The organism is Aeromonas sp. A04 (assembly GCF_047780465.1).
GTDB lineage: Bacteria > Pseudomonadota > Gammaproteobacteria > Enterobacterales > Aeromonadaceae > Aeromonas > Aeromonas bestiarum.
Genome location: NZ_JBLNHP010000007.1, coordinates 56,130 through 103,573, shown reverse-complemented (window position 1 = coordinate 103,573; position 47,444 = coordinate 56,130). Strand labels below are relative to the sequence as shown.

Annotated in this window: 40 protein-coding genes; 17 read left to right on the top strand and 23 right to left on the bottom strand. The window is 61.9% G+C overall.

The window, feature by feature from the left end; translation table 11 throughout:
* Window positions 1-273: 273 nt before the first annotated feature.
* On the bottom strand, window positions 274-801 hold the full coding sequence (locus tag ACM3N8_RS18270; RefSeq protein WP_043142807.1) for a hypothetical protein: 528 nt from the start codon (window positions 799-801) through the stop codon (window positions 274-276).
* Window positions 802-924: 123 nt separating this feature from the next.
* Window positions 925-1,389 carry a thioesterase family protein gene (locus ACM3N8_RS18265; RefSeq protein WP_021138466.1) on the bottom strand — a complete coding sequence of 155 codons (465 nt, stop codon included), beginning with the start codon at window positions 1,387-1,389 and terminating at the stop codon, window positions 925-927.
* A gap of 133 nt (window positions 1,390-1,522) precedes the next feature.
* Between ACM3N8_RS18265 and recQ the strand changes: the two genes are divergently transcribed.
* On the top strand, window positions 1,523-3,346 hold the full coding sequence (gene recQ / locus ACM3N8_RS18260; protein WP_290018710.1) for an ATP-dependent DNA helicase RecQ: 1,824 nt from the start codon (window positions 1,523-1,525) through the stop codon (window positions 3,344-3,346).
* A 93-nt stretch (window positions 3,347-3,439) separates the two neighbouring features.
* Here the strand turns inward: recQ and ACM3N8_RS18255 are convergent, their stop codons facing one another.
* Window positions 3,440-3,739, bottom strand: a complete 300-nt coding sequence (locus tag ACM3N8_RS18255; RefSeq protein WP_290018708.1) for a c-type cytochrome — start codon at window positions 3,737-3,739, stop codon at window positions 3,440-3,442.
* 104 nt (window positions 3,740-3,843) lie between these two features.
* On the opposite strand from ACM3N8_RS18255, the gene ACM3N8_RS18250 reads away from it, so the two are divergent.
* The 3 genes from ACM3N8_RS18250 to ACM3N8_RS18240 all read left to right on the top strand — a co-directional run bounded on the left by ACM3N8_RS18250 (window position 3,844) and on the right by ACM3N8_RS18240 (window position 6,413).
* On the top strand, window positions 3,844-5,271 hold the full coding sequence (locus tag ACM3N8_RS18250) for a protein adenylyltransferase SelO (protein WP_290018707.1): 1,428 nt from the start codon (window positions 3,844-3,846) through the stop codon (window positions 5,269-5,271).
* Window positions 5,272-5,281: 10 nt separating this feature from the next.
* The gene (locus ACM3N8_RS18245; RefSeq protein ID WP_241279328.1) at window positions 5,282-5,569 is read left to right on the top strand and encodes a DUF3630 family protein; all 288 of its coding nucleotides are present in this window, start codon (window positions 5,282-5,284) and stop codon (window positions 5,567-5,569) included.
* Between the two features lie 169 nt (window positions 5,570-5,738).
* Window positions 5,739-6,413, top strand: a complete 675-nt coding sequence (locus ACM3N8_RS18240) for a 7-cyano-7-deazaguanine/7-aminomethyl-7-deazaguanine transporter (RefSeq protein ID WP_241279327.1) — start codon at window positions 5,739-5,741, stop codon at window positions 6,411-6,413.
* Window positions 6,414-6,686: 273 nt separating this feature from the next.
* Here ACM3N8_RS18240 and rraA read toward each other — a convergent pair whose 3' ends face one another.
* Entirely contained in the window at window positions 6,687-7,172 is a 486-nt protein-coding gene (gene rraA / locus ACM3N8_RS18235) for a ribonuclease E activity regulator RraA (RefSeq protein ID WP_021138460.1), read from the bottom strand.
* A gap of 146 nt (window positions 7,173-7,318) precedes the next feature.
* Between rraA and ACM3N8_RS18230 the strand changes: the two genes are divergently transcribed.
* Window positions 7,319-9,172 (top strand): methyl-accepting chemotaxis protein, encoded by a 1,854-nt coding sequence (locus tag ACM3N8_RS18230; RefSeq protein ID WP_241279326.1) that lies wholly within the window; start codon window positions 7,319-7,321, stop codon window positions 9,170-9,172.
* Between the two features lie 71 nt (window positions 9,173-9,243).
* Here the strand turns inward: ACM3N8_RS18230 and mgtE are convergent, their stop codons facing one another.
* The 6 genes from mgtE to ACM3N8_RS18200 all read right to left on the bottom strand — a co-directional run bounded on the left by mgtE (window position 9,244) and on the right by ACM3N8_RS18200 (window position 17,182).
* On the bottom strand, window positions 9,244-10,668 hold the full coding sequence (mgtE, locus tag ACM3N8_RS18225; protein WP_021138458.1) for a magnesium transporter: 1,425 nt from the start codon (window positions 10,666-10,668) through the stop codon (window positions 9,244-9,246).
* A gap of 152 nt (window positions 10,669-10,820) precedes the next feature.
* Window positions 10,821-12,227, bottom strand: a complete 1,407-nt coding sequence (gene cysG, locus ACM3N8_RS18220; protein ID WP_241279325.1) for a siroheme synthase CysG — start codon at window positions 12,225-12,227, stop codon at window positions 10,821-10,823.
* A gap of 12 nt (window positions 12,228-12,239) precedes the next feature.
* Window positions 12,240-13,046 carry a nitrite transporter NirC gene (gene nirC, locus ACM3N8_RS18215; RefSeq protein WP_241279324.1) on the bottom strand — a complete coding sequence of 269 codons (807 nt, stop codon included), beginning with the start codon at window positions 13,044-13,046 and terminating at the stop codon, window positions 12,240-12,242.
* A gap of 51 nt (window positions 13,047-13,097) precedes the next feature.
* Window positions 13,098-13,415, bottom strand: a complete 318-nt coding sequence (gene nirD / locus ACM3N8_RS18210; RefSeq protein ID WP_241279323.1) for a nitrite reductase small subunit NirD — start codon at window positions 13,413-13,415, stop codon at window positions 13,098-13,100.
* Entirely contained in the window at window positions 13,415-15,961 is a 2,547-nt protein-coding gene (nirB, locus tag ACM3N8_RS18205; protein WP_290018700.1) for a nitrite reductase large subunit NirB, read from the bottom strand. The genes nirD and nirB overlap by 1 nt, the downstream gene beginning before the upstream one ends.
* 300 nt (window positions 15,962-16,261) lie before the next feature.
* Window positions 16,262-17,182 carry a LysR family transcriptional regulator gene (locus ACM3N8_RS18200; protein ID WP_021138453.1) on the bottom strand — a complete coding sequence of 307 codons (921 nt, stop codon included), beginning with the start codon at window positions 17,180-17,182 and terminating at the stop codon, window positions 16,262-16,264.
* Between the two features lie 196 nt (window positions 17,183-17,378).
* Here ACM3N8_RS18200 and ACM3N8_RS18195 point away from each other — a divergent pair, with 196 nt between their 5' ends.
* Complete coding sequence (locus ACM3N8_RS18195; protein WP_290018698.1) at window positions 17,379-18,821, top strand: MFS transporter; 1,443 nt, start codon at window positions 17,379-17,381, stop codon at window positions 18,819-18,821.
* A gap of 20 nt (window positions 18,822-18,841) precedes the next feature.
* Here the strand turns inward: ACM3N8_RS18195 and hslU are convergent, their stop codons facing one another.
* The 4 genes from hslU to argS all read right to left on the bottom strand — a co-directional run bounded on the left by hslU (window position 18,842) and on the right by argS (window position 23,549).
* Window positions 18,842-20,170 (bottom strand): HslU--HslV peptidase ATPase subunit, encoded by a 1,329-nt coding sequence (gene hslU, locus ACM3N8_RS18190; RefSeq protein ID WP_043142767.1) that lies wholly within the window; start codon window positions 20,168-20,170, stop codon window positions 18,842-18,844.
* A gap of 54 nt (window positions 20,171-20,224) precedes the next feature.
* Complete coding sequence (gene hslV / locus ACM3N8_RS18185) at window positions 20,225-20,773, bottom strand: ATP-dependent protease subunit HslV (RefSeq protein WP_043142765.1); 549 nt, start codon at window positions 20,771-20,773, stop codon at window positions 20,225-20,227.
* 187 nt (window positions 20,774-20,960) lie between these two features.
* Entirely contained in the window at window positions 20,961-21,800 is an 840-nt protein-coding gene (locus ACM3N8_RS18180; RefSeq protein ID WP_290018697.1) for an SPOR domain-containing protein, read from the bottom strand.
* A gap of 3 nt (window positions 21,801-21,803) precedes the next feature.
* Entirely contained in the window at window positions 21,804-23,549 is a 1,746-nt protein-coding gene (gene argS / locus ACM3N8_RS18175) for an arginine--tRNA ligase (RefSeq protein ID WP_065403480.1), read from the bottom strand.
* 313 nt (window positions 23,550-23,862) lie between these two features.
* On the opposite strand from argS, the gene ACM3N8_RS18170 reads away from it, so the two are divergent.
* The 3 genes from ACM3N8_RS18170 (at window position 23,863) to ACM3N8_RS18160 (ending at window position 25,804) form a co-directional block, all read left to right on the top strand.
* Complete coding sequence (locus ACM3N8_RS18170) at window positions 23,863-24,429, top strand: LON peptidase substrate-binding domain-containing protein (RefSeq protein WP_290018695.1); 567 nt, start codon at window positions 23,863-23,865, stop codon at window positions 24,427-24,429.
* Window positions 24,430-24,561: 132 nt separating this feature from the next.
* Complete coding sequence (locus ACM3N8_RS18165; protein WP_416016471.1) at window positions 24,562-25,131, top strand: sigma-70 family RNA polymerase sigma factor; 570 nt, start codon at window positions 24,562-24,564, stop codon at window positions 25,129-25,131.
* A complete protein-coding gene (locus ACM3N8_RS18160) occupies window positions 25,124-25,804 on the top strand; it encodes a ChrR family anti-sigma-E factor (RefSeq protein WP_416016470.1) in 681 nt (226 codons plus the stop codon). Before ACM3N8_RS18165 ends, ACM3N8_RS18160 begins: the two co-directional genes overlap by 8 nt.
* 61 nt (window positions 25,805-25,865) lie before the next feature.
* Here ACM3N8_RS18160 and bacA read toward each other — a convergent pair whose 3' ends face one another.
* The 6 genes from bacA to galE all read right to left on the bottom strand — a co-directional run bounded on the left by bacA (window position 25,866) and on the right by galE (window position 32,452).
* Window positions 25,866-26,681, bottom strand: coding sequence for an undecaprenyl-diphosphate phosphatase (gene bacA / locus ACM3N8_RS18155; protein ID WP_043142751.1), 816 nt, complete (start codon window positions 26,679-26,681; stop codon window positions 25,866-25,868).
* A gap of 139 nt (window positions 26,682-26,820) precedes the next feature.
* Window positions 26,821-27,816: an aldo/keto reductase gene (locus ACM3N8_RS18150; RefSeq protein WP_416016469.1), complete on the bottom strand. Its 996-nt coding sequence runs from the start codon at window positions 27,814-27,816 to the stop codon at window positions 26,821-26,823.
* A 175-nt stretch (window positions 27,817-27,991) separates the two neighbouring features.
* On the bottom strand, window positions 27,992-28,990 hold the full coding sequence (gene galM, locus ACM3N8_RS18145; protein ID WP_416016468.1) for a galactose-1-epimerase: 999 nt from the start codon (window positions 28,988-28,990) through the stop codon (window positions 27,992-27,994).
* 64 nt (window positions 28,991-29,054) lie between these two features.
* On the bottom strand, window positions 29,055-30,203 hold the full coding sequence (galK, locus tag ACM3N8_RS18140) for a galactokinase (protein WP_103472285.1): 1,149 nt from the start codon (window positions 30,201-30,203) through the stop codon (window positions 29,055-29,057).
* 103 nt (window positions 30,204-30,306) lie between these two features.
* Complete coding sequence (locus ACM3N8_RS18135; RefSeq protein WP_416016467.1) at window positions 30,307-31,356, bottom strand: UDP-glucose--hexose-1-phosphate uridylyltransferase; 1,050 nt, start codon at window positions 31,354-31,356, stop codon at window positions 30,307-30,309.
* Window positions 31,357-31,444: 88 nt separating this feature from the next.
* Window positions 31,445-32,452: a UDP-glucose 4-epimerase GalE gene (gene galE / locus ACM3N8_RS18130; protein ID WP_416016466.1), complete on the bottom strand. Its 1,008-nt coding sequence runs from the start codon at window positions 32,450-32,452 to the stop codon at window positions 31,445-31,447.
* Between the two features lie 203 nt (window positions 32,453-32,655).
* Between galE and ACM3N8_RS18125 the strand changes: the two genes are divergently transcribed.
* From ACM3N8_RS18125 to ACM3N8_RS18100, 6 genes are all read left to right on the top strand, one after another.
* The gene (locus tag ACM3N8_RS18125) at window positions 32,656-33,660 is read left to right on the top strand and encodes a substrate-binding domain-containing protein (RefSeq protein ID WP_042870263.1); all 1,005 of its coding nucleotides are present in this window, start codon (window positions 32,656-32,658) and stop codon (window positions 33,658-33,660) included.
* 218 nt (window positions 33,661-33,878) lie between these two features.
* Entirely contained in the window at window positions 33,879-36,944 is a 3,066-nt protein-coding gene (locus ACM3N8_RS18120; RefSeq protein WP_416016465.1) for a beta-galactosidase, read from the top strand.
* A 235-nt stretch (window positions 36,945-37,179) separates the two neighbouring features.
* Window positions 37,180-38,166: a galactose/glucose ABC transporter substrate-binding protein MglB gene (gene mglB / locus ACM3N8_RS18115; protein WP_043142734.1), complete on the top strand. Its 987-nt coding sequence runs from the start codon at window positions 37,180-37,182 to the stop codon at window positions 38,164-38,166.
* A 53-nt stretch (window positions 38,167-38,219) separates the two neighbouring features.
* Window positions 38,220-39,740, top strand: coding sequence for a galactose/methyl galactoside ABC transporter ATP-binding protein MglA (gene mglA / locus ACM3N8_RS18110; protein ID WP_043142972.1), 1,521 nt, complete (start codon window positions 38,220-38,222; stop codon window positions 39,738-39,740).
* A 16-nt stretch (window positions 39,741-39,756) separates the two neighbouring features.
* Window positions 39,757-40,767, top strand: coding sequence for a galactose/methyl galactoside ABC transporter permease MglC (gene mglC / locus ACM3N8_RS18105; RefSeq protein ID WP_042870254.1), 1,011 nt, complete (start codon window positions 39,757-39,759; stop codon window positions 40,765-40,767).
* Between the two features lie 51 nt (window positions 40,768-40,818).
* Window positions 40,819-42,552 carry a methyl-accepting chemotaxis protein gene (locus ACM3N8_RS18100; protein WP_416016464.1) on the top strand — a complete coding sequence of 578 codons (1,734 nt, stop codon included), beginning with the start codon at window positions 40,819-40,821 and terminating at the stop codon, window positions 42,550-42,552.
* Window positions 42,553-43,161: 609 nt separating this feature from the next.
* Here the strand turns inward: ACM3N8_RS18100 and ACM3N8_RS18095 are convergent.
* The 3 genes from ACM3N8_RS18095 to ACM3N8_RS18085 form a co-directional block, all read right to left on the bottom strand.
* Window positions 43,162-43,530 (bottom strand): hypothetical protein, encoded by a 369-nt coding sequence (locus tag ACM3N8_RS18095; RefSeq protein WP_043142730.1) that lies wholly within the window; start codon window positions 43,528-43,530, stop codon window positions 43,162-43,164.
* Window position 43,531: 1 nt separating this feature from the next.
* Window positions 43,532-44,179: an AAA family ATPase gene (locus ACM3N8_RS18090; RefSeq protein WP_043142728.1), complete on the bottom strand. Its 648-nt coding sequence runs from the start codon at window positions 44,177-44,179 to the stop codon at window positions 43,532-43,534.
* A gap of 100 nt (window positions 44,180-44,279) precedes the next feature.
* Window positions 44,280-44,456 (bottom strand): hypothetical protein, encoded by a 177-nt coding sequence (locus tag ACM3N8_RS18085; RefSeq protein ID WP_103472280.1) that lies wholly within the window; start codon window positions 44,454-44,456, stop codon window positions 44,280-44,282.
* A 747-nt stretch (window positions 44,457-45,203) separates the two neighbouring features.
* On the opposite strand from ACM3N8_RS18085, the gene arcA reads away from it, so the two are divergent.
* Together arcA and arcC are read left to right on the top strand one after the other, a co-directional pair.
* The gene (gene arcA / locus ACM3N8_RS18080; protein WP_042870246.1) at window positions 45,204-46,424 is read left to right on the top strand and encodes an arginine deiminase; all 1,221 of its coding nucleotides are present in this window, start codon (window positions 45,204-45,206) and stop codon (window positions 46,422-46,424) included.
* A 62-nt stretch (window positions 46,425-46,486) separates the two neighbouring features.
* Window positions 46,487-47,413: a carbamate kinase gene (arcC, locus tag ACM3N8_RS18075; protein ID WP_043142723.1), complete on the top strand. Its 927-nt coding sequence runs from the start codon at window positions 46,487-46,489 to the stop codon at window positions 47,411-47,413.
* Window positions 47,414-47,444: the final 31 nt, after the last annotated feature.

Sequence of the window (47,444 nt, the reverse complement as noted above, 5' to 3'; positions counted from 1 at the left end):
TTGCTGGTTGCTGGTTGCTGGTTGCTGGTTGCTGGTTGCTGGTTGCTGGTTGCTGGTTGCTGGTTGCTGGTTGCTGGTTGCTGGTGGTGGCATATCGATACCGATGCGGCTTTCTTGCTCATCTATCCGGCTGCCGTCGTGGTGCGCAGACATTAAAAGGGCCACCGCTCGGTGGCCCAGGGTGGAGTCTGATCCTGACTCCGGCACTCTAGATTGTGGCAATCTCGCTATGGGTCTTGTCTATGGTGCCCTCCTTGCGCCCTAGGCGCTTACTCAGATATGCCAGTGCTGATGCCGCAATGCCTTGAAGCTGTGTTGAGGTTGCAAGGCCGCGTGCTTGGGGTACTCACTAATGAAATGTTCGATTCCCTCCATCAGTTGTGAACGTAATGAAGACACGGGCTCATGCCAGGCTTGCAGGCATAAATGGCCGGGGATCAACTGCTCCTGATAATCTTCCAGCAGCTGCTCTGGCCAGGGTTCAATACCGGAATTGCGTTGCAGTAGATAATGGGCGGCGGGTTCACGGGCATAGATGAACTGAATCTGGGCCAGATCGCGTTGGCTTAGCGTTTGACTGTTGATATGACAGGTCAAATATTTTCCCGTCTTCAGATCCAAGAAGTGACCGCGTTGCCGACAGGCTACGATGCGATACCAGGGCAGGGGCGAACAGAGAGAGTATCCCTCAAGCTCCTGTTCCAGCCAGTGGCGACACTCGGGTGTCTGCACCTCGTCGAGCATGGACTCGAGCTGTGTCAACAAGGCTCTGGATGGTTTGGTGGCCAGTTTCGCACTCATCGCCTGCAATCCTCCCTCTGCACACAATCCCGAATTTCAGTATGGACCCGTGGACGGCAGAGGGGGTAAGGATTCTAATGATTAAAATCAGATTAGCAGCGTGGTTTTTATGCAATGGGTGAGTCAGCCCACCAGATAGGTGCCGGTACCGAAGGCGATGTGGGTGCCCTCTTCGTTGTGCAGCTCCATCCGGGCGACGGCGACCTTGCTGCCGGCGCGGATGATGTGGGCGGTGGCGATGAACTCGTTGCCGCGGCCCGGGCGCAGGTAGTCCACCCGCAGATCTATGGTGCCGAGGCGGGAGAAGCGCTCCTTGAGGTAGTTGGGGGAGAAGTCTTCCAGCTCGTCGATGCAGGAGGCGGCGACTATCATGCCGCCGGCCACATCCAGCAGGCTGGCGGTGACACCGCCGTGCAAGATGTTGTGAAAGGGGTTGCCGATCAGCTTGTCATCCATCTTGATGCGCAGCTCCACCTTCTCGAAGTCGTAGTGGGTCACCTGCATGCCAATCAGCTTGTTGAATGGCATCCGCTCGGCGAACAGGTTGGCAATGCCACTGAGCGCCATCTTCTTCAGCATGTGTTTCATTCTCTGATACCGATCCCTGTCATCAAAGCCGAGTAAAAACTCCAGCCAGTCTGCAACACTTCCTTAACAGTCGCAATGGCAGGTTTATTGTGAGCGGCGGCTGCTTTAGAATGGCGACCCCAAAGGAGAGCCCATGACCGCCATTGCCGAAACCTTGCCCGATACACCACTTGCCTTGTTGCAGGCGGTATTCGGCTACCAGCAATTTCGGCCGGGCCAGCTGGAGATCATCGAGCAGATAGTGGCGGGACGCGATGCCATGGTGCTCAAGCCCACAGGTGGCGGCAAGTCACTCTGCTTCCAGATCCCGGCGCTGCTGCGACCCGGGCTGGGCGTAGTGGTCTCCCCGCTTATCTCGCTGATGAAGGATCAAGTCGACAGCCTGCGCGCCAACGGTGTGGCGGCCATCTATATCAACTCGGCCCTGAGCCGGGAGGAGATGATCCAGAACTTTGCCGCCATGCGTCGCGGCGAGATCAAGCTGCTCTACGTCTCCCCCGAGCGCTTGTTGCAGCACGAGTTCATGGATCGGCTGGCGGAGCTGCCGCTCGGCCTGTTCGCCATCGACGAGGCCCACTGCGTCTCCCAGTGGGGTCACGATTTCCGGCCGGAATACGCGGCGCTCGGGCGGCTCAAGCAGTGGTTCCCCCAGGTGCCCGTGGTGGCGCTCACCGCCACCGCCGACGAGGCGACCCGTAGCGATATGCTGCACCGGTTGGAGCTCAACGATCCCTTCATCCATACCGCCAGCTTCGACAGGCCCAATATCCGCTACAGCCTGGTGGAGAAGTTCAAGGCGGCGGAGCAGTTGCTGCGCTATGTGCAGAGCCAGAAGGGCAACTGCGGCATCGTCTACTGCTCCAGTCGCAATCGGGTGGAGGAGGTGGCCGAGCGTCTCTCCCGTCACGGCAGCAAGGCTGCGCCCTACCACGCCGGTCTGCCCCTGGCCCAGCGCCAGCAGACCCAGGATGCCTTCCTCAAGGATGACATCGAGATAGTGGTGGCGACGGTGGCGTTCGGCATGGGTATCGACAAGCCGAACGTGCGCTTCGTGGTGCACTACGACATCCCCAAGAACATCGAGTCCTACTATCAGGAGACGGGCCGGGCCGGCCGCGATGGCACGCCCGCCGAGGCGCTGCTGCTCTACGATCCCGCCGACATAGGCCGGGTGCGGCGCCTGCTCGACAACATAGAAAACCCCCAGCAGTTGCAGGTTGAGCAGTACAAGCTCAACGTGATGGCGGCCTTTGCCGAGGCGCAGACCTGCCGTCGCCAGGTGCTGCTCAACTACTTCGGTGAATACAACGACAAGCCGTGTGGCAACTGCGACATCTGTCTGGATCCGCCCAAGAGCTACGACGGCACCGAGGATGCCCAGAAGGCGCTCTCCTGCGTCTGGCGGGTGGGTCAGAACTTCGGGGTGGGTTACGTGGTGGAGGTGCTGCGCGGCTCCCTCAACCAGCGCATCAAGGATCATGGCCACGACAAGCTGTCGACCTACGGCATCGGCAAGGATCAGAGCCACGAGTACTGGATGAGCGTGATCCGCCAGCTGATCCACAAGGGGCTGCTGACCCAGAACATCACCCGCAATCTGGTGCTGCAGCTGACCGAGGCGTCCCGCCCCGTGCTGCGTGGCGAGATGAAGCTGGAACTGGCGGTGCCACGGCTGCAGCCCATCTCCAGTCGCAAGGAGAAGCGCAACGGCCTGCTGGACAACACCAACTACGACAAGCGGCTGTTCAAGGCGCTGCGCGGCCTGCGCAAGCAGATCGCCGAGGATGAAGAGGTGCCGCCCTATGTGGTGTTCAATGATGCGACCCTGGTGGAGATGGCTCAACTGATGCCGATGACCGAGGCGGAGATGCTGGCGGTCAATGGCGTCGGTCATCGCAAGCTGGAGCGCTTCGGTGAAGCCTTTATGGACCTGATCATCGACTACTGCCGGCGCTAGGGTCGATTAGCGAAGCCTAATCGACCCTAGCAGGTGCACTCCTGGATGAGGGCACATCAGGAGTGGGGCGCCCGTCCGCCGGGCGCCGAGAGGTTATTTCAAGCTGGCGTAATAGGCCGCCAGGTTCTCCATGTCGGCCTCGGTGAGCGGCGCCATGAAGGGCCGCATCAGGGGTTCCTTGCGACTGCCCTCCTTGAAGGCTTTCAGCTGTTTCACCAGATAGGCGGCATTCTGGCCGGCCAGATGGGGATAGTTGGGGATCAGTGCCTTGCCTTCGACCCCATGGCAGGCGGAGCAGACCGCCGCCTTGGCCTTGCCCGCCTCGATATCGGCCGCCTGGGCCTGTCCCCACAACAACATCAGCAGGGGCAGGACGCCCAACCATCTTTGCATCTTCTTCTCCTTGAAATGAAATAGCGCGATCGCCTGTTAGCCGAACTCGGCCGACGGCGGTATAAAGAGTGACACGAGCATACGCAGGGACGAATCGCACTACCATGAAGCTGATCAACACTTTCGCCACCGAACTGCCCTGGGCCTGTGAGCCCGTGGCCCCCCAGCCGCTGCGCGAGCCCAGCTTGCTGCACCTCAACCACGGCCTGCTGAACGAGCTGGGACTGGGCGATGTCGGCGCAACAGACTGGCTTGCCTGTTGTGGTCTGGGCCAGCCGCTGCCCGGCATGCAGCCGGTGGCCCAGGTCTATGCGGGTCATCAGTTCGGTGGTTACAGCCCGCGGCTCGGTGATGGCCGTGCACTGCTGCTGGGGGAGCAGCTGGCACCGGATGGTCAGGGCTGGGATCTGCATCTGAAGGGGGCGGGCAAGACCCCCTTCTCCCGCTTCGGTGACGGCCGTGCCGTGCTGCGCTCCAGCATCCGCGAGTATCTCGCCTCCGAGGCGCTGCATGCCCTCGGCATTCCCACCACCCGGGCGCTGGTGCTGGTTGGCAGCCAGGAGCCTGTCTACCGGGAACAGGAAGAACGCGGGGCGACAGTGCTGCGCACAGCCCCGAGCCACCTGCGTTTCGGTCATATCGAATATTTCGCCTGGAGCGGGCAGGGAGAGAAGATACCGCTGCTCATCGACTATCTGCTCCGTCACCACTTCCCCGAGCTGAACAACGGGGCCGAACTGTTTGCCGAGGTGGTGCGGCGCACCGCGCGGCTCATCGCCAAGTGGCAGGCCGCCGGTTTCTGCCATGGCGTGATGAACACCGACAACATGTCGCTGCTCGGGCTGACTCTGGATTACGGCCCCTACGGTTTCATCGATGCCTATGTGCCGGACTTTGTCTGCAATCACTCGGATCCGGGTGGCCGCTACGCGCTGGATCAGCAGCCGGCGGTGGGTTACTGGAACCTGCAGAAGCTGGCGCAGGCGTTGGCGGACCATGTGGACGGCGAGGCCCTGGCCGCCGCGCTGGCCGAGTATGAACATCAGCTGATGCTGCACTACTCCGAACTGATGCGCGCCCGGCTCGGGCTGGCGGTGTGGGAAGAGGAGGACCCGGCGCTGTTCCGCGAGCTGTTCCGGCTGTTGGCGAGCCAGGGAGTGGACTATCACCTCTTCCTGCGCCGGCTGGGTGAGGTTACTCAGCAGGGGGATTTGCCCGCCTCCCTGTTGGCACTGCTGCCGGATCCTGCGCTCTGGCAGCAGTGGCTCGCGCTCTATCGGGCACGACTGGTGCGGGAGGGAAGCGAGGATGCCGCCCGCAAGCGGCAGATGGACGCCGTCAATCCCAAGTATGTGCTGCGCAATGCCCTGGCCCAGCAGGCGATAGATGCCGCCGAGGCGGGGGATATGACACCGTTCGAGCGGTTGTTTGCGGCCTTGCAGCACCCCTATGATGAGCAACCGGAATATGAAGATCTCGCCACCCCTGCACCCGCGTGGTATTGCGGTGGCGAGCTTTCTTGCAGCAGTTGAGGGATGAGAGATGAATTGGCGTGTAACACGGACAGACATTGAGTCGGCCGTGCTGATACTGGATTGTCCCGGGCTCTGCTGGGATACCTTCCCGGCGCTGGCCGGTGCCTTGCTGCAGGAGTGGGAGCTCAGGCTGCTCGACAGGGAGTGGGGCGCCGATCGCCACGGCTGGTTGCTGGAATTTGAAGGCAGCCAGCTCAGGCTGGAGTATGAACACCATAGCGGTTGCTGGCTGACGGCGGTACAGCCGGTCGATCGCGAGGTCTTGCTCTGGCTCGGTCGCCAGCATAGAGGCTGAACGGGCTGCTTGGGGCGCATGACCTTGCCCTTCGATGGCAATGGCCGCTGGTCGAATCAACAGCATAAAGATTGAACTATCAGTTGGGGGGCGTATAATCTCGCCCCTCAATTATCGCCAATGGTGGCGGTATGGGTTCCCTAACCCCATTAACCAAAAAGGTCACAATATGAATTTGACCCCTGCTCAGCACCAGACGGCGCTGGTGCGCCTCTCGTTGTTCCACATCCTGATCATCGCCAGCAGCAACTACCTGGTGCAGCTGCCGATCACCATCTTCGGCTTCCACACTACCTGGGGTGCCTTCAGCTTCCCGTTCATCTTCCTGGCCACCGATCTGACGGTGCGGATCTTCGGTGCCGGTCTGGCGCGCAAGATCATCCAGACCGTGATGCTGCCTGCACTGGCCGTTTCCTATGCGCTCTCCGTGCTGTTCTTCGAGGGCAGTTATCAGGGCATGGGCAATCTGGCGGAGTTCAACCTGTTCGTGGCGCGTATCGCGCTGGCCAGTTTCATGGCCTATCTGGTGGGCCAGTTCATGGACGTGGTGGTATTCAACCGGCTGCGGCTGCTCAGGGCCTGGTGGGTGGCGCCAGCCGCCTCGACCCTGTTTGGCAACCTGGTGGACACCATCGCCTTCTTCAGCATCGCCTTCTGGCGCAGCACGGATCCCTTCATGGCCGAGCACTGGGTCGAGATCGCAACCGTGGACTATGTATTCAAGTTGCTGATAAGCCTTGGTTTGTTTGTGCCTCTCTACGGCGTCTTGCTGCGTTATCTCAGCCGCAAGCTGGTGGGCGAGGCCGGATTGGCCGGCTTGCAAACGGCGACGCGCCAGGCCTGATGCAATTGACCACCCCAGCGGTGGTCAATTTTTTTGCACGTTTGGCAAATAAGAGTTGCTTAGTTAAATGAGAATGATTATTGTTAACTTGTTTTCCGGGAAAGACTTCATTCGTTCCAACGTGATGGACTTCTTGTGAAGGCACGACATTGCTCACATTGCTTCCAGTTATAGGGCCAGTTCTTCTGGCCCTCTTTTTTTGCTTTTTTTCAGCAAGTTGCAGCCATAAAAAATGGGAGCCAAGGCTCCCATCGTCACAACTCAGGTTGCGGTTTACTCGATATCGAGCGCCTCAGGGGAGAGGATTACCCCTGTGGTGTCTGCGTAGAGATGATCATCCGGCAGGAAGGTGACGCCACCGAAGTTGACCGGCAGATCCGTCTCCCCCACGTCCTTGCTGTCGGCGCCCACCGGAATGGCGGCCAGTGCCTGAATGCCGATATCCAGATCTTCCAGGATGTCGACCTCGCGCACGCAGCCGTAGCAGACGATGCCTTCCCACTCGTTCTCGGCTGCCGTAGTGGCGATCTCGCTGTCGATCAGGGCGCGGCGCATGGAGCCACCGCCATCGATCAGCAGCACGCGGCCGACGCCGTTCTCTTTGACGAGTTCACGGATCAGGCCATTCGATTCGAAGCATTTGACTGTGGTGATGACGCCGCCGAAAGAGGCGCGGCCGCCGAAGGAGCAGAGCATGGGTTCGAGCACATCCACCATGTCCTGATAGATGTCGCACAGTTCTGAAGTGTTGTATTCCATAGTGTCAAATCCACGGCTGGAAACAGGTGGGATCCAGTATAAGGAGTGGGACTGGCATTTCAATGAATATTCCTTGAACAACAACAGGGATGGCGTTTTCTGCATAAGCTCAATGCAGTTCATTCCTTGTTCGTGAGAGGTCCATCGTGCTGATCCGTCATAAGTTGATCCTGAACACAGTGCTGGTGGCCATTGCCATGCTGGTGCTGAGTGGTTTGTTTCTCTATTCCAGCCAGGTGAGCCGCCATCTGACAGAAGCCCAGCGCAACGTGGATGCGCTCGAGATTGCCATGCTGAACCTGCGACGGGCCGAGAAGGATTTCCTGATCCGCAAGGATTTGGCCTTCGTCGATCGCTTCAACCAGGGGTTGGCCGATTTTCACAAGCTGGACCAGACCTTGAGTGCCGATGACAACCTGAGGGCCGTGAACGGCGAGCTGGCCCGGCTGGATCAGCAGATGGGGGCCTATGGCAAGGCCTTCAACGATCTGGTGGCGCAGCAACAGACCATAGGGCTGGGGCCGGAAGATGGTCTCTACGGCCGCCTGAGGGCGGCTGTGCATCAGGTCGAGGAGGGGCTCAAGCAGCTGGATCAGCAGGGGTTGATCATCACAATGCTGCAGCTGAGGCGGGCGGAGAAAGACTTCATGCTGCGCTCCGACATCCAGTATCTGGAGCGTTTCCAGACCTTGCACAAGAGCTTCCAGGAGAGCCTGGCGACGCTGCCGGAGGCGGACCGCGGCAATCTGGAACAGGCCAGCCTGCAGTATCGGCAGGACTTCGTCGCCCTGGTGGAGGGCATGCAGGTGCTGGGGCTGAAAGAGGATGAGGGGCTGCGCAACCAGATGCGGGACTTGGTGCATCAGACCGAGCAGGGCTTCGCCGCCCTCGGTCAGCACATAGCCGACGAGCTGGTGCGGCAGACCTCGCGCCTCAACAGCCTGATGCTGGTCTGCGGTGGCGTGATCATAGTGCTCATCGGCATCATGAGCATCTTGCTGGGCCGCAGCATAGACAGGCCCATCTCGCGGGTGAACGACACAGTCAACCGCATCCGCCAGGACAACGACCTGCGCCTCAAGATAGAGCTGCAAGGGGCCGACGAGATGGCCCAGCTGGCAGGCAATCTGGACGTGATGCTGGGAGGCTTTCGCCATCTGATCGGCGATGTGAAGCAGAGCGTGCACACCCTGACCGAGGCGGCGGATCACCTCTCCAGCAACGTCAGACGCACCAGCGAGGGGGCGTCACGCCAGTTGCAGGAAACCGACATGGTGGCGACGGCCTCCACCGAGATGGGATCCACCATAGAGGAGATAGCCCGCAACACAGAGCAGGCCGCCAACAATGCCCAGGCCACCAACAACAAGGCGATGGAGGGGCGCACCGCGGTCGAGAACACGGTTCGCCAGATCCGCTCGCTGGCCGGCAATCTGGAGAGCTCCTCCCAGGAGGTGGCCCAGTTGCAGAAAGAGAGCGAGACCATAGGCTCCGTGCTGGACGTGATCCGCGGCATCGCCGAGCAGACCAACCTGCTGGCGCTCAATGCGGCCATCGAGGCGGCGCGGGCTGGGGATCAGGGCCGAGGTTTTGCGGTGGTGGCGGACGAGGTGCGCAGCCTCGCCATCCGTACCCAGAAGTCGACCCAGGAGATAGCCGGCATCATCAGCTCGCTGCAGAAGCAGACCGGCAGCATAGTGGGCATGATGGCGACCTGTCGCGAGCAGGGCAACAGCAGCTCGGAGCAGGCCAGCACGGCGGGTGAGCTGCTGGGGCAGATCACCCAGGATGTCACCCACATCATGGATATGAGCACCCAGATTGCCGCGGCCATCGAACAGCAGAGTCTGGTGGCCAACGAGGTGAACCGCAACGTCAACAACATCCGCGACATAGCCCAGGAGTCGAGCCTGATGGCGGAGGAGAATGCCAAGTCCAGCCAGGGCCTGACCGAGCAGGCCAAGTTGCTCAACCAGGCGGTGGCCAAGTACCGGGTCTAGCGGTCAGACCCCTGGAACAGCAAAAAGGGAGCCGTGCAGGCTCCCTTTTTCATAGAGACGGCTCGCCCCTACTAGATGAGGAACAGGGTCGCCAGCCCGAGGAAGATGAAGAAGCCGCCGGTATCCGTGATGGCGGTGATCATCACGCTGGCACCGATCGCCGGATCCCGGCCGAGACGCGACATCGTCATGGGGATGATGACCCCCATCAGGGCGGCGACCAGCAGGTTGATCATCATGGCCAGCGTCATCACGGCGCCCAGCGCCGCATCCTGATAGAGGGCATAGGTGGCCAGCCCCATGGTACCGCCCCACACCAGACCGTTGATCAGTGCTACCCCCAGCTCGCGCCACAGCAGGAAGGAGACGTTGCCCGCCTGTATGTGCTGCAGCGCCAGCGCCCGCACTATCATGGTGATGGTCTGGTTGCCCGTGTTGCCGCCTATCCCTGCGACGATTGGCATCAGGGCCGCCAGCGCCACCAGTTGCGATATGGTGTGCTCGAACAGGCCTATGACCCGGGAGGCCACGAAGGCGGTACAGAGGTTGATGGCGAGCCAGGCCCAGCGGGTCTTGACCGCCTTGTTGACCGGGGCGAATACGTCTTCATCTTCACTGATCCCCCCCATGCGGCGCAGATCCGTGTCGCTCTCCTCATACACCAGATCCACCACCTCGGCGACTGTGAGGCGGCCCATCAGCTTGCCGCGGCCGTCGATGACGGCGGCGGAGACCAAGTCGTCCCGCTCGAAGGTTCGGGCGGCGGCTTCATCGTTGTCCTCCGGATCGAAGGTGACAGGATCCCGCTCCATCACCTCGCCGACCAGGGTCGCCGGCTTGTGCAGCAGCACAGTGGTGAGCGGCAGCTCCCCCTGCAGCCGGTTGCGCCTGTCGATGACAAACAGCTTGTCGGTGTTGACGGGGATCTTGCCGCGCAGGCGCAGGTAGCGCTGCACGGTCGCCAGGCTTACCTCGGCGCGCACCGTGATGAGCTCGAAGTCCATCATGGCGCCGACCGTGTGCTTGCCGTAGCGGATCACCTCTCTTACCTGGTCGCGCTGGGGGGGCGCCATGGAGGTGAGCAGTCGGCCCATCAGGTTGCGGGGCAGGTATTGGCCCAGATAGATCTGATCGTCTATGTCCAGGGTGCGCAGGGCGTGCAGCAGCGCCTTGTCGCTCATGCCGCTGATCAGGCTGTCCCACACAGTCTCCGAGGCCTCGACCAGCACCTGGCCATGTTTCTCCGGGTCTACCTGCTGCCAGAGCACGTGGCGCTCGTCCGGCGGCAGGGATTCCAGCGCATCGGCGATGTCGGCGGCCGGCAGGCTGTTGACCAGTCGCGTCAGCTCGCTGGTCTGATCCCGCAGCTCGGCATCCTGTACCGTCTGCGGATCCAGCAGGCTGTCGGTGAGGGCATCATCGGCCAGCAGCAGGGTGAGAATGCGCGATCTGTCTTGTTCACGCTGCTTGGCGCTGTTCTTGACGGGGAGAGACATGAAACAGAATTCCTGAATTCGGTTGGCCGGATGACCTTCCCCATAGGATACCAGACTCAAAACAAGAGGTTATGACCATGAATGCGGTAAGTGCGGATAAAAAAACCGCCACCATGGTGGTGACGGTCTCAATGGCGAGGCTGACGGCCGGCTCAGGCCAGTGCGGCGGCCTGCGAGGGGGCACCAGTCTGACCGAACCAGGCGAGCTGGTCGGCCAGGGTGACCACGGATCCCACCATGATGAGGGCCGGGCTCTCGACGCCAACCGCCAGCTCGGCCAGCTGATCCAGGGTGCCACGAATGACCCGCTGGCTCGGTTGGGTGCCGCGCTCGATCAGCGCCACCGGAGTGGCGCCGCCCTTGCCGTGGGCCATCAGCTGCTCACGGATGGTGGCGCAGCTTGAGAGTCCCATATAGAACACCAGCGTCTGCTGATCCCGGGCCAGCAGGGGCCAGTCCAGATCCTGGGTGCCGCCCTTGCCGTGGGCGGTGACGAAGCGCACGCTCTGGGCGTGATCGCGGTGGGTGAGCGGGATGCCGGCGTAGGCGGCGCAGCCGCTCGCCGCCGTGATCCCCGGCACCACCTGAAAGCCCACGCCGCTGCCGACCAGCGTCTCCAGCTCCTCGCCGCCCCGGCCGAAGATGAAGGGGTCGCCCCCTTTCAGCCGTACTACCCGTTGCCCCTTGCTGGCTTCCTCCAGCAAGAGTTGGTTGATCCCCTCCTGGGGCACGCAGTGGTTGCCCGCCTGCTTGCCGACGAAGATGCGTTTGGCATCCCGTCTGACCAGCGCCATCACCTCGTCGGAGACCAGACGGTCATGGACCACCACGTCCGCCTGCTGCATCTGGCGCAGGGCGTGCAGGGTGAGCAGACCGGGATCGCCGGGGCCTGCGCCCACCAGGATCACTTCCCCCTTGGCAGCGGCATCCTCGGCAAACAGAGCGTCGGCCAGCTGGTTGGCCGAGGCCTGGTCACCCCGCGCCAGCGCCTGGCCGAGCCGGTCGGCGCCAAGCAGCCGCTCCCAGAACTGGCGGCGCTCTCCCATGCTGGCGAAACGGGCCTTGACCCTATCCCGCAGGCCACCGGCGAAGGCCGCCACGGCGCCGAGATGCTGGGGCAGCAGGGCCTCGAGTTTCTCGCGCAGCAAGCGGGCCAGCACCGGTGCCTTGCCGCCGGAGGAGATGGCCACTATCAGGGGCGAGCGGTCTATGATCGACGGCATGATGAAGCTGGAGCGTTTGGGGTCATCCACCACGTTGGCAAAGATCCGCGCCTGATTGGCGCTCTGGTAGACCAGCGCATTGACTTCGCGCCTGTCGGTGGCGGCCACCACCAGCCACTTGCCCGTCAGCTGCGCTGGCTCGAATTCACCGGTCAGCCACTCGATCGTCCCGCTGGCGGCAAGGGCTGCCAGCTCGGGGTCGAGCTCGGGAGAGACCACAGTCAGGCGGGCACCTGCGTCCAGCAGCAGGCGCGCCTTGCGCTCTGCGACTTCGCCGCCGCCAACCAGCAGCACGGGTTTATTGTCGAGTCGGCAAAAGATGGGCAAGTAGTCCATGGGGCCTCCGGATCAGGCGGTTTGGGTCTGGCTGACGGTGTTCTCGGTCACGGCAACCGGGCGATCCGCCTTGGGAGTGGCATACCAGTAGCCCAGCCCCATGAAGAGGGCGCCGGAGACGGTATTACCGAGGGTCACCCACAGCAGGTTGTGGCCTATACCGCCCAGGGTGTAGGCGTCTGAGTGAGCGCCGAACCAGGAGAGGGCGAACAGCGTCATGTTGGCGACCGAGTGCTCATAGCCGGAGGCGATGAAGGCCAGCAGGCACCACCAGATGGCGATGAACTTGGCGGCACCCTCGGTGCGCAGCGCCATCCAGATAGCGAGGCAGACCAGCCAGTTACACAGCACGCCTTTCATGAACAGGGTCAGCGCCGGTGCCTGGGTCTTGGCCAGCGCCACCTTGTGGGCCAGGCTGCCCGCGTCCGGCAGCAGGCTGCCGCCGTAGGAGTAGATCAGCGCCACTGCTATGGAGCCGAGCAGGTTGCCGGCCCAGGTCTGGGGCAGGATGCGCAGCAGGTCGCCCATGGTGATCTTGCCGCTCTTCACCCCGAAGGTGAGGAACATGGTGTGGCCGGTGAACAGCTCGGAGCCGGCGATGACAACCAGGGTCAGGGCTATGCCGAAGGTGGCCCCCATCACCAGCGGGCGAATGCTGGGGTCGACCAGGTTGCCCAGAGTGAAGATGAGGATGATGCCCAGGCCCACATAGGCCCCGGCCATGGCGGAGCTGAGCCAGAAGCCCAGCTTGTCGCTGCGCTCGAAGCGGTTGATGCGGGCCGCGTTGGCGGCGCACTTGTTGATGGTTTCGGTATACATCTTTGTTTCCTTCAAGAGGGCCGCCCGCGGGCAGCCCTGATATGCATGGTGTTAGACGGCAACCCAGACCTGCTGGTCGCGTACTTCAACGGGATAGCTTTGCACCGACATGGCGGCGTTCTCGAGGCAGTGGCCGTCGCGCAGACGGAAGTGCTGCTTCTTGAGCGGGCTGGCAACCCAGAGCTCGCCCTCGTGTTCACCTATGATGCCGCGCGACAGCACGTTGGCAGCGAAGAAGGGGTCCCGGTTGTCGATGGCGAACACCTCGGCCGCGTCGTTCGGGCGGAACAGGGCGATCTGACGACCCTCGATCAGGGCGCAGACGCCGGTGCCCGGAAATATGTCATTGAGTTGACAGGCTAATTTCATCACTTTGCCTCCACTTCGATCTGATAGACGGGAATGCGCTCGACCGGGGTGGCTGGTCTGTGCTGGTCGCGCTCGGTGACGAACTGCACGTCCGGATCGCGTTTGCCGCTGTTGATGAAGTGGCTGAAGCGCTTGAGCTGCTCCTCTTCATTCAGGGTGCGGGACCACTCGCACTCGTAGCTGTCGATCAGCACCTGGATGTCGTGCTCCAGGGTGGCATTCAGTCCCAGCTTGTCGTCGACGATCACCTCGCGCAGGTAGTCGACGCCCCCTTCCAGGTTGCCGAGCCAGACCGAGGTGCGCTGCAGTTTGTCGGCGCTGGTGACGTAGAACATCATAAAGCGGTCAATCAACCGGATTAACGTCTCGCGGTCCAGATCGGAGGCCAGCAGGTCGGCGTGGCGCGGTTTCATACCGCCGTTGCCGCCCACATAGAGGTTCCAGCCCGCGTCCGTGGCTATGATGCCGACATCCTTGCCCTGGGCTTCCGCGCATTCGCGGGTACAGCCGGAGACACCGAACTTCATCTTGTGGGGGGTGCGAATGCCCTTGTAGCGGTTCTCGAGGAAGACCCCGAGGCCGACGCTGTCCTGCACGCCGAAGCGGCACCAGGTGCTGCCGACGCAGGTCTTGGCCATGCGCAGCGCCTTGGCGTAGGCCTGACCTGTCTCGAAGCCCGCGGCCAGCAATTTGCGCCAGATGGCGGGCAGATCGTCCTTCTGGGCGCCGAACAGGCCGATGCGCTGGGCACCGGTGATCTTGGTGTAGAGCTTGTAGTCGCGGGCCACTTCGGCCACCGCCAGCAAGCCTTCCGGGGTCACCTCACCACCGGCCATGCGCGGGATGACGGAGTAGCTGCCGTCCTTTTGCATGTTGCCGAGGAAGATGTCGTTGGTGTCCTGCAGCTGGGTGTTGAGCGGGCTCAGCACATAGCCGTTCCAGCAGGAGGCGAGGATGGAGCCGACCGTGGGTTTGCACACCTCGCAGCCATAGCCGTGTCCGTGTTTGGCCAGCAGCTCGTCGAAGCTCTTGATCCCTTCCACCTTGACCAGGTGGAACAGCTCCTGGCGGGAATGGGGGAAGTGGGCGCAGAGGTGGTTGTTGACCTCTATGCCCTGCTTCACCAACTCGGCGTTGAGCACCTGGCTGATGAGGGGCACGCAGCCGCCACAGCCGGTGCCGGCCTTGGTGTGCTGCTTGATGGCGGCCAGGGTGGTATGGCCCTCGGCGACCGCATTGGCTATGTCGCCCTTGGAGACGTCGAAGCAGGAGCAGATCTGGGCGGTGGACGGCAGGGCATCCACCCCCAGGGTCGGCTTGGCACCGGCGTAGGCGGGCAGGATCAGGGTGTCCGGGTGGGCGGGCAGCGGCATGGCATTGAGCATCAGCTGCAGCAGGTTGCCGTAGTCATCCACATCGCCGACCAGCACGGCACCGAGCAGGCGGCTGTTGTCTTCGCTCACCACGATACGCTTGTAGACGCCGGCCTGATCGTCCTGGAACACATAGCTGTGGCTGCCGGGCGTGCGGCCATGGGCATCGCCGATGGAACCGACGGAGACGCCGAGCAGCTTGAGCTTGGCACTCATGTCCGCCCCTTCGAAGCGGCTGTCGCCGCCGAGCAGGTGGTCGACGGTGATCTGGGCCATCTTGTAGCCGGGCGCCACCAGGCCGAAGAAGCGACCCTGCCAGGCGGCGCACTCGCCGATGGCATAGATGTCGGGGTCGGAGGTGAGGCAGTGATCATCGACAGCTACGCCGCCGCGCTCGGCGATGGCCAGTTCGCAATAACGGCCCAGTGTATCCTGCGGGCGGATACCGGTGGAGAAGACCACCACATCCACTTCCAGCTGGCTGCCGTCGGCGAAGGCGAGGCGATGCTGGGCGTCACGACCGCCGTGCATCAGGATCTCGCTGGTGCTCTTGCTGGTGTGAACCTGCACCCCCATGGATTCGATCTTGCGGCGCAGCAGCTGGCCACCCTGGCCGTCGAGCTGTTCCGCCATCAATACCGGGGCAAACTCCACCACGTGGGTCTCGAGACCCAGAGCTTTGAGGGCACCGGCGGCTTCGAGACCAAGCAGACCGCCCCCAATGACAACGCCACTCTTGCCGCTCTTGGCAGCGCTGCGGATGGCTTTCAGATCCTCTATGGTGCGATAGACGAAGCATTCGTGGTGCTGACTGCCCGCAATGGGCGGCACCCAGGGGTAGGAGCCGGTGGCCAGCACCAGCTTGTCGTACGCGACCACAGTGCCCTTGTTGGAATGCACTTCGCGGGCCGCCCTGTCGATTTTTTTCACCGCTTCGCCGAGCAGCAGGCGGATGCCGTGCTTCTCGTAGAAACCGGGTTTGACGAGGGAGAGATCTTCGCTGGTGTGGTGGGAAAAGTAGGAGGAGAGATGGACACGATCGTAGGCGGGACGCGGTTCTGCACCGAAGACGGTGATCTCGAACCGGTCCGGATCGGACCGCTCGATCAACTCTTCGATGAAGCGGTGCCCCACCATGCCGTTCCCTATGACGGCCAGCCTGATTTTGCTCATGATTGCCTCTAGTTTGGAGTAATAAAACATCATTCTGAGGCTAGGCTACCCAGTCGCAGGGGCGGGACGATTGATGCAAATCAAGTGTCTATTTATATATCTCCTCAGGGGTAATTCGATACAATTCAAAGCTATACATAAATAGGTATACCAGTGGTGCATTCTGGGCTTTGGTTGTCATGGAGCAAGGGGGGCAAGAGGGGGAGCCCGTCTGGCCAGGCATGATGAAAGAAAACACCTCGGCAGAGGTGCTTTCACTGTGCGGCATCCGGGTGGCGCTGCGGGTTGTGGCGGCGCAGATCAGCGCTCTTTCGGGATGGCCTGATAGGGGGCGCGGGCGCAGGTTTCACGGATGAGGGTGCGCAGCCAGCGGTGAGCCGGATCGGCGTCCAGCCGTGGGTGCCAGAGCAGGGCCAGGGTGATGCCGGGCAGGGGGAAGGGCAGGGGCAGAGTCACCAGATCGGCGTGCAGGGAGGCGCAGTGCAGGGCGGGCACGGTGGCCACCAGATCGCTGCCCCGCACCAGCGCCAGCGCAGTGGCAAAGCCCGGCACCAGGGTGGCGATGGCACGCTCCAGCTTCAGGGCGGCGAGCGCCTCATCGACGGGGCCGTGCTCCTGCCCGCGCCGCGACACCAGCACATGGCGGGCGGCGGCATAGCGGACTGCGGTCAGGGGCCCCTCGCACAGTGGATGGCCCGGCCGCACCACGGCGACGAAGCGATCCTGGAACAGCGCCTGGGTATGCAGCTCGGGTGCCGTATTGGTGCCGATCACGCCGGTTTCAAAATCCAGCTCACCGCCGCGCAGGGGCTGACTCTCCTTGTCGGGCTTGGCCATGAAATGCAGCCGCACCCCGGGCGCTTCGGCGGCGAGCCGCGCCAGCAGCGCCGCCCCGACACTCTCCACGAAACCGTCGCTGGATCTGAGACGAAAGGTGCGCACCAGGTGAGCCGGATCTATCTCCTGCTGGGGGCGCAGCACGGCCTCGGCCTCCTGCACCAGCTGGCTGACCCGCTCGCGCAGGGCCAGGGCGCGTGGGGTGGGCACCAGCCCCCGGCCCGCCCGCACCAGCAGCGGATCCCCGGTCGTCTCACGCAGGCGGGCCAGCGCCCGGCTCATGGCGGAGGGGCTGAGGCGCAGCCGTCTGGCGGCACCGGCCACGCTGCCCTCATCGAGCAGCGCATCCAGGGTGATCAGCAGGTTGAAATCAGGGGTGCTCATGGTCGTGCCCTCGCCGGCCTGGTATGCGGGGTGATCAGCCGATGGCGATCATATCTGTGTGCTGACTCATCATACGCGAGAATCCATGGCTTCATATGGCGTGTCGTGCAGCTATAAGCTGCATCTCGTGCGTCTTCCGCCGGATCAGCGTCAGGGCTAGCCTTGTGGTCATCCTGGTTCGCTTGAGGTCACATCCATGTCATACCCCAGCATAATTCCCTCTCCCTGGGTTCGCCGTGCCGGCTTGCTGGCACTCGGCCTCGCCACCCTGTTGCCCATGCTGGCGGGGAGCATGGCCAACATGGCGCTGCCCGCGCTGGGACAGGCGTTTGCCGCCCCCTTCGCCAGCCTGCAGTGGGTGCTGGTGGCCTATCTGCTGGGGATCACCAGCCTGACCCTGATGGCCGGCCGGCTCGGCGACAGGTTTGGCCGGCGCCGTCTGCTGCTGGGGGGCGTGGCGCTGTTTGCGCTGGCATCCCTGCTGTGTGCCCTGGCGCCGACCATAGGCTGGCTGATTGCGGCGCGTGTCCTGCAGGGGATCGGTGCGGCCTGCATGCTCTCTCTGGCGCTGGCCATGGTGGGGCAGCTTGTACCTGCGGCGCAGCGTGGCCGGGGCATGGGGCTGCTCGGTACCCTGTCGGCCTGCGGCACTGCCCTTGGTCCCTCGTTCGGTGGCCTGCTGATCGGCGGGTTTGGCTGGCAGGCCCCCTTCCTGCTGCTGGTGCCCGTCAGTCTGCTGGCGCTGGGTGCCGGCATGGTCGGCCTGCCACCTGAGGGGGCTTTGCCACAAAGAGAGAGGGTGACGCTGGTGAGCCTGTCGATGCTGGTGGTGGCGCTGCTCTGCTACGGGCTGGCGCTGACCTCGGGGGGCGCCCTGGCGCTGGGCTGGTGGGCGGGAGCACTGCTTGGCACTGCCTTGTTCGTTCGCCGCGAGCGCCGTGCCCGTTTCCCCCTACTGCCGCTGGCACTGCTGGCCGACTCCCGGCTCAAGGGTGGCCTGCTCGCCAGTGCGCTGGTGGCCAGCGTCATGGTGCTGACCCTGCTGATCGGCCCCTTCTACCTGCACGGCGTGTTCGAGCTCGACATGGCGATGGTCGGGCTCATGATCTCCGGCGGACCCCTGCTGGCGGCCCTGACGGGCATGCCTGCCGGCTGGCTGGTGGACAGGTTAGGTTCGCGCCGGGTCGCTCGGCTGGGGTTGATGGCCATGATGAGCGCGCTCCTCGGGCTGGCCACCCTGAGCGCCGGATATGGCCCGCTCGGTTATCTGCTGCCCATACTGCTGCTGACCGCCGGCTATGCCCTGTTCCAGACCGCCAACAACAGCGCCGTGGTGGGGGCGGCAACCGAACAGGCGCGGGGGGCCGTGGCCGGCTTGCTGACCCTGTCGCGCAATCTGGGCCAGCTGACGGGGGCGGCCGGACTCGGTGGCCTGTTTGCCATCCTGGTGGGAACGCCCAACCTGGCCACGGCCATGCCGGCGGATCTGGTGTTCGGCATGCAGACTAGCTTTGCCCTGAGCGGCCTGCTGATTGGCGCCGCGATCTGGCTGACGGGAAGAGGCCACAGTGGCGCGCCGGTCGAAACTATCCAGGGGGGAGCCGAAAACGAAGACGCCTCCGCAAGGGAGGCGTCTTGAATGATGACGGTAGGGCGCGCTTACAGGATAAAGCGGCTCAGATCCTCGTCTTCGATCAGCGCCCCGAGGTGGGCGTTGACGTAGTCGGCGTCTATGGTGAAGGTCTCGCCGGACTTCTCGGAGGCGTCGTAGGAGATGTCTTCCATCAGTCGCTCCATCACTGTGTGCAGGCGGCGGGCACCTATGTTCTCGGTGCGCTCGTTGACCTGCCAGGCCGCTTCGGCCAGACGGCGGATGCCATCCTTGGTGAACTCGATCTTGACCCCTTCGGTGGCCATCAGCGCCTGGTACTGATCGGTGAGCGAGGCGTTCGGTTCGGTCAGGATGCGCTCGAAGTCATCCGTGGTGAGCGCGGTCAGCTCGACCCGGATCGGCAGGCGACCCTGCAGCTCGGGGATGAGATCCGACGGGCGGGCCACCTGGAAGGCACCGGAGGCGACAAACAGAATGTGGTCTGTCTTGACCATGCCGTGCTTGGTGTTGACGGTGCAGCCTTCCACCAGCGGCAGCAGGTCGCGCTGCACCCCTTCGCGGGAGACGTCCGGGCCCGAGCTCTCGCCACGCTTGCAGATCTTGTCGATCTCGTCGAGGAAGACGATGCCGTTGTTCTCGACCGCGGCGATAGCCTTCTGCTTCAGTTCCTCCGGGTTGACCAGACGGGCCGCTTCCTCTTCGATCAGCGCCTTCATGGCCTCTTTGACCTTGATCTTGCGCTTCTTCTTCTGGTTCTGACCCAGGTTCTGGAACAGCCCCTGCAACTGGCTGGCCATCTCTTCCATGCCCGGCGGGGTCATGATGTCGACGCCCATGGGGCTGGCTGACAGCTCGAGTTCTATCTCCTTGTCATCCAGCTGGCCTTCCCGCAGCTTCTTGCGGAAGATCTGGCGGGTGTTGGAGTTGTCGGCCTTCTCCTCCTCGCCCCAGCTGTTGCGCGGGTTGGGCAGCAGGGCGTCGAGGATGCGCTCCTCGGCGGCTTCCTCGGCGCGGTATTTCATCTTCTCCATCTCGGTCTCGCGCACCAGCTTGATGGCGACGTCGGTCAGATCGCGGATGATGCTGTCCACTTCCTTGCCCACATAGCCCACCTCGGTGAACTTGGTGGCTTCCACCTTGATGAAGGGGGCGTTGGCCAGCTTGGCCAGACGACGGGCGATCTCGGTCTTGCCGACCCCGGTCGGGCCTATCATCAGGATGTTTTTCGGGGTCACCTCGTGGCGCATCTCTTCATCGAGCTGCATCCGGCGCCAGCGATTGCGCAGGGCGACGGCGACGGCACGCTTGGCGTCGGCCTGACCAATGATGTGTCGGTCCAGCTCGTGGACGATTTCTCTCGGGGTCATCTCGGACATGATGGCATTCCTGTATCCGGGGCGGGCAGGGCCCACCCCTTGCAAATGGGGGGCTTACTTGGGCTCGGCTTCTTTCGGATCGTAATTCAGCACTTCGACCGTGTGATGCTGGTTGGTGAAGACGCAGATGTCGCCCGCGATCTTGAGGGACTTCTCGACGATGCTCTTGGCGTCGAGATCCGTGTTCTCCAGCAGGGCGGTGGCGGCGGACTGGGCGAAGTTGCCGCCCGAGCCGATGGCGATCAGGTCATGCTCCGGCTGCACCACGTCGCCGTTGCCTGTGATGATGAAGGATTTGTTTTCATCGGCGACCGCCAGCAGGGCCTCGAGACGGCGCAGGGCGCGATCGGTGCGCCAGTCTTTGGCCAGCGCCACGGCGGCGCGTTCCAGATTACCCTGATGGGCCTGCAGTTTGGCTTCGAAGCGCTCGAGCAGAGTGAAGGCATCGGCGGTGCCGCCGGCGAAACCTGCCAGCACCTTGCCGTTATAGAGACGATGAACCTTGCGGGCGTTGCCCTTCATGACGGTGTTGCCGAGGGATACCTGGCCATCACCACCTATCACGACTTGGCCGTTGCGGCGGACAGAAACTATGGTAGTCACTTTACTTACCTCGCTTGAGCCGAATAACGGCCTGACTGTGCATGGCAAGAAAGATGGGGATGGGTTTGGCGCTTTTCAACCCTGGCGGATTATCCGCAACGGGTCGACTGCCGTTGAGACGCGTGGCGCAGAAAAGAAAAGGGCCGAGTCTTCAACCCGGCCCTGATCACTCATCCGCTGGCGGCGGTCACCCCTTTTTGGGGATACAGCCGCTGATGCCGGAGCCTTGCAGCTTGCGGTTGGCCGCATCGACGGCCGCCTTGCCGCTGAAGGGACCCACCATCACCTTGTAGACGGTGCCGTTGGCGCCATTCACCACCTGCAGGCTGGAGGAGAGGCCGGCACCGAAGGCGATACGTGCCTTGAGCGACTCGGCAGAATCCTGCGAGCGCAGGGCGGCGCACTGCATCATGTAGCGACCGCTGTCCGCCGCTGCGGTTTGTGCAGACTGGGTCGCTGCCTGAGCCCTGGCGGCCTCGGCGCGCTCCCGTTCCAGCTCGGCCCGCAGTTCACGCTCCATCCGTTCCCGCTCGGCCTTGCGGTCGATCACCTGCTCCTGGGCACTGGCCACGGGGGCTGGCTTGGCGGGTTGAACCGGTTGCGGCTTGTAGGGCTGCACCTGACCAATGGGCGTACCCGGCTGGGGAATGTCGGTCGGCACCGGCTGCGGCAGTTTCTCCGGTTGCAGAGTCAGGGTCTGGGCAGGGGGCGGTGGCAGCACACCCGGTTGGGGGGGCGGCTCAGTGATATCGACCTGCTTGTTCTCCAGCCGTTCGATATAGCTCCACTTCTCCTGCGGCAAGCCGTTGTTCTGCGTCTTGGGCTTGTTGGCCTTGACCTGTTCTTCAATGGTGGGGGCATCGCTGCCCTTGCCGTTGATCATGTAGAGGAAGCCGCCGAACCCTGCCAGCAGCACCCCGGCCAGCAGTGCCGGGATAACAGGAAAGCGGCGAGGTGCCGCTTTCTTGGTGTTACGACCACCGGCCCGTCTTCTCGGGCTGTTGCCGACGTAATCCCGGGTTGCCATCTATTACATGCGCTCCAGGGTATGGATACCCAGCACGCCCAGACCCAGTTTCAGGACCTTGGCGGTGGCTGCGCACAGCAGCAGACGGCTCTGGCGGGTGGCTTCGTCGACGCCATCCTTGTTGATCGGGCAGGCTTCGTAGAAGGTCATGAAGTTGCCGGACAGCTCGTACAGGTAGGTACAGAGCAGGTGCGGCATGCCCTTGTCCGCCACACCGTTGACCGCATCGGAGAACTGGATCAGCTTCTGGGCCAGCACCTCTTCGGCTTCCTCGTTCAGGGTCACAGTACCGGTCAAGGTCTCGGCATTGACACCGGCCTTGCGGAAGATGGACTGGATCCGGGTGTAGGCGTACTGCAGGTACGGCGCCGTGTTGCCTTCGAACGACAGCATCATGTCCCAGTCGAAGATGTAGTCTGTGGTGCGGTTCTTGGAGAGATCCGCATACTTGACCGCACCCATGGCGATGGCGTGGACCACTTCGGCCTTCTCTGCGGCGGAGAGATCGCTGTTGCGGTTCTCCAGCAGGGCGCTCGCGCGCTCCTCAGCTTCGTTGAGCAGATCGACCAGCTTGACGGTGCCGCCGGAACGGGTCTTGTAGGGACGGCCATCCTTGCCCAGCATCATGCCGAAGGCGTGGTGCTCGAGCGGCACGGATTCCGGCACATAGCCCGCCTTGCGGGTGATGGTCCAGGCCTGCATCAGGTGCTGGTGCTGACGGGAGTCGATGAAGTACATGACGCGGTCGGCACCCAGTGTCTCATAACGGTATTTGGCACAGGCGATGTCGGTGGTGGTGTAGAGGAAGCCGCCATCGCTCTTCTGGATGATGACGCCCATGGGCTCGCCATCCTTGTTCTTGAATTCGTCCAGGAAGACGACAGTGGCCCCTTCGCTCTCGACCGCCAGCCCGCGGGCTTTCAGGTCGTCCACGATTTGCGGCAGCATGTCGTTGTACATGGACTCGCCCATGATGTCCTTGTTGGTCAGGGAGACATTCAGGCGGTCGTAGTTGATCTGGTTCTGCTCCATGGTCATGTCGACCAGCTTCTTCCACATGGTGCGGCAGTATTCATCGCCACCCTGCAGCTTGACCACGTAGTTACGCGCACGCTCGGCGAAGACTTCGTCTTCGTCATAGCAACGCTTGGCCTGGGTGTAGAAGGCTTCGAGATCCTTGAGTGCCATGTCGGAGGCGTGCTCGTTGGCCATCTTCTCCAGATAGGCGATCAGCATGCCGAACTGGGTGCCCCAGTCACCGATATGGTTGGCGCGTACCACCTTGTGGCCGAGGAATTCCAGGGCACGGGCGGCTACGTCACCGAGCACGGTAGAGCGGATGTGGTGCACTGCCATCTCTTTGGCCACGTTCGGCGCCGAGTAGTCCACCACCACTGTTTGTGGGGTCGGCAACTTCACGTTGGCGTTGGCAGAGGTCACCATGGCTTCCACCTGGCCGGCCAGCCAGCGCTGGTCGAAGAAGAAGTTGATGAAGCCGGGGCCGGCGATCTCGACCTTGGCGATCAGGTCCGAGGCGGGCAGGTGCTCTATGATGGCAGCGGCCAGCTCACGGGGGTTCTTGCGGGCCGGTTTGGCCAGCAGCATGGCCAGGTTGGTGGCCAGGTCACCGTGAGCCTTCTCCTTGCATCGGTCTACTTGCACCCGGGCTTCCAGGTCCGCCGGCAACACGCCCGCTGACTTGAGATTGGCTACCGTTTGTTCAAGTAGATGATGAATATGCTCTTTCATAACTGACCACCAAGGTTGCGCGTCGAAAAATGACTGATATATAAGGGCGTGAATTTTACCCGCATCGGCCCGAGAAAACTATAGGGACGGCCCGCCGGAGTTGGTCGGGCGGATATTTCACTGCATTTGTCACCAGTATCCAGAATATTCAATGGATTAAATGGTGCTTATCCATTTCTACTGCATATCGAAGCGGCTTGTCCAGGCTATTTTCCCCTGATTGTTAAGGGTTTTTTTATTCCAACTCGGTCTGAATGATCTGCCCGTCCACGGCGGTCGTATCAACAGGTATCTTCCACAGAGGAATATCCTGATGAAACTGGCGCTGTTTCCCCTCTCGGCTCACCTGCTGCCCGGTGGCATCATGCCGCTGCGCATCTTCGAGCCCAGATACCAGCGCATGATCGCCGAGGCGGGAGATCAGGGCTTCGTGCTCTGCATGCTAGACCCCCGCCAGCCCGATGCGCTGCGCAACATGTACCCCATCGCCACCCGGGTGCGGATCATCGATTTCGATCAGCTGCCGGACGGTCTGCTGGGCATTACCGTGCTCGGCATGGAGCGGATCAGGATCGTCGATCTGTGGCAGGAGCCCGATGGGCTGAGGGTCGGCGAGGTGGCGCTGCTGCCGCCCTGGCAGACGGGCAGGCTCAATGCCGATCAGCACTCCCTGGCCAGGGCGCTGCAGGAGGTGTTCAACGACTACCCGGAATATGCGGCCCTCTACCATGATCCCGACTGGGACGATGCCAGCTGGGTGGCCCAGCGCTGGCTGGAGGTGCTGCCCATTCCCGTGGAACAGAAGCAGTGGTTGCTGGCGGCGGACGACAACCAGCCTGCGCTCTCCCTGCTGAGCGGCCTGCTGGTTGCCAGCCATTGAGTGCCAATTTGCGGCCCGCCTGTGATCCTTTTGCCACGCCCGGCGTAATGGTGATGACCACAACATTCAAGGCATGGCGCAATGGCATATACTGGCCAACCCCAATCGACTCAGCGCAGGATATCGCCCCCCATGGACAATCCAGATGGCGATCTGAAGTCTCTTCTCATCCGGGTTGCCGAGCAGGCCGACAAGGCCGCCTTCGCCCGCCTGTTTCATCACTTCGCGCCGCGCATCCGCAGCTATGGGTTGCGTCACCTCGGCAGCGAGGCTAACGCCATGGAGCTGGTGCAGGAGACCATGCTGCTGGTGTGGCAGAAGGCCCGCCTCTACCACCCCGAGAAGGGGGCGCCGACCACCTGGATCTACACCGTCATGCGCAACCAGAGTTTCGACATGCTGCGCCGCCGCCGTGCCAGCAAGGAGGATCTCTGCGCCGAGGAGCTGTGGCCCATGCTGGAGTTCAGGGCGGAAGAGGAGCACCTGAGCGGTGGTGAGGATGCCGTGCTGACCTGCCAGATGGCGCACTACCTCGCCACCCTGCCGGAGCCGCAACAGCAGGTGGTGCGTGGCATCTATCTGCAGGAGTTCTCCCAGCAGGAGCTGGCGGAGCGACTCGGCGTGCCGCTCGGTACCATCAAATCCCGCCTCAGACTGGCATTACAGAAATTGAAAGAGCAAGTGGAGCAAGGCCATGATTAAAACTCATCCGACTCACGCCATGTTGCGCGCCTTCGCCGCCGACGAGCTGTCCCTGCCGCTGGCCGTCGGTGTCTCCGCCCACTGCGAGTTCTGCCCCGAGTGTGCTGCCAGTCTGCGAGCCTGCGAAGAGGAACTGGCCCGCCAGTATCTGGAGCCGGCAGAAGATCAGCCGGCAACGATGAGCGAGGGCATGCCGGTGGCACTCGATGCCATGCTGGCCGGCATACTGCAGCAGCCGGTCGCCACTGTGGCAGCACTCAGCCAGTTGGCGCCCCCCCAGCCCGAGTTGCAGGTGGCGGGCCAGTCATACCGCTTGCCCAGGGTGCTGGCGCGTCACCATGCCCCCAAGTGGCGTCACATTGGCGCCATTCGTCAGCACAGTCTGCCGCTGGACGAGCTGGGGGCCCGCGCCAGCCTGCTGCACATAGAAGCCGGTGGCCGCATCCCCGAGCACACCCATCAGGGCTATGAGCTGACCCTGCTGCTGGCAGGCACCATCGAAGATGGCGACACCTGCTATCAGGCGGGGGACTTCATCTGGCGCGATGCCAGCCATGCCCACAGCCCGCACACCCCGGACGGCTGCCTCTGCTACACGGTGCAGGATGCGCCGGTACAGTTCACCAAGGGGCTGTCGCGGCTGCTCAACGGCATCACCCATCGCCTCTATTGAGGACGGGCAACAATAGAAAAAGGGACCGACAGGTCCCTTTTTTCATGGTGTCGCGGCCGGATCAGGCAACGAATACCAGGTAGACGGCGAAGGCCACCACGAAGCGGTAGATGGCGAACGGGATGAAGTCGAGACGACGGATCAGCGCCAGGAAGGTCTTGATCGCTATCATGGCGACCACGAAGGCGGTGACGAAGCCCACCGCAAACATGGGGAAGTCGGCCATGGAGAGCAGGTCGCGGCTCTTGTAGAGATCCAGTCCGCTGGCGGCCACCATCATGGGCACCGCCAGGATGAAGGAGAACTCGGCCGCCGCCTGGCGACTGATCCCCATCAGCATGCCGCCGCTGATGGTGGCGCCGGAGCGGGAGAAGCCGGGCCAGAGCGCCAGGCACTGGAACAGGCCTATGCCAAACGCCTGCTGGTAGCTGATGTCATCCAGGGTCTCGGAGCGTACCGCCGGGCGAAACTTCTCGGCGATGATCAGCAAGATGCCGCCGGCGACCAGGGCATACATCACGGTTTCCGGGCCGAACAGGTTGGCCTTGATCCAGCTGTGAATGGCGAGACCTATGAGTACGGCGGGCAGCATGCCGAGGATGATGTGGACCAGGGAGAGGGTGGCGTGATCCTGCGCCGGCTTCTGGCCGAAGTGGATGCCAATCAGGCCGAACAGGCGGCGCCAGAAGACGGCCACGACCGCGAGAATGGAGCCCATCTGGATCACCACTTCGAAGGTGGCGGCCTTGGGGCCTTCGAAGCCCAGCAGGTGGCCGACGATGATCATGTGGCCGGTCGAGGAAACGGGCAGAAACTCGGTCAGGCCCTCTACTATGCCCAGCACGAAGGCGACAAACAGGGCGTAAGACTCTGTCATGGTTCAGATCTCTTGGTTGATTGGTCCGGATGAAGTCGGCCCCGGGCTGAGCCGGGGCGACCAATGATGGAGGAAAATCAGACGGGCAACCAGTGAATATTGGGGCCTCCCCCTGGCAATGGGGGAGGTTGAGAGCGGGTCAGGCCAGGGTGGCTTCTATCTGTCGTTGCAACGCCTCGTCCAGCGGGGGCAGGGCCAGGGCTTCGACCGCGCTCACTATCTGCTGGGGGCTGCTGGCGCCGATCAGGGCGCAACTCACCACGGGATCGCGCAACACCCACTGCAACGCCAGCTGTGACAACTCCTGCTCCCGCTGTTGTGCCAGGGCGTGCAGGGCCTGGATCCTGGCCAGCTTGTCCGCGGTGATCTGCTCCGGCTTGAGGAAGGGGCTGCCGCTGGCGGCGCGAGAGTCCGCCGGTATGCCGGCCAGATAGCGGTTGCTGAGCAGGCCGCCCGCCAGCGGCGAGAAGGCCACCACGCCCACCCCCTGTTCGCGGCAGACCGGCAGGGTGTCGGCTTCGATGTCGCGCTGGAACAGCGAGTATTTGAGCTGATTGACCAGACAGGGGGTGCCCAGCTCCGCCAGCCGGGCGGCGGCCTGTGCAGCGAGTGGGGCCGGGTAGTTGGAGAGGCCGACATAGAGCGCCTTGCCCTGACGCACCATGAGCGCCAGCGCCTGACAGGTCTCCTCCAGCGGGGTGCGGGGATCCGGCCTGTGGTGATAGAAGATGTCCACATAGTCGAGGCCGAGCCGGCGCAGGCTCTGGTGCAGGCTGGCAAACAGGTACTTGGCGCTGCCGCCATCTCCGTAGGGGCCGTCCCACATCACATAGCCCGCCTTGCTGGCGATGATCAGCTCGTCTCTGTAGGGGGCCAGACTGCCCTTGAGCACGCGGCCGAAGGTAGTCTCGGCGGAGCCGGGGGGCGGCCCGTAGTTGTTGGCGAGATCGAAGTGGGTGATACCGAGATCGAACGCCTGATGGACCATGGCCTTCACCCTGGCGGGATCGCTCCCCTCGCCGAAGTTGTGCCAGAGCCCGAGACCAATGCTGGGCAGGCGCAGGCCGTGGCGGCCCGCGGGTCGATAGGGCTGGCGCTGATAGCGGTCGGGCGCGGCCAGGTAGTGTTCATCCATAACGACTCCTTGCGTGGACTTGTTTACGAGCTGATGTAATGGGTAACCCCGGGCCCTCTTCATTCGCTATGTCTGCGTGGGAGAAGAGGGCGCGGGGCCAGAGTGTAGCTGCATGATGACGCCATCTCGGCCTCGCCTGTGGTTGTCAGCGTAGGTCTGCCGGAGGGCATCGGGGTCAGCTGGCGGCGATAAAGCGATAACGGGTCTGGTGGTGGTAGTAGTGCCCCGGTAGCAGCCAGGGGTTGCCGAGCTCGGGCCGGTTGGGGCTGTCCGGCAACTGCTGTGCCTCCAGACAGAAGCCGTCATAATCCTGATGCGGCTGGCCGCTGCGGCTCGGGGTGTTGGCCAGCCAGTTGCCGGTGTAGAACTGCAGCGAAGGCTGGTTGCTGTAGACCTCCATCGCCAGCTGCCGATCGCCGGAGATCACTCGCGCGGCCCAGGTCTGCTCCGGGCCATCATGCTGCGGATGATTGAGCAGGAAGGCATGATCGTACCCCCTGGCCTGCCGTTGCTGGGGATGGCTCAGCCAATCCTGGCCCATGGGGCGCGGGGCGCGCAGATCGAAGGGGCCTTCCACCGGCGCAATGGCCAGCGGCAGACCGCTCTCATCGGTCGGCAGAAAGCGATCGGCGTTGAGGCTGATGGTGTGGTCGCGCACATCGCCGCCCCCATCCAGGTTGAAGTAGGCGTGACTGGTGAGGCTGACCGGGGTCGGCGCATCCGTGCTGGCCCTGAAATCGACCACCAGATCGTACTGCTCCAGCCGGTACTCCAGAGTCACCCGCAAGTTGCCGGGAAAGCCCTGATCGCCCGCCTTCGACAGCAGGACGAGCTTGACCCTGTCCGCCTCCAGCTCCTTGATCTGCCAGCGCTGGCGATGAAACCCCTCCCGTCCGCCGTGCAGGCAGTGAGGGGCCTGATTGGCATCCAGCGGCCAGTGCTGGCCATCGCGCACCAGTTCGGCGCCGCCGATGCGGTTGGCAAAACGCCCCGCCACCGCACCCAGCCACACCTGCTGCGCAGGATAGGCCTCATCGGCGCAGCCCAGCAGCACCTCGCGGTGCTTGCCCGCGACCGGCAGGGTGAGGGAGGTGAGGGTGGCGCCCACATCGAGGCCGCGCAGGCGCAGCCCCTCTTCGTTTTCCAGCTCGAACGGGATCATGGCGTTGCTCATAGCTTGCCTGCAGCTGTGTCGCCGATCCGGCAGACGTAGCCGTCGGCCTGCATCATAAATGGGCTCATAGTTTTCCCGCCCCCGCGCTGGCACGGCAGACATAGCTGTCGGCCTTGAGGCCGAAGCGGGCCGGATACTCGGCGTCGACGGCGGCAATCACCTCGGCGACCTGTGCCGGGCGCAGCAGGGCAACCACGCAGCCGCCGAAGCCACCGCCCGTCATCCGCACACCGCCTTCGCGGCCAAGCCTGGCCTTGATGATCTCCACCAGACCGTCGATGGGAGGCACGGTAATCTCGAAGTCATCGCGCATGGCGGCGTGGGACTCGGCCATCAGTTCGCCGAGACGCACCAGATCGCCGGACTCCAGCGCATCGGCGGCGGCCAGGGTGCGGGTATTGTCGCCCACCACGTGGCGAGCGCGGCGGTAGCAGACCTCATCCAGCCCGGCCTTGCCCGCCTCCAGCGCGGCCATGTCGAGGTCGCGCAGTGCCTTGACCCCGTAGTGGCGGGCGGCGGTTTCACACTGCTGACGGCGGGTGTTGTATTCGCTGTCCACCAGGCCGCGGCGCACGTTGGAGTTGACGATCAGCACCGCCAGATCGGGGGGCATGGGGATGAGGCGGGTCTGGAGCGAGCGGCAGTCGAGCAGCAGGGCATGATCCTGCTTGCCGCTGGCGGAGATCATCTGATCCATGATGCCGCAGTTGCAGCCGACGAACTGGTTCTCCGCCTGCTGGCCGTTGAGCGCGATCTCGGCCTGGCTGATGTCGAGCCCCAGCGCCTCCTTGAAGGCCTGGCCTATGGCCACCTCCAGCGAGGCGGACGACGACAGGCCTGTGCCCTGCGGCACGTTGCCGGAGACCACCAGGTTGAGGCCGCGCAGCGCATGGCCGCGCACCTGCAGGTATTTCACCACGCCGCGGATGTAGTCGCTCCAGCGCTGATCTGCATGGTGGGTGATGGGCTGGTTCAGATCGAACAGGTCGCGCTGGTTGCCGTAGTCGGCGGCGATCACGTGCACCAGGCTGTCATCGCGCAGGCCGATGGCGACGCAGGTCTCGTAGTCGATGGCGCAGGGCAGCACGAAGCCGTCGTTGTAGTCCGTGTGTTCGCCGATGAGGTTGACGCGACCGGGGGCGCGCACCAGCAGGTCGGGTTGCTGCTCAAACTGCTCTGCAAAAACGGCGCTGACGCGTTGGCTGGGGGTCATAAGGCCTCCTCATTGGCTTGGCTGATCGGGTTGTAGTGAATGGGGCTCAGGGCGTGCAGCCGTTCCGCGGCTTGCTCCGGGGTTGGAACACATTGACTGGGTTTCATCGCTTCTCCCCGTCGGCCTGGTTGTAATGAATGGGGCTCAGGGCACGCAGTCGTTCTGCCGCTTGTTCCGGTGTCAGATCGCGTTGGGTTTCTGCCAGCATCTCGAAGCCCACCATAAATTTGCGCACCGTAGCGGAGCGCAGCAAGGGCGGATAGAAGTGGGCGTGCAGTTGCCAGGCTTCCGGGCAGTCGGAGCGAGGCGGCGCGAAGTGCCAGCCCATGGAGTAGGGGAAGCTGCACTCGAACAGGTTGTCGTAACGGCTGGTGAGCTCCTTGAGCGCCACCGCCAGATCCTGCTGCAGCTCGGGGGTGAGGCCGAGCAGGGAGGGCACATGGGTCTTGGGCAGCAGCAGGGTTTCGAACGGCCAGGCGGCCCAAAAGGGAACGACGGCCAGCCAGTGTGCTGTTTCCACTACGATGCGGGTGCGATCCGCCAGCTCCCGCTCCACATAGTCGACCAGCAGCGGGCGGCCGTGCCCGGCCAGCCAGTCGCGCTGGTGCTGCTCTTCGCGGGCGATCTCGTTGGGCAGAAAATCGCTGCCCCACAGCTGGCCGTGAGGGTGGGGGTTGGAGCAGCCCATGACGGCGCCCTTGTTTTCAAACACCTGCACCCATGCCCACTGGGCTGACAGCTCGGCCACCTGTTCCATCCAGGTGGTGATCACCGCCTCTATGGCGGGCAGCGGCAGCTCGGGCAGTGTCTTGCCGTGATCCGGCGAGAAGCAGATGACCCGGCTGGTGCCGCGGGCGGCCTCCAGCTTGAGCATGGGATCCTGTGCCGCGTCGGTGGCCGGGGTGTCCTGCATCAGGGCGGCGAAGTCGTTGGTGAAGACGAAGGTGCCCTGATAGTCCGGGTTCTGGTCGCCGGTGACGCGCTGGTTGCCCGCGCAGAGGAAGCAATCCGGATCGTGGGATTGGCTCGGCGCCTGACTGACCTTCTCGACCTGGCCTTGCCAGGGGCGCTTGGCCCTGTGGGGGGAGACCAGCACGTATTGACCGGTCAGCGGGTTGAAACGACGGTGGGGGTGATCAACCGGGTTGAACATCATCACTCCTCATTACCTGATGAAATGGATGGATTGGCCGCCTGCTGGGCGGACGAGGGAGGGCGAGTCGCACTGGGCCTGTTCACGCCTAGTACCCCTGCGGATTGGCGGACTGCCAGCGCCAGCTGTCGGTGCACATGGTTGCGAGGTCGCGGCTGGCACGCCAGCCCAGCTCGCGCTCGGCCTTGGCTGGATCGGCCCAGCACTCGGCGATGTCGCCTGGGCGCCTGGGTTCGATGCGATAGGGCAGCGGCCGACCGGAGGCGGCTTCGAACGCTGCGACCATCTGCAACACGCTCTGGCCCTGGCCCGTGCCCAGGTTGTAGACGTGTACGCCCCCCTGCCTGGCGCAATGTTGCAACGCCTTGACGTGCCCCTCGGCGAGATCCATCACGTGGATGTAGTCGCGCACCCCGGTGCCATCGACGGTGGGGTAATCGTTTCCAAAGACGGAGAGAGAGTCGCGGCGGCCGATGGCGACCTGGGTCAAAAACGGCATGAGGTTGTTGGGTATGCCCTGGGGATCTTCCCCCAGGGTGCCTGAGTCGTGGGCGCCGACCGGATTGAAGTAGCGCAACAGCGTCATGCTCCAGTGGGGCTCGGCCCGCTGCAGATCCTCGAGGATCTCCTCGATGATCAGCTTGGATCGCCCGTAGGGATTGGTGGCGCTGCGGGGGAAATCCTCCCGGATGGGCGTGCTGGCCGGATCGCCATAGACGGTGGCCGACGAGCTGAACACCAGGCTGCTGACCCCGGCGCGTTTCATCGCCTGCAGCAGGGTGAGGGTGCCGCCCAGATTGTTCTCGTAGTATTCGAGGGGGAGACGGGTTGATTCACCGACCGCCTTGAGGGCGGCGAAGTGGATCACGGCGGCTATCTGTTGCTCGCCGAAGATGCGATCCAGCAGGGCCGGATCACGAATGTCCCCCTGATAGAAGAGGGGTTCACGCCCGCTGATGGCGGCGATGCGAGCCAGTACACCCGCCTTGCTGTTGCAGAGGTTATCCACCACCACGGGTTCCATTCCCGCGGCCTGCAAGGCCAGACAGGTGTGGCTGCCGATGTAGCCGCAGCCGCCGGTGACCAGTACTTTCATCCTCTTCTCCACGCTAAAAAAGCCTGTGAAGGAGTCTAGCCGAGGCTCCGACGGGTAAACTGTGAACTGGTTAACAAATATGTGGAAACGATTACACTTGTTGATGTGGTCATAAATGCAGCTATGTGGCTTTTTCCCCTGTTATCAGTGACATTGCTCGGTATAATGGCGCCGTCTTGAACCGTGAAATAAGTGAAAACAGCATGAGCACCATCAAGGATGTCGCCCGTTTGGCCAAGGTATCTGTGGCAACGGTTTCACGGGTGATGAACAACTCACCCAAGGCCAGTGCCGCCTCCCGCGAGGTGGTGCAGAAGGCCATGGCCGAGTTGGGCTACACCCCCAACGCCAATGCCCGTGCGCTGGTCAGCAGGACCTGTGACACCATGGGGGTGCTGGTGGGTGACGTGGCGGATCCCTTCTTCGGCGCCCTGATCAAGGGGGTCGCGGCGATTGCGGTGGAGCAGGGGTTGCACCTGTTGATGGGTAATGGTTTTCACCGGGCGCAGCAAGAGCGGGAATCCATCGAGCTGCTGATCGGCAAGCGCTGCGAGGCGCTGGTGGTGCACAGCAAGGCACTGAGCGATGAGGAGCTGATCGACTACGCCCAGCGGGTGCCCGGCATGGTGTTGATCAACCGCGACATCCCGGCCCTGAAGGGGCGCTGTATCGCCCTCAACAACCGGCAGGGGGCCGCCACGGCGACCCGTCATCTGCTGGAGCTGGGCCACCGCCACATCGCCTTCCTCAGTTCGGATCACGTCATCGAGGATGCCACCTTGCGGCTGCAGGGTTATCAGGATGCGCTGGCCGAGGCTGGGCTGTTCGCCGATCCCGAGCTGGTGGAGAGCGGCATGCCCAACGAGGAGGGGGGGGAGCGCGCCATGCTCAACCTGCTGGCCAAGGGACAGCCCATCACGGCCGTGGTGGCCTACAACGATGCCATGGCGGCCGGCGCCATCTCTGTGCTGGCCGACAACGGCCTCAAGGTGCCGGAGGAGGTCTCGGTGGTGGGTTTCGATGACATCATCTACGCCAGATACCTGAGACCCAAGCTCTCCACCATGCGCTATCCCATCGAGCTGATGGCGGCCCAGGCGGCCAAGCTGGCATTGCAGCTGGCGGCGGGTGAGTGCGAGTCGGTGCAGAGCCGCATTTACACGCCGACCCTGATCAATCGCCACTCCGTGGCACCCGTGCGGGCCTGACCCCCTCTATTCACGCCTCTTTCCTCCCCCGGATCGCCGTTTTTCAGGCCTGTGATCCGGGGGCTCGGTCTTTTACCTTCATTTAGCTCATTTTTACCCTGTTTTACTTAACAAAATCAGTGTAATCGTTTACATCTGTGTGAGCGGGATCGCCGATCACCGGGCAAAACTCCCCTACACTGCATACGTTTTCGGCGTTCATGCAGGGAGAGAGAAGAATGCTCAGGGAGATAGTGGCCCGTCAGGATTGGCAGACTCAGGCGATTACATCGGTGAATCGTCTGGCTGCCCATACCCCCTTGTTCAGCTGGCGCAGTGAGGCCGACGCCCGTGCCGATCTCGCTTCGCCGTCCCGCCTGCTGCTGGATGGCGAATGGCGCTTTTCCTTCTTCGAGGCGCCCGAGCGGGTGCCCGATGGCTGGCTGACGCAGGATCTGCCGCAGGCGTGTGCCATCAGGGTGCCGGGCAACTGGCAGCTGGATGCCGCCTACCCGGCGTCGCGTCCGCTCACGGACGGCCCCATCTACACCAACATCAAGTATCCCTTCCCCTGCGATCCGCCCAGGGTGCCGGCCGCCAATCCGACCGGCTGCTACTCTCGCGAGTTCGAGTTGCCTGCCGACTGGCTGGTCGGCGGCCAGACCCGCATCATCTTCGACGGCGTCGACAGCGCCTTCTACCTGTTCTGCAACGGCCGCTGGGTGGGTTACTCCCAGGACAGCCGGCTGCCTGCCGAATTCGATCTGAGCCCCTTCCTGCAGGCCGGCGGCAACCGGCTGGCTGTGCTGGTGCTGCGCTGGTCCGATGGCTCCTATCTGGAGGATCAGGACATGTGGCGCCTGAGCGGCATCTTCCGCTCCGTCAGTCTGCTGCACAAACCGGCCCGTCATCTGATGGATATCCGGGTTACGCCCGAGCTGGATGCCTGCTATCGGGATGCTCGTCTCAAGATCGAGCTGCAGGCCGCCAACGCAGCGGGCCTGTCGGTGGAGGTCAGCCTCTACGACGGCACAGAGCGGGTGGCCAACCTGCGTCAGCGGCTCGGCACGGCAGCCATCGACGAGAAGGGGGCCTATGACGATCGCGCCGAGTGTTGGCTCGAGGTGGCGGCCCCACGCAAGTGGAGCGCCGAGACGCCTCACCTCTACCGATTGACCCTGACCCTGCTCGGCGAGCAGGGCGAGCCCATCGAGAGCGAAGCCTATGACGTGGGCTTTCGGGCGGTGGAGATCAAGGGCGGTCTGCTGCGGGTCAACGGCCAGCCCCTGCTGATCCGCGGCGCCAACCGGCACGAACACGATGCAGCCAGGGGCCATGTGGTAACTCCTGCCGCCATTGAGCAGGACCTACTGCTGATGAAGCGGCACAACTTCAACGCGGTGCGCTGCTCCCACTACCCCAATCACCCCGAGCTTTATCGCCTGTGCGACCGGCTCGGCCTCTATGTGGTGGACGAGGCGAATCTGGAGACCCACGGTATGACCCCCATGGGGCGGCTGGCGCGGGATCCGGCCTGGAGCAACGCCTTCCTGGAGCGGGTCACCCGCATGGTGGCGCGCGACTTCAACCACCCCTGCATCATCATCTGGTCCCTTGGCAACGAGTCGGGCTATGGCCCGGCCCACGATGCCATGTATGGCTGGGCCAAGCAGGCGGATCCGAGCCGTCCGGTGCAGTACGAAGGGGGCGGGGCCGACACGGCCGCCACCGACATCATCTGCCCCATGTATGCTCGCACCCATCAGGACCAGCCCTTCCCGGCGGTGCCCAAGTGGGCGCTGGCCAAGTGGATCGGCCTGCCGGGAGAGACCCGGCCACTCATCCTCTGCGAATACGCCCACGCCATGGGCAACAGCCTGGGGGGCTTTGCCCACTACTGGCAGGCGTTTCGCGATCATCCCAGGTTGCAGGGTGGCTTCGTGTGGGATTGGGTGGATCAGGGGCTCGACAAGCAGACCGACGATGGCCGTCACTACTGGGCCTATGGCGGCGATTTCGGCGACCAGCCCAATGACCGCCAGTTCTGCTGCAACGGCCTGCTGTTCCCGGATCGGACGCCCCATCCCGCCCTGTTCGAGGCGAAACGGGCCCAGCAACCTTTCGTGCTGACACTGCAAAGCCTGCAGCCCCTGGTCGTTTGTCTGACCAGCGAGCATCTGTTCCGCATTACGGACAACGAGTTGCTGCGCTGGCAGCTGTGCGAGAACGGCCTTGTGCTGCGGCAGGGTGAATGCCCACTCAGTCTGGCGCCCCGGGCCAGCGTGGTGCAGACCCTGCTGGATGCGCTGCCAGCCTTTGCGGCGGGCTCCCTCGCCTGGCTGGATCTGGCCATAGTGCAACCCGCCGCCACGGCCTGGGCCGAGCCGGAGCATGAGGTGGCGCGTCAGCAATTTATGCTGCCAACGCCGATGGCGATACCGGCGGCGTTTAACCCCGCCGCGATAAAGGAGCAGCCGGATCATTGGCTCGTCTGCGCGGCTGGCAGCGAGTGGCAACTGGACAAAACCAGTGGCCGCATCCGCAGTTGGCAGAAACATGGCCGCGAACGGCTGCAGGATGCCATTGCCGATCACTTCTATCGCGCGCCGCTCGACAACGACATAGGCGCCAGCGAGGCGGATCACATAGATCCCAACGCCTGGATTGCCCGCTGGCAAGGCGCCGGACTCAACGAACTTGAGCATCGCTGTCTTGGACTGGAGGTGGATCCCCATCATGGCCGCGTGCTGGTCAGGCACGGTTACTTTGTCCAGGGGGTACTCAAGCTGTCGACCCGCTGGCAGCACAGCTTCGGTGCGGACGGCGCCATGGCGCTCACCATAGCCGTCGAGGTTGCGGCCGGCATGCCGTCGTTGCCCCGCATCGGCGCCCTGCTCTGGCTGGTCGACGAGGTGGCAGAGTTGAGCTGGCTGGGTCTGGGCCCTTACGAGAACTATCCGGATCGCCTGCTCGGTGCCGACTTCGGCCGCTGGCAGTTGCCGCTGGCGGACCTGCATACCCCTTATGTGTTCCCGACCGACAACGGGCTGCGTTGTGATACCCGTCAACTGCAGCTTGGCGAGATTGCCGTCGAGGGCCAGTTCCATTTCAGCGTCAGCCGCTACAGCCAGCAGCAGCTGGCCCTGGCCCGTCACCAGACAGATCTGGTGGCCGAGGGGGGCCTGCATCTCTGCCTCGATGGCTTCCACATGGGGATTGGGGGCGATGACTCCTGGAGTCAGAGCGTGCGACCGGAATATTGGTTGCAGCCGGGCGGCTACTATTGGAACTGTGTTCTACGCTGAATCTGAGCCATGGTTGGGTCGACTGAGGTGGCGATAAGGCCTCAGTCGAAAATGATTACTCATAACCATATGATATTTAATTGTTTTGTTGCTATGTAACAGAGTGTAAACGTTTTCATTTTGTTGTCAGGATCACAGAACATCACACAACAAACTGATTACATTAGGCTGGCGCCAGTTCAATTGGTGTACAGCATTCCCTACAAAAAACAGATAGAGAGATCGGAGCATAACAATGAAAAAAATCACGACAATTGCCGCCGTGCTGATGAGCCTGATGGCAGGAGCCACTGCCCATGCCGAAACCCGTATCGGGGTGACAGTCTATAAGTACGACGACAACTTCATGGCTGTGGTGCGCAAGGCAATCGAGAAGGAAGCAGCGGCAAACCCGGGTGTGGAGCTGCTGATGAATGACTCCCAGAATGACCAGTCCAAGCAGAACGATCAGATCGACGTGCTGCTGGCCAAAGGGGTGAAGGCCCTGGCGATCAACCTGGTTGACCCGGCGGCGGCCCCTGTCGTGATCGAGAAGGCCCGTGGCGAAGATGTGCCCGTGGTGTTCTACAACAAGGAGCCGAGCGCTGCCGATCTGGCCAGTTATGAGAAGGCTTACTACGTGGGTACCGACTCCAAGGAGTCAGGCATCATCCAGGGTCAGCTGATCGCCAAACACTGGAAAGCCCATCCCGAGTGGGATCTGAACAAGGATGGCGTCATCCAGTTCGTACTGCTCAAGGGCGAGCCGGGCCACCCGGATGCGGAAGCCCGTACCACCTATGTCATCAAGACCCTGAACGACGGTGGCGTCAAAACCGAACAGCTGCACATGGATACAGGTATGTGGGATACCGCCATGGCCAAGGACAAGATGGATGCCTGGATCTCCGGCCCCAACGCCAGCAAGATCGAAGTGGTCATCGCCAACAATGACGGCATGGCGATGGGTGCCGTTGAATCTCTGAAAGCGCAAGGCAAGACCGCCATCCCGGTATTTGGCGTCGATGCGCTGCCGGAAGCCCTGGCCATGGTCAAGAGCGGTGCCATGGCGGGTACAGTGCTGAACGATGCGGCCAACCAGGCGAAGGCCACCTTCGAGCTGACCAAGAACCTGGCTGAAGGCAAACCGGCCGGTGAAGGCACCAAGTGGAACATAGTCGACAAGGTCGTCCGTGTTGCCTACGTCGGTGTGGATAAAGACAACCTGTCCCAATTCGAGTAATTCCCCCCTCCAGGGCAAGGGAGATCCCCTTGCCCTTTTTTCAACCAGATGTGATGGCTGATATGACAACACAGCAACAATCAGAATGGCTGTTGGAGATGATTGACGTCAGTAAGAGTTTTCCTGGCGTCAAGGCACTCGATAAAGTCAATTTACGGGTCCGTCCTCATTCTGTGCATGCGTTGATGGGCGAGAACGGGGCAGGAAAATCCACGCTGCTCAAATGCCTGTTCGGCATCTATGAGAAGGATGAGGGCAAGATCTTCTTCAAGGGACAGGAGATCAACTTCACCTCCTCCAAAGAGGCGCTGGAGAATGGCGTCTCCATGGTGCACCAGGAGCTGAACCTGGTGTTGCAACGCACTGTAATGGACAACATGTGGCTCGGTCGCTATCCCACCAAGGGCTGGTTCATCGACCACGGCAAGATGTATGACGACACCAAGCACATCTTCGACGAGCTGGATATCGACATAGATCCCAGGGTCAAGGTGGGCACGCTTTCGGTGTCCCAGATGCAGATGATCGAGATCGCCAAGGCGTTCTCCTACGATGCCAAGATCGTCATCATGGATGAGCCGACCTCCTCCCTGACCGAGAAAGAGGTCAATCATCTCTTCAAGATCATCAACAAGCTGAAAGAGAAGGGCTGCGGCATCGTCTATATCTCCCACAAGATGGAAGAGATCTTCCAGCTGTGTGACGAGATCACCATATTGCGGGATGGCCAGTGGGTGGCGACCCAGCCGCTCGAGGGCATGACCATGGATCAGATCATCGGCATGATGGTTGGCCGTGAACTGACCCAGCGCTTCCCGGAAAAAACCAACCAGCCGAAAGAGGTGATCCTCGAGGTGGAGCATCTGACGGCCAAGAACCAGCCCTCCATCCAGGACATCACCTTCGATCTGCACAAGGGGGAGATCCTCGGCATCGCCGGGCTGGTGGGGGCCAAGCGTACCGATATCGTCGAGACCCTGTTCGGCATTCGCGATCGCAACGAGGGCGTCATCAAGCTGCACGGCAAGGTAGTGGCGAATCACACGGCGCACGAGGCCATTCAGAACGGATTCGCGCTGGTGACGGAAGAGCGCCGTTCCACCGGCATCTACTCCCGCCTCGATATCGCCTTCAACTCCCTGATCGCCAACATGGACAGCTACAAGAGTTCCATGGGGCTGCTCAGCAACAACAAGATGAAGAGCGATACCCAGTGGGTCATCGACTCCATGCGCGTCAAGACCCCGACCCAGCAGACCCAGATCGGCTCCCTGTCCGGTGGCAACCAGCAGAAGGTCATTATCGGCCGCTGGCTGCTGACCCAGCCGGAGATCCTGATGCTGGATGAACCGACTCGCGGGATTGACGTGGGTGCCAAGTTCGAGATCTACCAGCTCATCCTGGAGCTGGCCAAGAAGGACAAGGGCATCATCATCATCTCCTCAGAGATGCCGGAATTGCTGGGGATCACGGATCGCATCATGGTGATGAGCAATGGCCGGGTCGCCGGGATCGTCAATACCAAAGAAACTGACCAGAGCGAGATACTGCGCCTGGCATCTCTGTACCTTTAGAGACAGGAAGACATTTATGGAGTCGGCTAAAAATTTCAATCTGATGCAGGCGCTCAAAGAGAACGGCATCTATGTGGTGTTGCTGGTGCTGCTCATGATCATAGTGATCAAGGAGCCATCCTTCCTGAGCCTCACCAACTTCAGCAACATACTGACCCAGTCCTCGGTGCGGGTCATCATAGCGCTCGGGGTGGCGGGCATCATCATCACCCAGGGTACGGATCTGTCGGCCGGTCGCCAGGTTGGCCTGGCGGCGCTGATTGCGGCCACCATGTTGCAGGCACTGACCAACGTCAACAAGGTGTTCCCCAGTCTGGGGGAGGTGCCCATTCCTGTGGTGATCCTGCTGGTGTGTGCCGTGGGTGCCCTGATAGGCCTGGTCAACGGTCTGATCGTGGCCTATCTCAATGTGACCCCGTTCATTACCACCTTGGGTACCATGATCATCGTCTACGGCATCAACTCCCTCTATTTTGATTCCGTGGGCGCCTCACCGGTGGCCGGCTTCGATCCTCGTTTCTCGAGCTTCGCGCAGGGCTTCATCAAGCTGGGAGGGTTCAAGCTATCCTATCTCACCTTCTATGCCGCCATCGCCAGCGTCTTTGTCTGGGTGCTGTGGAACAAGACCCGCTTTGGCAAAAACATCTTCGCCATCGGCGGCAACCCCGAGGCGGCCAAGGTCTCCGGCGTCAATGTGGCGGTCAACCTGGTGATGATCTATGCCCTGGCGGGTGTCTTCTACGCCTTCGGCGGCATGCTGGAAGCGGGTCGCATCGGCAGTGCCACCAACAACCTGGGCTTTATGTATGAGCTGGATGCCATCGCGGCCTGCGTGGTGGGCGGTGTCTCGTTCGCCGGGGGCGTGGGGACGGTTGCCGGGGTGATCACAGGCGTGCTCATTTTCACCCTGATCAACTATGGTCTGACCTATATTGGAGTCAGCCCTTACTGGCAGTTCATCATCAAGGGCGGCATCATCATACTGGCGGTGGCCCTGGACTCCATGAAGTACGCCAAGAAGAAATAACGATTGGCAGAGGGGGCTGGCCATGCCGGCCCTCTCTTCTGGAGGGATCCCATGCCATTCAAGGTCAAGATTTACGTCTTGCTGCTGCTGGCCATTCTGGTCACCATCGGCACCGCCTGGCTCAGCGTGAATCACTTCATCAGTGGCTACATTCGCACTCAGGCCACCCAGAACATCAACGAACAGATAGCCCTGGTCAAAGAGAAGCTGGCGGGGGACATCAATCAGAAAATCCTGCTGGCGGCCAACCTCAACTTCGGGGTGACCAACGTCAAGAAGACCCTGGAAGAGACCGGCTTTCATAACATAGTCAAGGTGATCGGCGACATGGCGTTCGACGTGAGCGGCGTCATCAACGACACGGCCAGGGTCGACGCCCTGCGCAAGCTGATCCCTGAGGCGAACAACCGGATCACCGTCAGCCCGCTGCAGCAGCTGGATGGCAAACCCGTCATCTCCATCCTGGTACCGCGTGGTGCCGACTCTGCCTACCTTTATTACCTCGACATGAGCGAGTTCAAGAACCTGCTGGAGAAGGTGAGCGGGGAGGGGCGCTACTTCTCCCTTGCCGACGGTCAGGGCAATGTGCTCTACAGCAGCAAGCCGCAGGGTGAGAGCGAGTCACGCCCCAACCAGCTGGATATTCGCGGCAGCAGCTGGACGCTGACCGGCTACATAGACCTCGACTACATCCGCACCATGACCCAGGCGCTCAATGGCCAGATCGTCATGGCCCTGCTGGCGGTCGCCGTGCTGGTATTGCTGCTGGCCATGCTGGCGCTCAATGTCGCCTATCGTCCCATCCTCTCGCTGCGGGATCTGGTGCTGGAGCTGTCTCGTGGCAGCGGCGATCTGACCCGCCGCCTGACGGTGACCAGCACGGATGATCTGGGCCAGATCTCGGCCGGCATCAACCATTTCATCGAGCGTCTGCAGGAGATGATGGGGGAGGTGCGGCAGGCGAGCGGCCAGCTCAACAACGGTATCGAGGGGTTGGCCAGCCAGACCGGGGCTGCGCAATCCCTGCTGGCGGATCATGTGCGCGAGACCGAGCAGGTAGTGACCGCCATCAACGAGATGAGCCGCACTGCGGTTTCCGTCTCGGAGAGTGCCGCCAGCACGGCCCAGCTGACCGGCCAGAGCCAGCAGCTGGCAAGCCAGTCCCGCCAGGTGGTCGATCAGGCTATGGCCAGCGTGATGGCGCTGGTGGACGAGGTGGAGGAAACAGCCAGATCCATCGAAGCCATGCAGCAGGATGTGCAGCAGATTGGCTCGGTGCTCGGGGTGATCGGCAGCATTGCCGAACAGACCAACCTGCTGGCGCTCAATGCCGCCATAGAGGCGGCTCGCGCCGGTGAGCAGGGACGCGGCTTCGCTGTGGTGGCGGACGAAGTACGCTCGCTGGCGGCTCGCACCCAGAAGAGCACCGCCGAGATCCAGACCATGCTGGCCAGCCTGCAGCGGGGTACCCGCACAGTGGTGGAGGCCATGAGCAACACCAAGCAGAGCTGTCAGGGTGCCGCCGAGAATACCACCAAGGTCAACGAGTCGCTGGACCTGATGGCAGGCGAGGTGGTGGAGATCAACGATCTCATCAGCCACATCGCCACGGCGGCCGAACAGCAGAGTGCGGTAGCGGAAGAGATAAATCGCAACATGAGCGCCATCGCCGAGGTGATCCGTCAGCTGACGCACAATGGAGAAGAGACAGTGACCAGCTCGGCTTCGATGCAGCAGACCTATCACAGACTGAGGGAGATAGTGGGGCACTTCCGGCTGGAATAACGGCATCTGGGGGGCCAGGTAAAAAAGGCCAAAAAGATGGGGGCGACTTGCGTCGCCCCCGATAGTCTTATCGCTCATGTCCTTGAACGAAGTTGCTCCCTGCAATCCCTGACTATACCTCTTCCTTTAGGTTTCCCCTTCCCAATCCTTTGGGGTGTCCTTTAGCCATCATGGCCTGACGAGTCATCCGTTCCCGTCGCACTTTCTCCGTCCTGGGAGGTGTCCTTTACCACATCCTGTGGTGAGTCCATTTGCCCAACCCTGGCAGCCAGTCTTCCAGACCGACTTCATTGCGTCCGTGCATGAGTAACTATAAGGATTTCGCAGGGGACGACAACGGCAGCATGAAAAACGTTTTTACGCATCTCGTTACGCAAGAAACTTGTTGTGATTTTTATCATTTAAAATCATATGGTTGAGTATTAAACGTTCAGGTTTTTGGATCCTATCTTCCGACTATCGCGGGATCTTTTTCGGCGTCTGGCTCACAGAGGGAATAGCGAATGTCTCACACGTCGTTTAACTCGGGTTCAGAAAGGGGGGAAGAGGCATATGTATGGTCGCCGAAAAGGTGATACTGACTACCAATATGGCGGGTCAGATGGTGGGTCAGCTGTGCTCCTGCAGCCGTTCATAGATGGTCTGACGCTCTTCCGGGCTCAGTGAAGAGAAATAGTGGGTGAACAGGCGCAGCAACAGGGATTTGTTCATGCCGTCCTGCTGGGTCAGGCTGCCAAGCTCGTCGATGGCGGCAGTGCTCAGGGAGAAGGTGGCTTTTTTATAGCTGGGTTTCAGGTAGTCGCCGCTTTCGATAAAGGCGAGTGCCGTCAGGGCTTCCTCCCGATGCAGGTTCAGCTCAAGGCTGACCACCTTGGGTTTGCCCTTGGCATAGAAGTCCGCATCCTCGATGAACTCGTCTATGGTGAACTTCTTCTGATGATGCAGATTGTGTTTCTTCTTCAGGTCGGCAAGGCCCATCTCACACCTCCAGCTCCAAAAACTCCTTGGCGATGGCCCGGATCTCCTCGGCCGACTTGCCATCGGGTTCTATCTCCATGACGGAAAGGCCCTTCTCCTCGCTGTCGTCATAGACATTGCGACCATAGGTGATGGCGTTCAGCACATCGACCCCGAACGAGGCGCATACCTCCTTGGCCTCCAGGATCCGTTTTACCTGGTTGGGTAGGGCCGGGCACTGGGTCAGCACCACGGCGGCCTTGAGGGTGGGATTGACCATCTTGCAGGTGGTGATGAGATCTTCCATGTGTGGCAGGGTCTTGAGATCGCGGCGTTTGGGTCTGAGCGGGATCAGGCCATGGGTGGCCACCGCCATGGTGGAGCGCAGCGCCCGGTTGTCCTGGCCGCCACAGTCGACGATGACATAGTCATAGCGGTTCTTCAGGCTGAGCAGGTCGTTGCGAATATTGCCGTAGAGCTGAACGCAGTTTATCTGGGGCAGATCCGGGTTGTCGTTGCGCTCCTGGATCCAGTCCGAGGTGGTGCGTTGCGGGTCACAATCGACCAGCAGCACTTCGCCATGAAACCGGGTTCTGAGGTAGACCGCCAGATTCTGGGCCAGACAACTCTTGCCGCTCCCTCCCTTCTCTCCACCGACCAACAGGATCATGACTATCTCCTATCCCTATGAAAAATAGCTGCCTTGAGTATAGGAGGGGGTTGAAGCATGACAAGCCAAGAGGAGGTGACCTCCTCTTGGGCTCTCACTTTCAGTAGTGCTGGCTGCCGCCGTACCACTGGCACACGTACTCGGGGACCAGCATCTGGGGAGCCTGGTCGACATGGCAGACCACCATGGGGATGGCGGGGGCTCCCTCAGCGCTGACCAGCGATGGGGTCATGGGCAGGATCAGGGCGGCGAACAGGAACAGTGACTTGATCTTCATGGCTATCTCCTTGGTGACAGAGCACGGCGTGATCTGGATCACTTTCTGAGTTAAGCCGAGCCGGCCCGCGACGCAAGGTTATGAAATAAATTCAACGAATGAAAAAAGTTTGAAAAGAGGGTGTAGCGGTGCCGCTGAGAAATACATGACCAAGATGCGGGCTTTGTGCATATCCATATAACAGGCATGTTGCTGACAACTTGTGCCGCGAGCCTGTGCTGGCGGGTTTGGCACAATGCCATGATCTGGGACAAGAAGCAGATTATTCAGCGCCTCGCCTGCTTATGACTATTTATCTCGGTGCCCATCCCTCAAAAACCAGTGAAAAATTCAGTTTAATGCATATTAAATTCAGGTGACGAGTTTATGTTTTGTATCGCTTTGAAAATAAGGAATTTTTGTTTTTTGTTATATCCCTTAGTAGATATTTGCCGTGAATGAAACAGGATGAAATATGAAATAAAAGCGTGGATTAATGCGTATCAATGCATGATGTCTGAATGGGAGATTGTCAGTTCTGTTACCCTCATCAAAGAATAAACCGTGATTTTATTCAGTTCAGAGTGAATGTGATCAATGTCTAAGTTTATCGTGATTGGCAGGTCTAACCTCGGTCTCGAAAGGCAAGGGCAGGATAGAACACAAGCTGAGTACCCTACATAAAGAATATCCCGCCTTAGCCACGAGCATGAATAGAAGGGATCTATTCAATCACTCGCAGGGACCACTGCTAGACGGAATATAATCATGAGCAAATTTTATGTAGGTTCTGAAGTTGGCCAATTGCGCCGTGTCATGCTGCACCGCCCCAACCTCAGTCTGAAGCGTCTGACCCCTTCCAACTGCCAGGACCTGTTGTTTGATGATGTCCTGTCGGTTGAACGCGCCGGTCAGGAGCACGACAAATTCGCTCAGGTACTGCGCGATCAGAATGTCGAAGTTTTCCTGCTGACCAACCTGCTGGCCGAGACTCTGGATGTGCCGGAAGCCAAAACCTGGCTGCTGCAACATCAGGTCTCCGATTATCGCCTCGGTTCTTCCCTTGCCAACGACGTGCGCTGCTTCCTGGCTGACATGCCGCACCGCGAACTGGCCCGCATTCTCTCCGGTGGCCTGACCTACTCAGAGATGCCTTACAGCGGCGTCAACATGGTAGTGGGCATGCACGCCCCGACCGACTTCATCATAGAGCCGCTGCCCAATCATCTCTTTACCCGTGACACCTCCTGCTGGGTCTATGGTGGCGTCTCCATCAACCCCATGGCCAAGGCCGCCCGTCGCCGCGAGACCAACCATGTGAAGGCCATCTACCGCTGGCACCCGCAGTTTGCCGGTCAGGACTTCATCAAGTACTTCGGTGACGAGGATCGTGACTACGACAACTCCACCATCGAAGGGGGTGACGTGCTGGTCATCGGCCGTGGCGCCGTGCTCATCGGCATGTCCGAGCGCACCACGCCGCAAGGGGTCGAGCACCTGGCGCGCAGCCTGTTCAAACACGGTCAGGCCAAACAGGTCATCGCCATGCAACTGCCGAAACACCGCAGCTGCATGCACCTGGATACCGTCATGACCCACATGGACATAGACACCTTCTCCGTCTATCCGGAAGTCATCCGCAAGGATGTGAACTGCTGGAGTCTGACTCCGGGCGGTGCCACCGGCATGAACATCAAGGAAGAGGGTTACTTCGTGACCGCCATCGAGAAGGCGCTGGGTGTGGATCAGCTCAAGCTCATCACCACAGGTGGTGACACCTTCGAAGCCGAACGCGAACAGTGGAACGATGCCAACAACGTGCTGACGGTGCGTCCTGGCGTGGTCGTGGGTTATGAGCGCAACACCTACACCAACGAGAAATATGACAAGGCCGGCATCACAGTTCTCTCCATCCCGGGTGAAGAACTGGGTCGTGGCCGCGGCGGCGCCCGCTGCATGAGCTGCCCGATGGAACGTGACGGCATCTAACAAGACGGCGTGGCGCCGGCAGAGGCTGGCGCCACAGATACCAAGACTCGAGATCAACACTCATGAAAAAACCAACTGTCGTCGTCGCCCTGGGTGGCAATGCCCTGCTCCGTCGTGGTGAGCCCCTTGAAGCGGATATCCAGCGCAAGAACATCGCCACCGCCGCCAAGACCATCGCCTTGATCGCTCAGGAATACAACGTGGTGCTGGTGCATGGCAACGGCCCGCAAGTCGGCCTGCTGGCCCTGCAAAACAGCGCCTATACCAAGGTCGCGCCCTATCCTCTGGATGTGCTGGGTGCCGAGTCCCAGGGCATGATCGGCTACATGCTGATCCAGGAGCTCAAAAACCTGATGCCGAGCCGCAACGTCACCGCGCTGCTGACCCAGGTACAGGTCGATCCCAAGGATCCGGCATTTGCCAATCCGACCAAATTTATCGGACCCGTCTATGACGAAGCCGAAGCCCGCATCCTGGCCGAAGAGAAGCACTGGGTGGTCAAGGCTGACGGCAAGTTCTTCCGCCGCGTGGTGCCGTCTCCGTTGCCCCAGCGCATCGTCGAAGGCGATGCCATCGAAACCCTGATAGCCCAGGGACACCTCATCATCTGTACCGGTGGTGGTGGCATTCCCGTGACTTGGGATGGTCAGTGCCTGACTGGCATCGAAGCCGTCATCGACAAGGACATGTCTGCCGCCTACCTGGCCAAGCAGATCAAGGCCGATGCCCTGCTGATCCTGACCGACGCCGATGCCGTCTACCTGGATTGGGGCAAACCGACCCAGCACCCGCTGCGCGTCACCAGCCCGGCCGAACTGGCTGGCGTCAAGTTCGATGCAGGCTCCATGGGACCCAAGGTCGAAGCGTCCTGCGAATTTGTCAAAGCGACCGGCGGCATGGTCGGGATCGGTTCTCTGGAAGATGGCCTGGCCATCCTCAAGGGCGAAGCCGGCACCAATATCGTTGCCACCCGCACCGTGAATGCCTAGTCAACAACACTGCCCGAATGGGGCCTGAACA

Coding starts and splice junctions, on each gene's coding strand:
- galE (WP_416016466.1), bottom strand. CDS start 32,452: ATGAAAGTACTGGTCACCGGCGGCTGCGGCTACATCGGCAGCCACACC.
- ACM3N8_RS18090 (WP_043142728.1), bottom strand. CDS start 44,179: ATGATCCTGTTGGTCGGTGGAGAGAAGGGAGGGAGCGGCAAGAGTTGT.
- bacA (WP_043142751.1), bottom strand. CDS start 26,681: ATGACAGAGTCTTACGCCCTGTTTGTCGCCTTCGTGCTGGGCATAGTA.
- ACM3N8_RS18085 (WP_103472280.1), bottom strand. CDS start 44,456: ATGAAGATCAAGTCACTGTTCCTGTTCGCCGCCCTGATCCTGCCCATG.
- argS (WP_065403480.1), bottom strand. CDS start 23,549: ATGAAAGAGCATATTCATCATCTACTTGAACAAACGGTAGCCAATCTC.
- hslU (WP_043142767.1), bottom strand. CDS start 20,170: ATGTCCGAGATGACCCCGAGAGAAATCGTCCACGAGCTGGACCGACAC.
- ACM3N8_RS18195 (WP_290018698.1), top strand. CDS start 17,379: ATGTCATACCCCAGCATAATTCCCTCTCCCTGGGTTCGCCGTGCCGGC.
- ACM3N8_RS18270 (WP_043142807.1), bottom strand. CDS start 801: ATGAGTGCGAAACTGGCCACCAAACCATCCAGAGCCTTGTTGACACAG.
- nirC (WP_241279324.1), bottom strand. CDS start 13,046: ATGTATACCGAAACCATCAACAAGTGCGCCGCCAACGCGGCCCGCATC.
- ACM3N8_RS18245 (WP_241279328.1), top strand. CDS start 5,282: ATGAATTGGCGTGTAACACGGACAGACATTGAGTCGGCCGTGCTGATA.
- mgtE (WP_021138458.1), bottom strand. CDS start 10,668: ATGTCTCTCCCCGTCAAGAACAGCGCCAAGCAGCGTGAACAAGACAGA.
- mglA (WP_043142972.1), top strand. CDS start 38,220: ATGGCTGATATGACAACACAGCAACAATCAGAATGGCTGTTGGAGATG.
- mglC (WP_042870254.1), top strand. CDS start 39,757: ATGGAGTCGGCTAAAAATTTCAATCTGATGCAGGCGCTCAAAGAGAAC.
- ACM3N8_RS18150 (WP_416016469.1), bottom strand. CDS start 27,816: ATGGATGAACACTACCTGGCCGCGCCCGACCGCTATCAGCGCCAGCCC.
- ACM3N8_RS18095 (WP_043142730.1), bottom strand. CDS start 43,530: ATGGGCCTTGCCGACCTGAAGAAGAAACACAATCTGCATCATCAGAAG.
- arcA (WP_042870246.1), top strand. CDS start 45,204: ATGAGCAAATTTTATGTAGGTTCTGAAGTTGGCCAATTGCGCCGTGTC.
- mglB (WP_043142734.1), top strand. CDS start 37,180: ATGAAAAAAATCACGACAATTGCCGCCGTGCTGATGAGCCTGATGGCA.
- ACM3N8_RS18265 (WP_021138466.1), bottom strand. CDS start 1,389: ATGAAACACATGCTGAAGAAGATGGCGCTCAGTGGCATTGCCAACCTG.
- ACM3N8_RS18255 (WP_290018708.1), bottom strand. CDS start 3,739: ATGCAAAGATGGTTGGGCGTCCTGCCCCTGCTGATGTTGTTGTGGGGA.
- galM (WP_416016468.1), bottom strand. CDS start 28,990: ATGAGCAACGCCATGATCCCGTTCGAGCTGGAAAACGAAGAGGGGCTG.
- ACM3N8_RS18160 (WP_416016470.1), top strand. CDS start 25,124: ATGATTAAAACTCATCCGACTCACGCCATGTTGCGCGCCTTCGCCGCC.
- ACM3N8_RS18135 (WP_416016467.1), bottom strand. CDS start 31,356: ATGTTCAACCCGGTTGATCACCCCCACCGTCGTTTCAACCCGCTGACC.
- ACM3N8_RS18120 (WP_416016465.1), top strand. CDS start 33,879: ATGCTCAGGGAGATAGTGGCCCGTCAGGATTGGCAGACTCAGGCGATT.
- ACM3N8_RS18165 (WP_416016471.1), top strand. CDS start 24,562: ATGGACAATCCAGATGGCGATCTGAAGTCTCTTCTCATCCGGGTTGCC.
- ACM3N8_RS18250 (WP_290018707.1), top strand. CDS start 3,844: ATGAAGCTGATCAACACTTTCGCCACCGAACTGCCCTGGGCCTGTGAG.
- nirB (WP_290018700.1), bottom strand. CDS start 15,961: ATGAGCAAAATCAGGCTGGCCGTCATAGGGAACGGCATGGTGGGGCAC.
- cysG (WP_241279325.1), bottom strand. CDS start 12,227: ATGGACTACTTGCCCATCTTTTGCCGACTCGACAATAAACCCGTGCTG.
- ACM3N8_RS18240 (WP_241279327.1), top strand. CDS start 5,739: ATGAATTTGACCCCTGCTCAGCACCAGACGGCGCTGGTGCGCCTCTCG.
- ACM3N8_RS18180 (WP_290018697.1), bottom strand. CDS start 21,800: ATGGCAACCCGGGATTACGTCGGCAACAGCCCGAGAAGACGGGCCGGT.
- ACM3N8_RS18200 (WP_021138453.1), bottom strand. CDS start 17,182: ATGAGCACCCCTGATTTCAACCTGCTGATCACCCTGGATGCGCTGCTC.
- nirD (WP_241279323.1), bottom strand. CDS start 13,415: ATGAAATTAGCCTGTCAACTCAATGACATATTTCCGGGCACCGGCGTC.
- ACM3N8_RS18170 (WP_290018695.1), top strand. CDS start 23,863: ATGAAACTGGCGCTGTTTCCCCTCTCGGCTCACCTGCTGCCCGGTGGC.
- ACM3N8_RS18125 (WP_042870263.1), top strand. CDS start 32,656: ATGAGCACCATCAAGGATGTCGCCCGTTTGGCCAAGGTATCTGTGGCA.
- arcC (WP_043142723.1), top strand. CDS start 46,487: ATGAAAAAACCAACTGTCGTCGTCGCCCTGGGTGGCAATGCCCTGCTC.
- rraA (WP_021138460.1), bottom strand. CDS start 7,172: ATGGAATACAACACTTCAGAACTGTGCGACATCTATCAGGACATGGTG.
- galK (WP_103472285.1), bottom strand. CDS start 30,203: ATGACCCCCAGCCAACGCGTCAGCGCCGTTTTTGCAGAGCAGTTTGAG.
- ACM3N8_RS18100 (WP_416016464.1), top strand. CDS start 40,819: ATGCCATTCAAGGTCAAGATTTACGTCTTGCTGCTGCTGGCCATTCTG.
- recQ (WP_290018710.1), top strand. CDS start 1,523: ATGACCGCCATTGCCGAAACCTTGCCCGATACACCACTTGCCTTGTTG.